General features: G+C 64.7%; 51 protein-coding genes, 1 tRNA gene and 1 pseudogene (1 of these 53 running past the window's edge). 28 read left to right on the top strand and 25 right to left on the bottom strand.

Annotated elements, in window-relative coordinates:
- On the top strand, positions 1 to 140 hold the 3' end of the coding sequence (locus HK353_RS12600) for a S8 family peptidase (RefSeq protein ID WP_342589916.1). It extends 1105 nt beyond the left edge of the window; 140 of the gene's 1245 nt are visible here — the last part of the coding sequence; its start codon lies off the left edge, out of view; the stop codon is at positions 138 to 140.
- Between the two features lie 91 nt (positions 141 to 231).
- Positions 232 to 1605: an NAD(P)/FAD-dependent oxidoreductase gene (locus HK353_RS12595; protein ID WP_173156599.1), complete on the top strand. Its 1374-nt coding sequence runs from the start codon at positions 232 to 234 to the stop codon at positions 1603 to 1605.
- A gap of 160 nt (positions 1606 to 1765) precedes the next feature.
- Here HK353_RS12595 and HK353_RS12590 read toward each other — a convergent pair whose 3' ends face one another.
- On the bottom strand, positions 1766 to 2371 hold the full coding sequence (locus tag HK353_RS12590) for an NAD(P)-dependent oxidoreductase (protein WP_173156597.1): 606 nt from the start codon (positions 2369 to 2371) through the stop codon (positions 1766 to 1768).
- Between the two features lie 114 nt (positions 2372 to 2485).
- Between HK353_RS12590 and HK353_RS12585 the strand changes: the two genes are divergently transcribed.
- Entirely contained in the window at positions 2486 to 2875 is a 390-nt protein-coding gene (locus tag HK353_RS12585; protein ID WP_167194847.1) for a winged helix-turn-helix transcriptional regulator, read from the top strand.
- Here HK353_RS12585 and HK353_RS12580 read toward each other — a convergent pair.
- Positions 2863 to 3342: a hypothetical protein gene (locus HK353_RS12580; protein WP_173156595.1), complete on the bottom strand. Its 480-nt coding sequence runs from the start codon at positions 3340 to 3342 to the stop codon at positions 2863 to 2865. The two genes, HK353_RS12585 and HK353_RS12580, sit on opposite strands and share 13 nt — an antisense overlap.
- A gap of 71 nt (positions 3343 to 3413) precedes the next feature.
- Here HK353_RS12580 and bioB point away from each other — a divergent pair, with 71 nt between their 5' ends.
- The 4 genes from bioB to bioD are packed head-to-tail and all read left to right on the top strand — an operon-like array spanning position 3414 to position 7909.
- Positions 3414 to 4634, top strand: a complete 1221-nt coding sequence (gene bioB / locus HK353_RS12575) for a biotin synthase BioB (protein ID WP_173156593.1) — start codon at positions 3414 to 3416, stop codon at positions 4632 to 4634.
- Positions 4635 to 4647: 13 nt separating this feature from the next.
- Positions 4648 to 5973 carry an adenosylmethionine--8-amino-7-oxononanoate transaminase gene (locus tag HK353_RS12570; protein WP_173156591.1) on the top strand — a complete coding sequence of 442 codons (1326 nt, stop codon included), beginning with the start codon at positions 4648 to 4650 and terminating at the stop codon, positions 5971 to 5973.
- Positions 5970 to 7103 (top strand): aminotransferase class I/II-fold pyridoxal phosphate-dependent enzyme, encoded by a 1134-nt coding sequence (locus HK353_RS12565; RefSeq protein WP_173156589.1) that lies wholly within the window; start codon positions 5970 to 5972, stop codon positions 7101 to 7103. Before HK353_RS12570 ends, HK353_RS12565 begins: the two co-directional genes overlap by 4 nt.
- Positions 7100 to 7909: an ATP-dependent dethiobiotin synthetase BioD gene (gene bioD / locus HK353_RS12560; protein WP_173156587.1), complete on the top strand. Its 810-nt coding sequence runs from the start codon at positions 7100 to 7102 to the stop codon at positions 7907 to 7909. Before HK353_RS12565 ends, bioD begins: the two co-directional genes overlap by 4 nt.
- A gap of 68 nt (positions 7910 to 7977) precedes the next feature.
- Here bioD and HK353_RS12555 read toward each other — a convergent pair.
- A tRNA-Leu gene (locus HK353_RS12555) sits at positions 7978 to 8054 on the bottom strand.
- Positions 8055 to 8144: 90 nt separating this feature from the next.
- On the opposite strand from HK353_RS12555, the gene HK353_RS12550 reads away from it, so the two are divergent.
- Entirely contained in the window at positions 8145 to 9431 is a 1287-nt protein-coding gene (locus tag HK353_RS12550) for an MFS transporter (protein WP_173156585.1), read from the top strand.
- A gap of 67 nt (positions 9432 to 9498) precedes the next feature.
- Positions 9499 to 10401 (top strand): polyphosphate kinase 2, encoded by a 903-nt coding sequence (gene ppk2, locus HK353_RS12545; protein ID WP_173156583.1) that lies wholly within the window; start codon positions 9499 to 9501, stop codon positions 10399 to 10401.
- A gap of 317 nt (positions 10402 to 10718) precedes the next feature.
- Here the strand turns inward: ppk2 and HK353_RS12540 are convergent, their stop codons facing one another.
- The 5 genes from HK353_RS12540 to HK353_RS12520 all read right to left on the bottom strand — a co-directional run bounded on the left by HK353_RS12540 (position 10719) and on the right by HK353_RS12520 (position 14254).
- Positions 10719 to 11897 (bottom strand): TIGR01906 family membrane protein, encoded by a 1179-nt coding sequence (locus tag HK353_RS12540; protein WP_342589915.1) that lies wholly within the window; start codon positions 11895 to 11897, stop codon positions 10719 to 10721.
- 71 nt (positions 11898 to 11968) lie between these two features.
- Entirely contained in the window at positions 11969 to 12895 is a 927-nt protein-coding gene (locus HK353_RS12535) for an AEC family transporter (protein WP_173156581.1), read from the bottom strand.
- A 161-nt stretch (positions 12896 to 13056) separates the two neighbouring features.
- A complete protein-coding gene (locus HK353_RS12530) occupies positions 13057 to 13374 on the bottom strand; it encodes a hypothetical protein (RefSeq protein WP_245395986.1) in 318 nt (105 codons plus the stop codon).
- Positions 13375 to 13514: 140 nt separating this feature from the next.
- Positions 13515 to 13862: a DUF202 domain-containing protein gene (locus HK353_RS12525; RefSeq protein WP_173156577.1), complete on the bottom strand. Its 348-nt coding sequence runs from the start codon at positions 13860 to 13862 to the stop codon at positions 13515 to 13517.
- The gene (locus tag HK353_RS12520) at positions 13862 to 14254 is read right to left on the bottom strand and encodes a DUF202 domain-containing protein (protein WP_173156575.1); all 393 of its coding nucleotides are present in this window, start codon (positions 14252 to 14254) and stop codon (positions 13862 to 13864) included. Before HK353_RS12520 ends, HK353_RS12525 begins: the two co-directional genes overlap by 1 nt.
- 155 nt (positions 14255 to 14409) lie before the next feature.
- Here HK353_RS12520 and HK353_RS12515 point away from each other — a divergent pair, with 155 nt between their 5' ends.
- The 3 genes from HK353_RS12515 to hrpA all read left to right on the top strand — a co-directional run bounded on the left by HK353_RS12515 (position 14410) and on the right by hrpA (position 20440).
- Positions 14410 to 14574, top strand: a complete 165-nt coding sequence (locus HK353_RS12515) for a hypothetical protein (protein WP_173156573.1) — start codon at positions 14410 to 14412, stop codon at positions 14572 to 14574.
- A gap of 184 nt (positions 14575 to 14758) precedes the next feature.
- Entirely contained in the window at positions 14759 to 16081 is a 1323-nt protein-coding gene (locus HK353_RS12510; RefSeq protein WP_245395985.1) for an Nramp family divalent metal transporter, read from the top strand.
- Positions 16082 to 16132: 51 nt separating this feature from the next.
- On the top strand, positions 16133 to 20440 hold the full coding sequence (hrpA, locus tag HK353_RS12505) for an ATP-dependent RNA helicase HrpA (protein ID WP_173156571.1): 4308 nt from the start codon (positions 16133 to 16135) through the stop codon (positions 20438 to 20440).
- 162 nt (positions 20441 to 20602) lie between these two features.
- On the opposite strand, the gene HK353_RS12500 is transcribed toward hrpA, so the two are convergent.
- Entirely contained in the window at positions 20603 to 20980 is a 378-nt protein-coding gene (locus HK353_RS12500) for a hypothetical protein (protein WP_173156569.1), read from the bottom strand.
- Between the two features lie 161 nt (positions 20981 to 21141).
- Between HK353_RS12500 and HK353_RS12495 the strand changes: the two genes are divergently transcribed.
- From HK353_RS12495 to HK353_RS12445, 10 genes and pseudogenes are all read left to right on the top strand, one after another.
- Positions 21142 to 22734, top strand: coding sequence for a peptide chain release factor 3 (locus HK353_RS12495; RefSeq protein ID WP_173156567.1), 1593 nt, complete (start codon positions 21142 to 21144; stop codon positions 22732 to 22734).
- Positions 22735 to 22886: 152 nt separating this feature from the next.
- Complete coding sequence (locus HK353_RS12490) at positions 22887 to 23972, top strand: inositol-3-phosphate synthase (protein WP_173156565.1); 1086 nt, start codon at positions 22887 to 22889, stop codon at positions 23970 to 23972.
- Between the two features lie 299 nt (positions 23973 to 24271).
- Complete coding sequence (locus HK353_RS12485; RefSeq protein WP_173156563.1) at positions 24272 to 25855, top strand: AbgT family transporter; 1584 nt, start codon at positions 24272 to 24274, stop codon at positions 25853 to 25855.
- Positions 25856 to 26072: 217 nt separating this feature from the next.
- The gene (locus HK353_RS12480; RefSeq protein WP_173156689.1) at positions 26073 to 26855 is read left to right on the top strand and encodes a Bax inhibitor-1/YccA family protein; all 783 of its coding nucleotides are present in this window, start codon (positions 26073 to 26075) and stop codon (positions 26853 to 26855) included.
- 297 nt (positions 26856 to 27152) lie between these two features.
- Positions 27153 to 27500: pseudogene (locus HK353_RS12470) on the top strand (aldehyde dehydrogenase family protein); the annotation flags it as partial.
- Positions 27501 to 27553: 53 nt separating this feature from the next.
- Positions 27554 to 27880 (top strand): hypothetical protein, encoded by a 327-nt coding sequence (locus HK353_RS12465; protein ID WP_173156557.1) that lies wholly within the window; start codon positions 27554 to 27556, stop codon positions 27878 to 27880.
- A 23-nt stretch (positions 27881 to 27903) separates the two neighbouring features.
- Positions 27904 to 29499, top strand: a complete 1596-nt coding sequence (locus HK353_RS12460) for a molybdopterin-dependent oxidoreductase (protein ID WP_342589914.1) — start codon at positions 27904 to 27906, stop codon at positions 29497 to 29499.
- Between the two features lie 166 nt (positions 29500 to 29665).
- Positions 29666 to 29872: a hypothetical protein gene (locus tag HK353_RS12455; protein WP_173156553.1), complete on the top strand. Its 207-nt coding sequence runs from the start codon at positions 29666 to 29668 to the stop codon at positions 29870 to 29872.
- Positions 29869 to 31407, top strand: coding sequence for a sodium/proline symporter (locus HK353_RS12450; RefSeq protein WP_173156551.1), 1539 nt, complete (start codon positions 29869 to 29871; stop codon positions 31405 to 31407). Before HK353_RS12455 ends, HK353_RS12450 begins: the two co-directional genes overlap by 4 nt.
- A 1-nt stretch (position 31408) precedes the next feature.
- Entirely contained in the window at positions 31409 to 31993 is a 585-nt protein-coding gene (locus HK353_RS12445) for a hypothetical protein (RefSeq protein WP_173156549.1), read from the top strand.
- Positions 31994 to 32022: 29 nt separating this feature from the next.
- Here the strand turns inward: HK353_RS12445 and HK353_RS12440 are convergent, their stop codons facing one another.
- Positions 32023 to 32445 (bottom strand): VOC family protein, encoded by a 423-nt coding sequence (locus HK353_RS12440; protein ID WP_173156547.1) that lies wholly within the window; start codon positions 32443 to 32445, stop codon positions 32023 to 32025.
- Between the two features lie 18 nt (positions 32446 to 32463).
- Here HK353_RS12440 and HK353_RS12435 point away from each other — a divergent pair, with 18 nt between their 5' ends.
- Complete coding sequence (locus tag HK353_RS12435; protein WP_173156545.1) at positions 32464 to 33357, top strand: helix-turn-helix domain-containing protein; 894 nt, start codon at positions 32464 to 32466, stop codon at positions 33355 to 33357.
- A gap of 50 nt (positions 33358 to 33407) precedes the next feature.
- Here HK353_RS12435 and nhaC read toward each other — a convergent pair whose 3' ends face one another.
- The 8 genes from nhaC to HK353_RS12395 form a co-directional block, all read right to left on the bottom strand.
- A complete protein-coding gene (gene nhaC / locus HK353_RS12430) occupies positions 33408 to 34853 on the bottom strand; it encodes a Na+/H+ antiporter NhaC (protein WP_173156543.1) in 1446 nt (481 codons plus the stop codon).
- The gene (gene iadA, locus HK353_RS12425) at positions 34850 to 35992 is read right to left on the bottom strand and encodes a beta-aspartyl-peptidase (RefSeq protein ID WP_039207196.1); all 1143 of its coding nucleotides are present in this window, start codon (positions 35990 to 35992) and stop codon (positions 34850 to 34852) included. The genes nhaC and iadA overlap by 4 nt, the downstream gene beginning before the upstream one ends.
- A gap of 23 nt (positions 35993 to 36015) precedes the next feature.
- Positions 36016 to 36846, bottom strand: coding sequence for an ABC transporter ATP-binding protein (locus HK353_RS12420; RefSeq protein ID WP_173156541.1), 831 nt, complete (start codon positions 36844 to 36846; stop codon positions 36016 to 36018).
- Positions 36843 to 37634 (bottom strand): ABC transporter ATP-binding protein, encoded by a 792-nt coding sequence (locus tag HK353_RS12415; RefSeq protein ID WP_173156539.1) that lies wholly within the window; start codon positions 37632 to 37634, stop codon positions 36843 to 36845. Before HK353_RS12415 ends, HK353_RS12420 begins: the two co-directional genes overlap by 4 nt.
- Positions 37631 to 38563, bottom strand: a complete 933-nt coding sequence (locus HK353_RS12410; protein ID WP_173156537.1) for an ABC transporter permease — start codon at positions 38561 to 38563, stop codon at positions 37631 to 37633. The genes HK353_RS12415 and HK353_RS12410 overlap by 4 nt, the downstream gene beginning before the upstream one ends.
- Positions 38560 to 39672, bottom strand: a complete 1113-nt coding sequence (locus HK353_RS12405; RefSeq protein ID WP_245395984.1) for an ABC transporter permease — start codon at positions 39670 to 39672, stop codon at positions 38560 to 38562. Before HK353_RS12405 ends, HK353_RS12410 begins: the two co-directional genes overlap by 4 nt.
- A 2-nt stretch (positions 39673 to 39674) precedes the next feature.
- Complete coding sequence (locus HK353_RS12400; RefSeq protein WP_173156535.1) at positions 39675 to 41237, bottom strand: ABC transporter substrate-binding protein; 1563 nt, start codon at positions 41235 to 41237, stop codon at positions 39675 to 39677.
- A 211-nt stretch (positions 41238 to 41448) separates the two neighbouring features.
- On the bottom strand, positions 41449 to 42930 hold the full coding sequence (locus tag HK353_RS12395; protein ID WP_173156533.1) for a malate:quinone oxidoreductase: 1482 nt from the start codon (positions 42928 to 42930) through the stop codon (positions 41449 to 41451).
- A 64-nt stretch (positions 42931 to 42994) separates the two neighbouring features.
- Here HK353_RS12395 and HK353_RS12390 point away from each other — a divergent pair, with 64 nt between their 5' ends.
- Positions 42995 to 43906 carry a LysR family transcriptional regulator gene (locus HK353_RS12390; RefSeq protein ID WP_173156532.1) on the top strand — a complete coding sequence of 304 codons (912 nt, stop codon included), beginning with the start codon at positions 42995 to 42997 and terminating at the stop codon, positions 43904 to 43906.
- A gap of 3 nt (positions 43907 to 43909) precedes the next feature.
- Here the strand turns inward: HK353_RS12390 and HK353_RS12385 are convergent, their stop codons facing one another.
- Positions 43910 to 44446 (bottom strand): FecCD family ABC transporter permease, encoded by a 537-nt coding sequence (locus HK353_RS12385; protein WP_342589921.1) that lies wholly within the window; start codon positions 44444 to 44446, stop codon positions 43910 to 43912.
- Positions 44447 to 44561: 115 nt separating this feature from the next.
- Here HK353_RS12385 and HK353_RS12380 point away from each other — a divergent pair, with 115 nt between their 5' ends.
- Both HK353_RS12380 and HK353_RS12375 read left to right on the top strand, forming a co-directional pair.
- A complete protein-coding gene (locus tag HK353_RS12380) occupies positions 44562 to 45695 on the top strand; it encodes a metallophosphoesterase family protein (RefSeq protein ID WP_173156530.1) in 1134 nt (377 codons plus the stop codon).
- On the top strand, positions 45692 to 48295 hold the full coding sequence (locus HK353_RS12375) for an AAA family ATPase (protein ID WP_173156528.1): 2604 nt from the start codon (positions 45692 to 45694) through the stop codon (positions 48293 to 48295). The genes HK353_RS12380 and HK353_RS12375 overlap by 4 nt, the downstream gene beginning before the upstream one ends.
- Before the next feature lie 229 nt (positions 48296 to 48524).
- On the opposite strand, the gene HK353_RS12370 is transcribed toward HK353_RS12375, so the two are convergent.
- From HK353_RS12370 to HK353_RS12355, 4 genes are all read right to left on the bottom strand, one after another.
- On the bottom strand, positions 48525 to 50243 hold the full coding sequence (locus HK353_RS12370) for a class I adenylate-forming enzyme family protein (protein ID WP_173156526.1): 1719 nt from the start codon (positions 50241 to 50243) through the stop codon (positions 48525 to 48527).
- An 85-nt stretch (positions 50244 to 50328) separates the two neighbouring features.
- Positions 50329 to 51534: an acyl-CoA dehydrogenase family protein gene (locus HK353_RS12365; RefSeq protein WP_173156524.1), complete on the bottom strand. Its 1206-nt coding sequence runs from the start codon at positions 51532 to 51534 to the stop codon at positions 50329 to 50331.
- A 75-nt stretch (positions 51535 to 51609) separates the two neighbouring features.
- The gene (locus HK353_RS12360; protein WP_173156522.1) at positions 51610 to 52404 is read right to left on the bottom strand and encodes an SDR family oxidoreductase; all 795 of its coding nucleotides are present in this window, start codon (positions 52402 to 52404) and stop codon (positions 51610 to 51612) included.
- Positions 52401 to 53423, bottom strand: coding sequence for a phosphotransferase family protein (locus tag HK353_RS12355; protein ID WP_173156520.1), 1023 nt, complete (start codon positions 53421 to 53423; stop codon positions 52401 to 52403). Before HK353_RS12355 ends, HK353_RS12360 begins: the two co-directional genes overlap by 4 nt.
- A 176-nt stretch (positions 53424 to 53599) precedes the next feature.
- Between HK353_RS12355 and HK353_RS12350 the strand changes: the two genes are divergently transcribed.
- Together HK353_RS12350 and HK353_RS12345 are read left to right on the top strand one after the other, a co-directional pair.
- The gene (locus HK353_RS12350; RefSeq protein WP_173156518.1) at positions 53600 to 54571 is read left to right on the top strand and encodes an NADPH:quinone oxidoreductase family protein; all 972 of its coding nucleotides are present in this window, start codon (positions 53600 to 53602) and stop codon (positions 54569 to 54571) included.
- Between the two features lie 227 nt (positions 54572 to 54798).
- Positions 54799 to 56376: a BCCT family transporter gene (locus HK353_RS12345; protein WP_173156516.1), complete on the top strand. Its 1578-nt coding sequence runs from the start codon at positions 54799 to 54801 to the stop codon at positions 56374 to 56376.
- Between the two features lie 28 nt (positions 56377 to 56404).
- Here the strand turns inward: HK353_RS12345 and HK353_RS12340 are convergent, their stop codons facing one another.
- Together HK353_RS12340 and HK353_RS12335 are read right to left on the bottom strand one after the other, a co-directional pair.
- The gene (locus HK353_RS12340; RefSeq protein ID WP_173156514.1) at positions 56405 to 57130 is read right to left on the bottom strand and encodes a DeoR/GlpR family DNA-binding transcription regulator; all 726 of its coding nucleotides are present in this window, start codon (positions 57128 to 57130) and stop codon (positions 56405 to 56407) included.
- A gap of 68 nt (positions 57131 to 57198) precedes the next feature.
- Positions 57199 to 57671: 4-hydroxythreonine-4-phosphate dehydrogenase PdxA (locus HK353_RS12335; protein WP_173156512.1), on the bottom strand; the 473-nt coding region annotated here is incomplete at its 5' end.

The raw sequence follows: 57671 nt of genomic DNA, 5'->3' as shown, positions 1-57671 counted from the left end.
CGAAGGCTCTCGCGCCGACCGACATCGTCGCCACGCAGTCGACGCCGAGATTCGGCTTCGCCGTCCTCGGTGCCGGAGCCCTGATCGCCGTGGTCCTCATGATCATCTCGATCGTCTCCTTCGCCCGCCGTCGCCACTGAGGCCAGGTGCAGAAACTGCTCTGAACTGGGGCGTTCGAGTCCGTGGGACAAACAATTAGTGAAAGTTTTCACAAGGGTCTAGCATAGGATTATGGCACTCATCAGAAACTCAAAACTGCGTCCACGAATCCTCGTCGTCGGTGGCGGCTCGGTCGGCCTGCTCGCCGCTCAGAATCTGTTGAAGAACCTCGGTCGGGGCGAAGCCACCGTCACCGTGGTCGATCCCAACCCGTACATGACCTACCTGCCGTTCCTCCCCGAGGTGGCAGCCGGGTCGATCGAGCCTCGTCACGCTGTGGTGCCGCTGCGCCGCAACCTGCCGGGTGCCGAGGTCATCACCGCGAAGGTCACCTCGATCAACCACGCCGAGAAGTTCGCCACCATCGAACCCGAGAACGATGAAGCGTTCGAACTCGACTACGACCACATCATCCTCGCCTCCGGTTCGGTCGCCCGTGCACTGCCGATCCCGGGCCTGAAGGAGAACGCGATCGCGCTCAAGCGCATCGAAGAAGCTGTCGCCCTGCGCGACCACCTCCTCTCCCGCCTGGCCGACGCCGCTCTGATGGAAGACGACGAAGAGCGTCGCAAGGCCCTGACCTTCGTCTTCGTCGGCGGCGGATTCGCCGGCATCGAGCTGCTGACCGAACTCGAGGACATGGTCCGTTCGGCCATCGCCCAGTACGAGACGCTGACCGAAGCCGATGTCCGCTTCGTCCTCGTCGAGGCCCTCGGCCGCGTCATGCCCGAGGTCGGCGAAGCTCAGGCCCGTTGGGTCGTCGAGCACATGCGCGAACGCGGAATCGACGTCTACCTCGAGACCTTCCTCCAGGACTGCACCGACAAGCACATCAAGCTCTCGAACGGTGAAGAGTTCGACGCCGACACGATCGTGTGGTCCGCCGGTGTCAAGGCCAACCCGGTGCTCATCGACTCCGACCTGCCGATCAACGAACGCGGCAATGTCACCGTACGCGCCGACCTGCGGGTCGAGGGCGATGACGGTGTCGTCGAGGGTGCTTGGGCGGCAGGCGACAACGCCGCGGTTCCCGACCTGTCCGGCGGCGGAGTGGCAGGCTTCTGCGTGCCCAACGCTCAGCACGCCGTGCGACAGGCCCCCGTGCTGGCTGCCAACGTGCTCGCCGCACTGCGGGGAGAGACCGAGTTCAAGCAGTACTTCCACAAGACCATCGGTACGGTCGCCGGTCTGGGCGTGTACAAGGGCGTCTCACAGATGGGCGATTTCGAAGCCCGCGGAATCCTCGCCTGGCTCATGCACCGCGCCTACCACGGCTACGCCATCCCGACCATGGACCGCAAGGTTCGGGTCTTCGGCAACTGGTTCGTCAGCGCCGTCCTCGGCCGCGACGTTACGCCGCTGGCAGACCTCGATGTTCCGCGCAAGAACTTCGTCGAGGCCGCCAACTCGAAGCCGGCTCCGAAGAAGGAACCTGCCAAGGCCTGATTCGAGGCGGCCGGTGCCATCTGGTCACCTGCCCTGATGAGACGACAGCGCCGGGGATGCATCTGCATCCCCGGCGCTGTCATGTTCGCATGACCGCGAGCGACTGGCTCTCCTCTGGGCGTCGGGAGCCGCCGCGCATGGTCATCGACCGTCAGTTCGGTCAGTTCGCGACGGTGAACCGGACGTCGATGTGCTTGGGTTCAACGATCTCGTCGACCATGGCGACCGCGAAGTCCTCGGCCGAGATTGCGTCACCGGCCGGGACCTCCAGCTCGGTCTTGTACGAACCCGTGCGCTCCCCGGGGGCGATCTCCGGTGCGGGGGACATGAGCGTCCAGGGCGACCAGTTGCCTGTCCGCAGCAGCTCGAGCGCTCGGGTGCCGGTCTCCGATTCGGCCTTGTAGATCGCGGGGAAGCCCTCGGTGTCCTTGAGCATGGTGTCGCCGACCCACAGGGAACCGGCGCCCCCGACGACGAAGATGCGGGTGTTGCCACTGTTCTCGGCCAAGGTCTTCAGAGCGTCGAGCCACTCCTGGTGGTCCCCGCCGGTGCGGCTGGGACCGGTGGTGGAGACGATGATGTCGTGTTCGGCGGCGATGCGGGCGTCGAACTCGGCATCGGCCATATCGCCCTTGATGCTGCGGGCGGCACCGGGCACGTCGCTGCCCGAGCGGGTGATGCCGGTGATGTCGAGGCCGCGGCCGGCTGCCTCGGCGGTGACGCGGGAGCCGATCGTTCCGGATGCTCCGAAGAGTGCGATCTTCATGGTGTGTCCCTTTCTGCTGCGGCGTCGGGTTCGCGGCGCCGAGGTGGTTTCTTCTGTGATGACATCATGACACTATCGTTTGGAAAGGGAGTACCTCAAAGATACTATTGGGATATGAGAATCAGAGAATCTTGGGAAGGCGATGCCTTCGATCCGGAGTGCCCCACCCGAGTCATCCTCGATCGGGTCGGCGACAAGTGGACGGTGCTCATCATCGAGATCCTCGATGACAGCCCGAAGCGCTTCGGCGAGATCCGACAGGCGATCGGGGGCATCACCCCGAAGGTGCTCACCTCGACGCTGCGATCACTCGTCGCCGACGGCTTGGTGACCAGGCAGTCGTTTGGGGAGGTGCCCCCGCGGGTGGAGTATTCGCTCACCGATCTCGGTCGCTCGCTGCAGGCTCCCGTGACCGCGCTGCGGAGGTGGGCCGAGCGCAATGTCGCCGAGTTGATCGACAATCGTGATCGCCAGGCCGAGATCGATGATGCTCAGGCGCGCTGATCGGCCTTGCGGGTGAGTTCGCCGAGGACGGTGATGAGCTCTCTCAGGCGGCCCGCGGCGCGGTAGGTGCGCGGTGAGCCCGAGTAGACCCAGTTGTTCGTGATGATCGAGGCGCTGCCGTTGTTCGTCGCCACCTTGAACTCTCCGACGGTGAGCGTCGCGAGGTGATCCTCGACGAGGCGGCGCCGCAGCTCCGGTCCCATCTGCACCCAATGATCGGCGGCCTCGAAATCAATGTCCGACCAGTCGGCTCCCGACTCACGGTAGGCGAGAGGACGGTAGGGGGCGTCGATGCCTGCGTTCAGCGACGGCACCTCGGTGCCGATGTCAGGGCCGGAATCGGAGTCGTCGGCAGCGCTGTCGACGGCGATGAGCACGGCGGGCCCGGCCGCCTCGGCGAGGTTCGGATCATCGGTGCCGTCGACGAACCGGGGATGACCGCCGGCGGTGAGAAGGACGAAGGTCATAACACCATTCTGCCTGTTCGGGCGGAGAGTGTGATTTGGCACTCTATTGAACAGTGTTCAATAATGACAACATGGATAGCTATCAAACACTCGCCGAGCGCGTGCTCGCCGGCGATCCGGCCACCGCCTCCGATGCCCGCACGATCCTCTCGTCGTCCGACGAGGACCTCCTCGACCTTGTCGCCGCTGCCTCCCGGCTGCGCCGCGAACATTTCGGCAATCGCGTCAAGGTCAACTACCTCGTCAACCTCAAATCGGGACTCTGCCCGGAGGACTGCGGATACTGCTCCCAGCGATTGGGCTCAGAAGCCGACATTCTCAAGTACTCATGGCTGCCGAAGGATGAGGCGAAGCGGCAGGCGGAATTCGGTCTGGCAGGGGGAGCCTCGCGGGTCTGCCTCGTCGCGTCCGGACGCGGTCCTTCGAACCGGGACGTCGAGCGCGTCTCGGGGATGGTCGAGGAGATCAAGACATCCAGTCCCGACGTCGAGGTCTGCGCCTGCCTCGGGTTCCTCAAGGACGGTCAGGCACAGCGACTCAAGGACGCCGGTGTCGACGCGTACAACCACAACCTCAACACTGCCGAATCTCTCTACCCCGATATCTGCACGACTCATACGTTCGCCGACCGTGTCGACACCGTGGACAAGACGCGTGGTGCAGGGCTCTCCCCGTGCTCGGGGCTGATCGTCGGAATGGGGGAGACGGACGAGCAGATCATCGAGGCGATCGAATCGCTCAAGGCCGTTGACTCCGATTCGATCCCGGTCAACTTCCTCATTCCCTTCGACGGCACACCGCTCGAAGGAACGTGGACTCTGACCCCGCAGCATTGCCTGCGGATTCTCTGCGCCGTGCGATTCCTGTGCCCGGACCGCGAGCTGCGCATCGCCGGAGGTCGGGAGATGCACCTGCGTACGCTGCAGCCGCTGTCGCTGCATGTGGCCAATTCGCTCTTTCTCGGCGACTATCTGACCTCGGAGGGGCAGGCCGCCGAGGAAGACCTCGACATGATCGTCGACGGAGGCTTCGAGATCGTCGGAGCAGAGAGTGCCGAACGACTGCGTGATGAGCTCAAGGCTCACCGGGCAGCCCATCAGGCCGCCTTCGCCGAGGTGGCGCCCGGTGACATGAAGAGCGACGGAACGTCCGCTGAGGCAGCAAAGACCGCGAGCACCCTGCCGTGCGGCAAACCTCTGCCTACGGCTGGTCAAGAGGCCGACGACTCCGGAGTGATGATTCCGACGATCCGGCGCCGCGGCGCGGGCACAGAGCTCACACCCAATGTCTGAGGCGGGACTACGGATGCCGACGAGCACGCTCGAGCGCGATTCCGGCCTGCTGTGGCACCCCTACGGTCCGCTCGACGCCGGCGCGCACTTCTCGGTCACCGGCGCAGATGGGCCCTATGTGGAGTTGCGCGATGCTTCGGGATCGACGCATCGACTGCTCGACGGGATGAGCTCGTGGTGGTCGGTCGTCCACGGATACCAGCATCCGGTCATGGACGCGGCACTGACCACCCAGATCGGATCGTTCTCGCACGTCATGTTCGGCGGTCTCACCCATGAACCGGCCGTCGAACTAGCCGAGCGGCTCGTCGCAGTCACACCGGACGGACTCGACCATGTCTTCCTCGCAGACTCGGGTTCGGTCTCGGTCGAAGTCGCGCTCAAGCTCGCCATCCAATACCAGCTGGCCCGCGGCCGCGACCGCAGGCGCTTCCTTGCCCTCGAAGGTGCCTACCACGGTGACACCACCGGGGCGATGAGCGTGTGCGACCCAGTTGGGGGAATGCACAACGATTTCGCCGGGCTGCTCGCGACCCAGCTGTTCCTGCCTCGTCCGCCGTTGCCGGAGGCATCTGCTGCCGAGGTGCACGAATGGTTGGTCAAGGCTGAAAACCTCGTCGATGCGCACGGGGCAGAGATCGCCGGCATCATCGTCGAACCCCTCTTCCAAGGCGCCGGAGGTATGCGTCCGTATCACCCCGCCGCCCTGCAGTCACTGCGGCGGTTGGCCACCGAGATCGATGCCGTACTCATCGCCGACGAGATCGCCACCGGCTTCGGACGCACGGGCTCTGACTTCGCCTGTCGGGCCGCGGGGATCACCCCGGACCTCATGTGCCTGGGCAAGGCTCTGACCGGCGGCTATCTCACATTGGCGGCGCTGCTGTGCAGTGGAACGGTTGCCGACGTCATCACCACTTCGTCCCACCGGGCGCTCATGCACGGGCCCACGTTCATGGCGAATCCCCTGGCGTGTGCTGCGGCAAATGCGTCGGTCGGCCTCCTCATCGATGACGAGACGAGCGGCTGGGAGCCGGCCATTGGACGGATCTCTCAGGCCCTCGAAACGGGCCTCGCTCCTGCCAGGCGACTGGATCACGTCATCGAGGCGCGGGTGACCGGTGGCATCGGCGTCGTCGAACTCGACCGCCCGGTCGACGTGGCGCTGACCACGCGCATAGCCTCCGAACACGGGGTGTGGCTGCGGCCGTTTCGGCAGCACATCTATACGATGCCGCCCTATATCTCGACTCCGGCGGTGGTGGACACCATCACGAAGGCGATTGTCGCGGCAGCCGCGGCACACGGGGATGGGTGCGAGTTCGAGGTTGCATCGTGAACGCCCTCTTCTCCCGCCTTTCCGCCGCCGCCGAGCGCCGAAGTACTGCCGGTCTTTATCGCAGTGACCTCGTGCTCGACGGACTCGACCTCGCCTCGAACGACTACCTCGGGCTCTCGGCGCATCCGCTGGTGCGTGCCGCAGCGATCGAGGAGATCGAACGCAGCAGCACCTCGGCCAGCGCATCGCGACTCGTCACCGGGACCACACACGTCCACCACCGATTGGAAGCTGCGCTGGCCGAACGGCTGCGGCACCCTGCGTGTGTGACCTTCTCCAGCGGTTATCTGGCTAACATCGCCGCCGTCACTGCTCTGGCCGGTCCTGATACTCTCATCATCTCTGACGCCCACAACCATGCGTCACTCATCGATGCCTGCCGTCTGGCAAAAGCTCCGACGAGCATCGTCGCCCACAACGACCTGGACGCCGTTGAAGCCGCTTTGGCTGGTCGTCAGCAGTCAGAGGCGCTTGTCGTCGTCGAATCGGTGTACTCCGTATTCGGTGACACCGCGGACCTGCCTTGTCTTCTTGACCTCTGCGTTCGTTACGACGCTCTGCTGCTCGTCGACGAAGCGCACGGGATCGGTGTGACCGGCGCCGAGACAGCCGTCGGAATGGGGGCGGCCGCCGCGGTGAGCGAATTCCGCGACCGCCTCGTGGTCACTGCCACGCTGTCGAAAGCGCTCGCCTCCCAGGGAGGTGCTGTGCTGGGAGCCGGTCTCGTCCGAGATGCTGTGGTCAACACGGCTCGTACCTTCATCTTCGACACCGGTCTTTCCCCTGCCATGGCGGCCGCAGCGCGTGCGGCTCTCGACCTCGTTACCGCTGAGCGGGTGGCGTCGATGAAGGCGGCCCGCGCACAACTGGCAGCCGTACTTGATGTGCCGCTCCCGGCCGGTGCCGTGCTGTCCGTTCCCATGCCGAGTCCGGAATCAGGCGTCCGGGCGCGCGAACTGCTGTGCGAGGAGGGCATCCTCGTCGGCTGTTTCCGCCCACCTTCGGTGCCCGACGGCATCACGCGTCTGCGGCTGACAGCTCGTGCCGGACTCAGCCCTGGGGAGCTGGCCTATACCTGTGAGCGCATTCGGGCGATCACCGAAATCTGCGCTGCGGAGTCGGCGGCATGATCCCGCGCTTTCTGCTCGTCACGGGAACGGACACCGGCGTCGGCAAGACCATCGCCACCGCGGCGTTGGCAGCGGCACTGAATGCGGCTGGACGTCGAGTGATCATGTGCAAGCCGATCCAGACGGGGCATATCAGGGCCGACGATCCCGAACGTGAGCAGCTCGAGTCAGATTACAGCGACGTCGTCACAGAATCCGACGCGGAGGCAGTGGCTCGGCTGACCGGCATCCATGCGTTCACGAACACCACCTTCCGCCTGCCGATGGCTCCGGTTCCCGCAGCCAAAGCAGAATGGGACGGGTTCAAGTCGGTCGATGATGAGTCAGTTGGCGCCGTACCATCCGGTCCGGACTCCTCAGGGGCCGACAGAGTCTCGAATCTGCCGAGCGCAGCCGAGCACGTGGACTTCATACGGAGGGCACTCGCACGAACCGATGCAGACCACGTCCTCATCGAAGGGTCCGGGGGAGTCCTCGTCGATTTCGGAGAGCATACCGTCGCAGACATCGCAGCCGGACTGTCGGAAGGAGAGAACTCGGTCGGTGCCGCTATCGTCGTCCGCTCCCGCCTAGGGACCCTCAACCACACTGCTCTCACCGCGGAAGCCCTTGAGAGACGGCGGGTTTCGACCACCGGCATCATCATCGGTTCGTGGCCCGGAAAGGCGTCTCCGGTTGACCGTGACAATTGGGCTGCACTGTCGGCGATGGCACCTGTCCTCGGAGCGATTCCCGCCGGAGTCGATGACAGGCTCGATCGGAACGAGTTCACTGCCCGGGCACCTGGGTGGCTGCGCCTGTCCTGATCGCAGAGGCGGTGAAGGAATCAGCCTGATCCTCGCTGCGAAACGTCGCAGGTCAGCTCAAATATCTATGGTCCCCCCAGTGGGACTCGAACCCACACTGAATCGATTTTAAGTCGACTGCCTCTGCCGATTGGGCTATAGGGGGAATGCTCAGAACACACTTTATCGGCAAAGCCCGGCCACCGCGATCTGAGACATCCCGCGGACGATCCGGGCACACGGCTAACCTGGAACGATGACGACGAACGGACCCACCAGGCAGGCCTGGGTGATCCTCGTCGTCGGTGTCCTCACGCAGATGGCGGCGACCATTGCGATCGCCGGACCCGCCTTCCTCATCCCATACATGCACTCTGACCTCGGGTTCACACTCACCCAGGCCGGCACTGTCGCAGCCGCTCCGAGCTTCGGACTCATCCTCACCCTCATCGCCTGGGGCGCATTCGCCGACCGGTTCGGCGAACGTCTGGCGATGACTTTGGGGATCGGGCTGACCGCTGCGTTCTCGGCCGCCGCGGTGCTCGTCGTCGACTCGCCGATCTGGATGGTCATCGTCATCGCAGCCTCCGGTGCCGCGGCCGCCTCGGTGAACTCTGCATCCGGTCGCGTCGTCATGGGGTGGTTCCCCCGCCACCGCCGAGGACTGGCCATGGGCATCCGCCAGATGTCCCAGCCCCTGGGCACAGGCGTGGCCGCCGTGACCATCCCGGGGATCGCCGCGGCCGGCGGATTCCCCGCCTACCTCTGGTTCGTCGCCGCCGTGACCGGCCTCCTCGCCCTCGTCTGCTTCGCCCTCATCCGCAACCCACCGGACCCGATCCCCGCCCGCGCCGAGGTGGCCGACCCCGACCGCGACACCGAACCGGAGACAGAACGCCACAGACAGGACGAACCGGGCGCCACCTCGGCGGGGGAGGGGAAGCCCAGCGCCGCCTCGGCGATCAATCCGTACCGCAGCGATTCCTTCCTGTGGCGCATCCACGCGGTCTCTGCGCTCCTCGTCGTCCCGCAGTTCGCGTTCTCCACCTACGGACTCGTCTGGCTCATCGTCGTCCAGGGGATCGGCGCGGGCGCCGCCGGAGCGATCGTTGCGATCGCGCAGATCGTCGGAGCAGTCGGTCGCATGGTCGTCGGCGCGCTTTCCGATCGCACGGGATCCCGCGTCGGCCTCATGCGCATCGTCGCCGTCGCCGCCGTGATCGTCGTGGTAGCCATCGCCATCCTGTCGCTGACGGAGCTGCCCGCCGTCGCCGCCGTCGTCTTCATCCTCGCCTCGGCCGTATCCGTGGCCGACAACGGACTGGCCTTCGCCTCGGTGGCCGAAGCCGCCGGACCACGCTGGTCGGGCAAGGCGCTGGGAGCTCAGAACACGGGACAGTTCGTCATGTCGGCCCTGCTAGGCCCCGGATTCGGTGCCCTGGTGACGGCATTCGGCTATCCGCTGTCCTTCGGACTCATCGCCCTCGCCCCACTGTTGAGCGTCGGAATCATCCCGCGACGCGACGTCGATCGCATAACCTGATATTCATCTCGGCACATTATCGTGCTCGAGACACACCCCGGTGTCGACAGCGAAAGGGAAGGATCTCGTGAACAATCTGTTCCAAGAGAATCTGCGGGAGTACATCGACAAACTCCGCCTCGAAGGGTACACCGTCGAGGACAGTCAGACCACGGATCCGCACCTCATCGACCCCATGGGCCGGGCCGTCGAAACCTGGCGGGAAGGGTACCCGTACGACGAACAGATGGACCGCGAAGAGTACGAACTCGAGAAGTACAGACTGCAGGTCGAACTGCTGAAATTCCAGTACTGGGGTCAGGACACGGGCGCCAAACACGTCATCGTCTTCGAAGGTCGAGACGCCGCCGGCAAGGGCGGAACGATCAAACGCTTCACCGAACACCTCAACCCGCGTGCCGCCCGCGTCGTCGCACTCAACAAACCCTCCGACCGCGAAGCCGGGCAGTGGTACTTCCAGCGCTACATCTCCCACCTGCCCACGAGCGGGGAGATCGTCATGTTCGACCGCTCCTGGTACAACAGGGGCAACGTCGAGAGAGTCATGGGATTCTGCACCGACGACGAATACGAGACCTTCATGGAACAGGCTCCCGTGTTCGAGAAGATGCTCATCGACTCCGGAGTCCACGTCACGAAGTTCTGGTTCTCCGTGACCCAGAGAGAGCAGCGGACCCGGTTTGCGATCCGTCAGATTGACCCGGTGCGGCGGTGGAAGCTCTCACCGATGGACCTCGAGTCCCTCGATCGCTGGGACGACTACACGGAAGCGAAGGAAGAGACGTTCCGCCGCACGGACACCGATCACGCTCCGTGGATCACGATCAAGAGCAATGACAAGAAACGCGCCCGCATCAATGCGATGCGCTACTTCCTCAACCAGTTCGACTATGCGGACAAAGACCCCTCGGTCGTCTACGAAGCCGACCCGCTTCTGGTCCGCCGCGGCCGCGACGCCGTCGACGACTAGCCCGCAGTCGTCCACCGTCACCGAGGCGGGGGATCGGTGGTCCGGGCAGCGTGCCTGTCTCATGTGGGTGGATCCACCGCGAAATCCGCTCCGTGATCGAGGTGGATCCACCCACAGGAGACACCCCAGTCGAGACACGGTGATCGGGGGATCGGGGATTGTGGGTATGGTCCGCGGATGATTTCGGACAGAAATTCGGCCGGGTGGAAGGGGAAAGACCACCCGGCCGGAACCGTGGAGCGGGACTCGAACCCGCTGTGCAGGGACGCGCCGCTGTGCCGCCGGAGGCCGATGCTCCGGACCGCGGCGAAACCGAATCAGATCTCTGCTTCGGCGTCCTTCCGTGCCTTGCGCAGCGCCCGGCGTTTTTTGTGACCGGTGAAGCTGAGCAGGAAGAGGATGATCGCCAGGAGCACGAACAGCCCGCCGCCGGCGATGCCCGCATCGACCCAGAACTGAGGCGGGAAGAGGCGGATGAGCGAATCGTCGGCATAGAACTCCCAGGTCCCATCGGCGAAGAACACCTTGTGGAACCCGCGGAAGAAGCTGTCCCAGCCGAGGACGGCGACGACGGCGACAGCGGCCATGAAGACGATGCTGAAGATCGACCCCAGACGCACGCCTGCATGGATGCCCGATCCGTTCTTGCGGCACATGTAGATGCCGAACAGCACGGATCCGATGATGCCGACGAGGGCCACGAGGTAGAGCAGCGAGATCAGACCCTTGACGTCAGCCATATGGCTGAGCTCGTCGGAGATGAAGATCGGCTCACCGTTGGGCATGACGATATCGGCGAGGTAGCGCCGGGAATCGAAGTTGTGCAGGTAGTCGATGACGTAAGTGCCGTAGTGCTCACGGTCGGCGGCACTGAAGCCGAACTGATCGGCCGGGAAGCCGGGCCGGAAGTACTCGAATTTGAGGAAGATCCCCGAGGCGACGAAGCGCACCGCCAGAGCCAACAGGACGAAGGGGGTGGCGAGCATGATCCAGATCGTGCCGATGACATCGAGCACCGACCGACGTCGTTCGGGCACCTCGGGATCACGGGCATCGGTCGACGTCGCCGCCTTCGACACCGCGGCCCAATCGGCTTCGCTCATCACTGCGGTGCGCGCATTCTGCGGCACCTCGCGTGTGGCCCCGGTATCGGTCGAGGATGATGCCCCGGCTGTCGATGCAACGGCGGCCGAATCCGTGCCGGCGGACTTCTGCGCGGCGGTGTGTGTGCTCGCGGTCGCGGGCTGAGAGGCCGGATTCGTCGAGTGGGCGGGAGTCACCCTCACCGGGCCCGTCGAGGGCTTCGCGTCCGCAGAATGCTTTGGGGCATCCTCGGCGATGGGATCCGTGATCGGATCGAACGCCTCGGTGTCGGTCGAGGGATCATTGGCCGCCTCCAGAGGGGCCTGCGACTGCTTATCGGCAGCACTGGCAGACCCTGAACTCATCCGCCTGCTCAGGAGGTCTTCGGTCTCGTTCTTCTCGTCTCTGGACACATCCCCATTGTCAGTGACCACGGGGTCCAAGCCCGGGAGGACACGCCACGGCGGCCGATTTCGGCGGGTCGCTAGCCGAGGAGGGCGGCGACGATGACGAGAGCGGGAACGGACAGAACCGTGGTGATGAAGACGGCATCGCGCATGAGCGCCTCGGATTGTCGGTACTGCATCGAGTAGATGTAGACGTTCTGCGCGGTCGGCAGGGCGGAGGTGACGACGATCGCGAAGAGGTCGACCCCGTCGTAGCCGAGCAGGGGACCGCCGATGGCCCAGGCGATGACCGGCTGAGCGATGAGTTTGGCGCCGGTGATGTAGCTCAGCTGTGCGCGGCTGCCCTTGACGGGGATTCCCCACCCGTCCTTGAGTGAGATGCCGAACGCCAACAGGGCACCCGGGACCGCGGTCGCGCCGATCATGTCGATGGGTTCGAAGACGAATCGCGGCAGCTCGAAGCCCGTCGCCGAGGCGGCCACACCGGCTGCGGCTCCGACGACGATGGGGTTCTTGAGCACTTGGAGGATTGCGGAGTACCAGTGCGAATCATGCTGCTTCTTGCCCGCTCCGTCGAGCACGGCCATGCCGATGGGAGCGAGCACGAGCAGCTGGAAGAGCAGAACCGGGGCGACATAGCCGATGTCGCGGAGGACATAGGCGGCGATCGGGATGCCGAGGTTGCCGATGTTGACGTAGCTGGTCGCCCACGCGGAGAACATCGCCTCACCCGTACTGCGTTTTCTGATCCACTTGGTGAGGACGAACAGGGCGGCACCGACGATGAGTGCGGAGCCGCCGGTGGCGAAGAGGGCGGTGTTGAAGATCAGCCCGAGGTCAGTCTCGGAGACAGTGACATAGAGCAGCGTCGGGGTGCCGGCGTAGAAGACGAGCTTCGCGATGACCTGCTGACCGTGCGGACCGAGAACGCCGGAGCGGCCGAGGACGAACCCGACCAGAATGACTCCGGCGATGACGGCGAATCCTTCGAATACGGCCAGCATGGGCTGTTCGGGTCCTCGCTTCCTGCATTTGGGAGTGCTGCGGTCAGTCTGGTGCGGCTGGTGTCAGTCCCGTAGTGCGGGTGTCAGTTCGGGACGGTCGGGGTCGTCGCCGGGCGGTATGCGCGGCGGCGTGCGGAGGTCGGGCCTCCTCGGCGGTGGGGTCAGTCCGCCTCGGCGATATCGGAGACGACATAGGAGGCTGCGGCGCTGACCGCGCTGACGGCGAACACGGCCGGCCATGCGCCGATCTTCTTCGCCAGGGGATGGGAAGCGCCGAACCCGCCGAGGTAGGCCAAGGTCAGTCCGGTGGCGGCTGGCCAGCCCTTCTTCACATACCAGGAGCGGGCGGCGTAGGCGCCCGCTGCGGCGAGGACGACTCCGCCGAGGGGGCGGATCCCGGTCTCGCGGGCGGTGAGGAAACCGCCGATGAGGCCGACGGCGACGAGTGGGGCGGTGGAGACTTCGCGTGCATCCTTCATACGGACAAGTTTAGGCTTGCAGGTCAGCGGACCGGACGGCGGTCTCATAACGCGGCATGTGCGGCGGGTGTGCGCGGTGTCGGGCGGGAGCAGGTGGGATGCCGATCAGGAGGTCTGGGAAGTTGAGCGGGCAGAGAGCCTCAGAGCAGGCTGATCTTGATGACCGAGGCGATGCTCAGCACCGAAATGAGGCACACCGAGGTGGTGAGGAAGATGACCGCCCACGGCGACGGCCGGCCGCGTTCGGCCCGAATCGAGACCGAACCCAGCCGGTAGCGTCTGACCTGCATGGCGATGGCGACGATGGCCATGCCCAAGCACACGACGAAGAGCGTCACCGACCAGCCTTGGAAGACGTTGATGAAGCGCATGAAGATGAGGCTGACGACCGTCATCGTCAGGCTCGTGCGCAGCCAGGATTGGACGGTGCGTTCCGGCTGCAGAGCCGGATCGTCATGCGGCTGCGGTCGCGGTGAGCGGGTCGGCATCACAGCAGGCCGGCGAACACCAGGACGAGGAGACCGGCACCCAGCGCCGAGGCGAGGCTGACGATGGGGATGATGAGCGGCAGCGGCAGTGAGGTCTTGCGGCGCATCGCCGATTCGATGCGATGCCAGCGGACGGCGGCACCGGCGGCGAGGATGAAACCGATGACCATGAGCACGATCGACAGGGTCGCCCGCAGACCGGTGCCGAAGATCTCCGAGGTGAAGGCCTCGACGGCGATTCCGCCGCCGATGAACGCCAGCGCGGTGCGGATCCAGGACAGGAACGTCCGCTCGTTGGCCAGGGTGAAGCGAGGATCGGGGTCGACTCCGTCGGGGAAGACCCGTCGGGCGATGCGACTGCGGGAGTCCGGCGATGACTTGTTCTCACTCACCCTTCGAGGATAACCGTAGACGGCGCAGAGATGGTGTGGAAGCCTGTGCTCATGAGCGACGACGAGACGATGAAGTCCTTCCTGCGGCAGTCCCTGCACCGAGGTCGGAGAAACCTGCGATGGAAGCTGTCCGGACTCGATGAGAGGTCCCTGAGGTGGCCGCGCACCCCGGCCTCACCCGGCATGTGGGCCAAGTCGACATCGTCCGGGAAGGCATCGACGGCGCCGCCGGACTCTCCGAAGCGGCTCCGAACCTGCCGGAGGACTTCGACCAAGACGCGTATCTCGAACGTCTGCGAACCATCGCCGATCGTTTCTGAGGCGCGGCGGGCCGGGGGCGGCCGTCGCGAAGGGTGGTGACCGATGACAGGACAGCGCAGTTGTCCCCTATCATGACTGTGGACATGCTGAGACCGCTGCGCCGCCGATATGCGGGAGAACCCGATGGAGGATCCCCGACCACGGTGAGTCTGTGCGCGGCCGAAGATGAAAGCGAATAACTCCATGAGTGAGCAGTCGAACGGTTCCGGCCCCGGCGATGCGGGCGACGCAGAGACCGTTTCCGGAATCGAAGAGGCCTCCGGCCCGGCCAAATGGAAGGTCATCGGTCCCGGCCTCGTCGTCGCGGCCACCGGCGTCGGTGCCGCGGATATGGTGGCGACCCTGGTGGCCGGCAGCCAGTTCGGCTACGGACTGCTGTGGGCAGTGATCGTCGGCGTCATCCTCAAGATCGTCCTCGTCGAAGGAGCCGGCAGGTTCAGCCTCGCGACCGGAAAGACGATCTTCGAGGGGTGGCGATCGCTCGGTCGCTGGACCACGTGGTACTTCGGTCCGTACATCATCATCTGGGGCTTCGTCTACGGAGCCACGGCGATGAGCTCGGCGGCGCTACCGCTGGCCGCGCTCTTCCCCGGACTCAACCTCACAGTGTGGTCGGTGCTCATGGGCCTGGCCGGCTTCACCATGGTGTGGTTCGGCCGCTACGGCGTGTTCGAGAAGATCACCGCCGTCCTCGTCGGGATCATGTTCATCACCGTCGTGGGACTGGCGATCATTGCCGCGCCGAATATCCCCGACATGCTCACCGGACTGATCCCCATCATCCCCGAGGACGGAGTGATCTACACGCTCGCGCTCGCCGGAGGCGTCGGCGGCACCATCACCCTGGCCGCCTACGGCTACTGGCTGCGCGAGAAGGGCTGGCACACCCCGAAGTGGATGCGGGTGATGCGCATCGACAACTCGATGGCGTACGTGATGACCGGCATCTTCGTCATCGCCATGCTCATCGTCGGTGCCGAAGTCGTCCGTGCCGCGGGAGTCTCGATCTCCGCCGAGGACAAGGGACTGCTCGACCTCGCCGACGTCCTCAAAGCCCGCTACGGCGAGGTCGTGGGCATCGGCTTCCTCGTCGGATTCTGGGCCGCTTCCTTCTCCTCGATCATCGGAGTGTGGAACGGAGTGTCCCTGATGTTCGCCGACTTCTGGGGCCATATGCGCAAGAAGCCGGGCGGACACCCCGACACACTGACGGGCGGCAAGTACTTCAAGTTCTATGTGCTGTGGCTGACGTTCCCGCCGATGCTCCTCTTCATCCTCGGCAAACCGATCGGTCTCATCCTCGCCTACGGCGTCCTCGGCTCGCTGTTCATGCCGTTCCTCGCCGTCACCCTCCTCGGTCTCCTCAACGGCAAGAAGATCCCGAAGGAATGGGCGAACAAGCTGCACACGAACATCGCTCTGGCGATCACAGCACTGCTGTTCATCATCCTCGGCATCCAGCAGCTCTACTCGGCGCTCGCACCACTCTGGGGCGGCGGGGAGTAACCCGCCTGGGCGGGGCCGAGCCTGGGCAGTGGCGCTAAGCTGGGAGACGCAATGGCAGAAGAGAACCCGACCCCATCGACCACTCCAGCGAACACGAATCCAGGACGGCCGCCTCGGCGCGGGAATAACGGACGTGGGCGTTCGCAGCAGAGACGCAGAACCACGGCAGCGCACCATCAGCAGCGCCGAGCCCGGCTCAAGGACGCCCGCGCTGCCCATCCGGTCACCGTCACCTACCCCGCGGATCTGCCGGTCACCGCGGCGAAGGACGAGATCGCCGAGGCGATCCGGGACAATCAGGTCGTCATCATCGCCGGTGAGACGGGATCGGGAAAGACCACCCAGCTGCCGAAGATCTGCCTCGACCTCGGCCTCGGGGTCGACGGACTCATCGGCCACACCCAGCCGCGGCGCATCGCCGCCCGGACCGTGGCCGAGCGCATCGCCGACGAACTCGACGAAGAACTCGGCAACACCATCGGCTACCAGGTGCGGTTCACCGCGCAGGTCGCCGATTCCACCCGGGTGAAGGTGATGACCGACGGCATTCTGCTGTCCGAACTCTCACGCGACAAACTGCTGCGCGACTATGAAGTCATCATCATCGACGAGGCGCACGAACGCAGCCTCAACATCGACTTCCTCCTCGGCTACCTCAAGGAGGTGCTCGACCGACGTCCCGACCTCAAGGTCATCATCACCTCTGCGACGATCGACCCCGAATCGTTCTCCGCTCACTTTGATGACGCTCCGATCATCTCCGTCGAGGGCCGCACCTTCCCCGTCGAGGTCCGGTACCGGCCTCTCGGGGACGATCCTGCCGATGACGATGTCGACGGGCCCGGCGAATCGGGGAACTACGAGACCGGAGTCGAGGATCAGACTGACGGAATCATCGCCGCCGTCGACGAACTCGCGGCCGAGGCACCCGGTGACATCCTCGTCTTCCTCTCCGGCGAACGGGAGATCCGCGACACGGCCGATGCACTGACCGACCACCTGCGCAGACGTCCGCGGATGAGCAGCTGGGAGGTCGTGCCGCTGTTCGCCCGACTCTCGGCGGGGGAGCAGCAGAAGGTCTTCCAACCCCATTCACGACCTCGCATCGTCCTGGCCACGAACGTCGCCGAGACCTCGCTGACGGTGCCCGGAATCAAATACGTCATCGACGTCGGCACCGCCCGCATCTCGCGCTACTCCAACCGCACACGGGTGCAGCGACTGCCGATCGAGCGGATCTCCCAAGCCAGCGCGAACCAGCGCAAGGGCCGCTCCGGGCGCACCAGTGACGGCATCTGCATCCGCCTGTACTCGGAAGACGACTTCGACTCGCGTCCCGAGTTCACCGATCCGGAGATCCTGCGCACGAACCTCGCCAGCGTCATCCTGCAGATGGCCTCACTGGGATTCGCCGCAAGCGATCAGGAGATCCTCGACTTCCCGTTCCTCACCCCGCCAGAGGCCAGAGCCGTCCGTGACGGACGGACGATGCTCACCGAACTCGGGGCGCTGACCAGCGACTCGGCAGGGAAGATCCACGTCACCGAGATCGGTCGGAAACTCACCGTGCTGCCGATCGACCCCCGGCTGGCTCGGATGGTCATCGCCGGGGCGGAGGCCGGCTGCGGGGGAGAGGTCACCGTCATCGTCGCCGCGCTGTCCATCCAAGACCCCCGGGAACGTCCGGCCGAGGTCCGAGCCGCCGCCGATGAGAAGCACGCCCGATTCACCCACCGAGGCAGTGACTTCCTGTCCTACCTCAACCTCTGGAACTACCTGCAGAGTCTGCAGGCGGACATGGGATCCTCGAAGTTCCGTCGCCGCTGCAAGGAGGAATTCCTCAACTTCGTGCGCATCCGCGAATGGCAGGACCTCGTCGGTCAGCTGCGCTCTCTGCTCGGCTCGGCCGGCATTCGCGTCGAGAAGTCCGTCTGGCAGCCGGGCGACGAAGCCGACACGGCCGGATCCGCGCTCGATAGCGAGGGCGGCAAGACGAATGCAGCTGGATCCGGTGACGGTTCCGACCGTGGTCAAAGCGGTCGCAGCGGTGGTGGTCGTGAGGGCCAGAATGCTCCTGGCGGTCAGGGCGCCAGTGGCGGTCGGGGCGAAGGAAGCGCTCAGGGCGGACGAGGTGCGAACGGCAAGATCGGATTCGCCGAACTCAGCGCTGCCAAACGCAGCGCGAAGAAGCAGGGCGCGACCGGTCCGGCAGGGGACACCGGGAAGCAGGTGGCCGCGGTCAAGCTCGATCCGCACGCCGCCGCTATCCATCGGTCCCTTCTCACCGGTCTGCTGACGATGATCGGCTCACGGTCGGAGCGGCACAAGGACTATCAGGGAGCACGCGGCACACGCTTTGCGATCTTCCCCGGTTCGGGACTCTTCAAAGTCAACCCGGACTTCGTCATGGCCGCCGAACTCGTCGAGACCTCCCGCCTGTGGGCCCGCACCGTGGCCGCGATCGACCCGGATTGGGTCGTCGAAGCCGCCGGTGATCTGGTCACCCGCCAGCATTCGGATCCGCACTGGTCGACGAAGGCCGGCGCGTCGATGGTCTACGAGAAGATCTCCCTCTACGGGGTCACACTTGTCAGCGACCGCCGCGTCGGCTACGGCACCATCGACGCCGAGGCCGCCCGGGACGCGTTCATCCGCAAGGGTCTCATCGAGGGCGACTGGCACGAACGCTTCGGCTTCCTCGAACACAACGCGGCCGTCATCGACGAGGCCGAGGAGCTGGCTTCGCGGACACGGAACCGTCGCGTGCTCGACCAAGACGATGCCCTCTACGAATTCTTCGACGAACGGATTCCGGAGGGGATCACCTCGGCGGCGGATTTCCGGGGCTGGTGGAAGAAGCAGAAACGGCGGGACGCGCACCTGCTCGACCTCACCACCTCGGTGCTGCTCAGCGACGACAGTGAGGAGCTGACCGCCTCGGTGGCCTCGGATTTCCCGATGGAATGGGAACTGGCCGATGGCACGCGGGCGAAGCTGCGCTACTCGTTCGACCCCGGCAGCACCGAGGACGGGGTGACCGTTGAGATCCCCGCCGAGGCGGTGCCCGCGGTCGACGCGGACGAATTCAGCTGGCAGGTGCCCGGGCTGCGCGAAGAACTCGTCGCCGCCTATATCCGGTCATTGCCGAAGAGCAAGCGCCGCTACTTCGTTCCCGCTCCCGACGTCGCCCGCGAGATTCTGCCCGCGCTCACCCCGTACCAGGGAAGCCTGCCGGACGTGCTCGCAGCGTACTTGAGCGAACGCGCCGGCGGGGGAGGGCTGAACGATCTCGTGCCGATCACGGTCACCGCCGACGATTTCGACCGATCGCGGATTCCCGCCCATCTGCGGCTGACCTTCCGGGTCGTCGATGGGAAGAAGACCGTCGGCCTCGGCGAGGACCTGGCTGCTCTGAGGACCAAGGCCACACCGCAGGTGCGCAAGGCCCGCCAGAAGCAGAGCGCGTTCACCCCGAAGACCGGCCTGACGGACTGGCCGTTCGGTGAGTTGGCCGATCCCGATCAGGCTGCGGCCGGAGTCGTCCCCGGGTTGGCAGACCGAGGGACCTCGGTCGACCTCGTCGCCTTCGACACCGCAGCGCAAGCGCGCCTGGCCACGCGAGAAGCGATCATCACCCTGCTGGGCCAGCACACGTCTGATGCGCTGAAGTACCTGCAGGACGGGCTGACCACTCAGGAGAAGCTCACCCTCGCCGGTCATCAGAAGACCGCTGACGAGCTGCTGGGCGGGCTGATTCGTGTCGGGATCCGCGGTCTCGTCGTCGACCGGTTGGGGCCGGCCGAAACGTCATGGGTGGCCACCGCCGAAGAGTTCGCGCGGCTGCGCAAGGACGTCGACGCCGAGCTGCCGCTGACCTGTTCATCGCTGCTGCCGCACCTGATGAAGGCGCTGAAGGCGACGACCGAGCTCGACAAACTCGTGTCGAAGGCCTCCTCGTTGGCGATCCTGTCGAACCTCGCCGATGTGCAGGCGTGGCGAGCCTCCCGGACGAGCGCAGCCGCCATTGCAGCGTTGACTCCGCAGACGCTGCGAGAGCTTCCCCGCTGGGTGCAGGCCGAAGTGGTGCGCATCGGCGGAATGCAGGACTCGCCGATCCGTGACAAGCAGCTCATGGATCGAGTCACCGGCTGCAGCAGCGATGTGGTCAAGAAGATCGGCAATCGATTCCCGGCACTGGCGAAGGCCGAGTGGTCGCAGCTGATCGTGTCGCTGCCTGCAGAGTGGGTTGAGGTCGTAGTGATGCTCGAAGAGCTGCGGGTGTCTCTGTTCGCGAACTCGTTGGGCACGGCACATCCGGTGTCGGAGAAGCGCATCGCGAAGGCCCTCGCCCAGCTCTGACCCGAGTACCCCTCACCGGCAGCGGTACAACGCCTCATTGCAGAGGGGCGTTGTGTCACGAAGAGTGACCGACGCGCGAGCACCTGTAGGAAGCGCCACCAGCGAGGTGGTTTGGCGTCGAAGCGCGGGGACAGCGCGGCCGGCCGCGCGAGGGCTAGAGGTCTAGATGGGCTGGGCTCCGCTGAGGAGCCAGTCGACGATCACCCACAACGGCAGTGCCGCTGCAGCGAGGAACGCCGCCACTGCCCACCAGATACGCCATTTCCACGTGCGTCGCCGAGAACCGATGAAGAGGAACGCGATGAAGAAGATGACGCAGAAGCCGCCCGAGAGGCTGGCCAGGACATACCCGGTGGCCTCCCACCCGGAGGTGCCGAGGTCGAAGAGATATTTGGTGATCTGAGCGATCTGCAGAGACAGCCAGATGTCGGCGGCGAGCAGCGGGATACCCAGGACTCCCGCGACGATGAGCGGTAAGGCTTTGAGCCAGCGTTCCTTCGGCTCCGAACGGCCGGCGTATTCGACGAATTCCTCAGACATCGTCCCCCAGCATATGGGCCGATTCCGACAGGACGCTGGATGCGACGCCCACCGGCCACCCCGCACATACGGTTCCGGCCGCCGGACCCCCGGCACAAGCTGGCCCACACTGTGACTGAACGGACACGCCGGATGGGCGCGAAGAACGATAGGATACTGCGGTGACTTCTGGCCAGTATTCCGTCAAGGACATCCGACACGAGGCGTCCCGCCGCCGCACGTTCGCTGTCATCTCCCACCCCGACGCGGGCAAATCGACGACCACCGAGGCGCTCGCCCTCCACGCCCGCGCCATCGGCCAGGCCGGAGCCACCCACGGCAAGGCCGGTCGCCGCGCCACCGTCTCCGACTGGATGCAGATGGAGCAGGATCGCGGAATCTCGATCTCCTCGGCCGCCCTGCAGTTCGAGTACCGCGACGCCGTCTTCAACCTCGTCGACACCCCTGGTCACGCCGACTTCTCCGAGGACACCTACCGTGTGCTCTCCGCCGTCGACTGCGCCGTCATGCTCATCGACGCCGCCAAAGGCCTCGAGGCACAGACGATGAAGCTCTTCGAAGTCTGTGCCCACCGCAATATCCCGATCATCACGGTCGTCAACAAGTGGGACCGTCCCGGCCTCGACGCGCTCGAACTCATGGACGAGGTTCAGCAGCGCACCGGCCTCCTGCCCACCCCGATCACCTGGCCGGTCGGGCAGTCCGGAGACTTCCGCGGAGTCCTCGACCGCATCAGCGGCGAGTACACGAAATACACCCGCACCGACGGAGGCGCCACGATCGCCGGTGAAGACACCTACACGTCCGAGGCGGCCGCCGACCTCGAAGGCGATGCGTGGACGACCGCTGTCGATGAGTCCGATCTGCTGGAGATGGAAGACCAGAACCACGACCAGGAGACCTTCCTCGCCGGCAAGTCGACCCCGGTGATGTTCGCCTCGGCCGTGCTCAACTTCGGCATCCACAAACTCCTCGACCTCCTCGTCGACCTCGCCCCACCCGCCGAGGCCCGCCTGGACAAGGACGACCAGCCCCGCCCCGTCGACGATCCCTTTTCCGGATTCGTCTTCAAGGTGCAGGCCGGAATGGACTCCCACCATCGCGACCGACTCGCCTACATCCGTGTCTGCTCAGGAGTCTTCGAACGCGGAACCGTGCTCACCCATGCCAGCACCGGCAAACCCTTCGCCACGAAATACGCTCAGCAGGTCTTCGGCCGCGACCGCGATGTCGTCGACGAAGCGTTCCCGGGAGATGTCGTCGGATTGGTCAACGCCTCTGCCCTGCGCGTCGGTGACTCCCTCTACCTTGACAAGAAGGTCGAGTTCCCCGGCATCCCGACGTTCTCACCCGAACACTTCATGGTCATCCGCGCCAAGGACTCCTCGAAGTACAAACAGTTCCGACGCGGCATCGAACAGCTCGACCACGAAGGTGTCATCCAGGTGCTGCGCTCGGACCTGCGCGGTGATCAGGCACCCGTGCTCGGCGCCGTCGGACCCATGCAGTTCGAAGTGGCCGAAGACCGGATGACCAACGAATTCAACGCTCCCTGCTCCCTGGAGCGTCTCAACTTCTCCCTCGCCCGACGCACCACTCCCGAATGCGTGCCGACCCTGGCACGGGAACGCTCGGTCGAGGTCCTCCACCGCTCCGACGGAGAGCTGCTGGCGCTGTTCTCCGACCGGTGGCGGCTGCAGGGCGTGCAGAAGAACCACCCCGACCTGGTCCTCGAACCTCTGGTCGTCAGCTGAGACGAGCACTGCCGCGTTCGAAGGCCGGTGTCCGGCATTTTGACGCGGAGATTATTATAGATAGTTGGGGCCGAAGCGAAGCCCTACAGGGCCAACCGCCCGCGTGGGACACTCCCGCCGCTCGGTGAAACCCAAACAGACAAAGGAGAATTGTGGGAACGAAATCGATTCGAGTCGCGATTGCCGGATTGGGCAACTGCGCCTCGTCCCTGATCCAGGGCGTGGAGTACTACCGGAACGCGTCGCCCGGGACGAAGGTTCCCGGCCTCATGCACGTGGAATTCGGGGACTATCACGTCGGTGACATCGATTTCGTTGCCGCCTTCGACGTCGACGGCAAGAAGGTCGGCGTCGACATCGCCGAGGCGATCACCGCCAGCGAGAACAACACCATCAAGCTCGCCGATGTGGAGCCGACCGGCATCGAGGTCCTGCGCGGACCCACCCTCGACGGACTCGGCGAGTACTACCGCGACACGATCGTCGAATCCGACCGCGAGGCCGTCGACGTGGTGAAGGCGCTCAAGGACGCCGAGGCGGATGTCCTCGTGTGCTACCTGCCCGTCGGTTCGCAGAAGGCCGTCGAGTTCTATGCTCAGGCCGCGATCGACGCGAAGGTCGCCTTCGTCAATGCCCTGCCCGTGTTCATCGCCGGCACCAAGGAATGGGACGAGAAGTTCCGTGCCGCAGGTGTCCCGATCGTCGGCGACGACATCAAGTCCCAGATCGGTGCGACCATCACCCACCGGGTGATGGCGAAGCTGTTCGAAGATCGCGGCGTCGTCCTCGACCGGACCTACCAGCTCAACGTCGGCGGCAACATGGACTTCAAGAACATGCTCGAGCGGCAGCGCCTCGAATCGAAGAAGATCTCGAAGACTCAGGCCGTCACCTCGAACACCTCCGCCCAGCTGTCCGACCGCGACGTCCACATCGGACCCAGCGACTACGTCGAATGGCTCGACGACCGCAAGTGGGCCTTCGTTCGACTCGAAGGCCGCAACTTCGGCGACGCCCCCGTGTCGCTGGAATACAAGCTCGAGGTGTGGGACTCGCCGAACTCCGCCGGCGTCATCATCGACGCCGTACGTGCAGCGAAGATCGGCCTCGACCGTGGAATCGGCGGAGCCCTCATCTCCGCCTCCTCGTACTTCATGAAATCGCCACCGGAGCAGCAGGACGACGACGCCGCCCACGAGGCCGTCGAAGCGTTCATCCGCGGCAACCTCGAGCGCTGATATCGCCGAGGCGGCCCACCCTTATCTGAGGTGCTGAGTCGCCTGCCGGCTGAGAGGGCGCCGATCGCATTTACCTGCGGTCGGCGCCCTCGCACATTCACCGACGTCTGTGTGCACGGAACCGCACGACCGCCTCGGCGGGGACAGGTGAGTCTGGCAACCTCCGAATATCCGGAATATGAGATTCGCGCGACACAACGCCGATTGTCCATGAGACTTGCACCTTGAGGTGATCGCTTTCACATGAGCGATATCCGGCTCAACATATTCGCCAGTGCCACCCCGACCGAGGAGAACCGATGTCGAGCACAACGCCTGCAACCGCAGATAAGAGGAAAGACAGTTCCGAGCTGAGCTGGCTGATGCGCGTCCTCGTCATCATCGAGAAGGCCGGCAACAAACTGCCGCACCCGTTCTGGCTGTTTCTCTCGCTGGCAGTCATCGTCATGATCCTCTCGGCGATCTTCGCGTCCACCGGGCTCAACGCCGTCAATCCGGCCACGGACGAGAAGGTGACGGTGACGAACCTCTTCTCCACCGAGTCGCTGCGTGAGATCGTTGCGGGAGCGACGAACAACTTCGTCACCTTCCCACCGCTTGGACTCGTCCTCATCGTGCTCATCGGCGTGGCCGTGGCCGAGCAGTCCGGACTCATCCCGGCGATGCTGCGCGGAACCATCGCCGGGGCCTCGCCGAAGTGGATCACATTCATCGTCGCCCTGGCCGGAACCGCCTCGTCGATCGCCTCCGATGCGTCCTACATGATCATGATTCCCCTCGGCGGACTCGCGTTCAAAGCCGTCGGCCGCAATCCGCTGCTCGGCTGCCTCGTCGCCTATGCCGCGACCTCGGGAGGCTATTCGGCGGCTCCGATGGTCAACTCGCTCGACACGATCCTCGGCGGCCTGTCCACCTCGGCCGCACAGATCATCGACGCCGACTACTCCGTCAGCCCGGTCGCGAACTTCTACTTCAACTTCATCTCCATGTTCGTCGTCGCCGCCGCGGTGACCCTGGTGACCGAGCTGGTCCTGTCCAAGCGAGCAGACCAGATCGAACTCGACGAGGAGACCGACGACGATCCGGACAACTTCGACGTCAAGATGGCCCTCGACGCCAACGAGAAGCGCGGGATCATCATCGCCGTCGTCACCATCGTCATCTGCGCGGCGGTGCTGTTCGCCCTCGCCTGGCCTGCCGGATCGTTCCTCCGCGATGAAGCCGGAGGCTTCGGTCCTGAATCGGGTCTGATGGCCGGAATCGCTGCGATCATCGGCTTCGGCTTCTTCATCGTCGGCATCGTCTACGGCTACGCCACCGGATCGATCAAGCACACCGCCGATATCCCGGAGATGATGGGCAAGGGGCTGCTGCCGTTCGTTCCGGTGATCGTCCTGTTCTTCGCTGCCAGCCAGTTCCTTGCGCTGTTCAAGATGTCCAACCTCGGCGAGATCTTGGCGATCAAGGGTGCCGAGGTCTTCGGGGCGCTGAACACCGGACCGTTCGTCATCCTCCTCGGCGGGTGGCTGCTCGTGGCGCTGGGCGCACTGTTCCTCACCTCAGGTTCGGGGCTGTGGACGCTCATGGCACCGGTGCTCGTCCCGATGTTCATGCTGCTGTCGATCTCCCCGGAGACCACCCAGGCCCTCTACCGCATCGGTGACTCGACGACGAACATCATCTCCCCGATGAGCCCGTACTTCGTCGTCGTCCTCGGCTTCATCCAGCGATACAAGAAGGACGCCGGCATCGGCACGGTGCTCTCATTCACGATCCCGCTGTCCTTCGCCATGTTCATCCTCTGGGGACTGCTGTTCTTCATCTGGTGGGCCACAGGGATTCCGTGGGGACCGGGGGCGGCCACTCACTATCAGATGGGCTGAGCCGGTCACCCGATGGGCCGATCCGGGAATTCTCGCGCTTGATCGGGTGTTGTCCACCACAGCATTACGATCGTGCAACGTCGGAGCCGGTTGGCCGGGATCCTCAGTTCCCGTCCAGACCGTCCAGTTAGACTGTGATCGTGAAAGACCACATGTGCAGCTTCGCGGCTGTGCACATTCTGCTCAGATCGAAAGGATCTCGACCGTGAGTAACCCCATGATGAACCGGGCGATCAACCAAGGCGCCCAGGCCGGACGCAACCAGCCGGTCATGTCCGATCAGGAGCTCAACAACCTGTTCAACCAGCCTGCCGCGGAGCACCGCAACGCAGGCCCCCAGGTCGCCGACCGTGCGATGACCTATGACGATGTGATGATGAAGACCGGTGTGCTCTTCGCCATCCTCCTCGCCGGTGCCGTCGTCGGCTGGCTCGTGCCGATGTTGGCTCTGCCTGCTGCGCTCATCGCGCTCGTCCTCGGCCTCGTCAACGCCTTCAAGAAGGAACCGAGCAAGGCTCTCATCATCGGCTACGCCGCGTTCGAGGGTGTCTTCCTCGGCGGCATCTCCGGGATCTTCGAGTCCATGTACCCGGGCATCGTCGTTCAGGCCGTGCTCGCCACCTTGAGCGTCTTCGGCGTCATGCTCGCCCTGTTCAAGTTCAAGGGTGTGCGCTACGGCTCCAAGATGATGAAGTTCATGATGATCGCCGTCGGCGGCTACGCGGTCTTCTCGATCATCAATTTCTTCTTCGCCATGTTCACCGGCTCCGGCGGCGCCCGCAGCATCGAGATCTTCGGAATGCCGCTCGGAATCGTCATCGGCATAGTCGCCACCGTGCTCGCCGCGATGACCCTGATCATGGACTTCCAGATGATCGAAGAAGGTGTGAAGCACAAGATCCCGGAGAAGTACTCCTGGATGTGCGCCTTCTCGCTCATGGTCACCCTCGTGTGGCTCTACATCGAAATCCTGCGCCTCATCTCCTACTTCAGAGACTGAGAGACGTGCTCGCCCCACGCAAGTGGGCTGCGGCCGAGCGCTGAACGAAGGGCGGATCCCCGAGATGGGGGTCCGCCCTTCGTCGTCTCCGCTGTGTCGGGGTGGGCAGGACCTCGCCCAGTTGGGCAGGACCCCTCGCCGAGGCGGCCGTTCCCGAGGCCGATGTCTGTCGTTCAAGGCGGAGCGCAGTTGTCGGCCTGTACACAGTGCGAAATTCGCGCGCGGCCTTGAACGGCGGTCCTCAACACCCGTGCCGACGTCCCCGACACCGGCACCTGGTACCCGACCTGGTACCCGCCGACCGTCATCGAAGGCGTGCCCGATGACAGCGAACTCGGCCGCGGCGAGATCTTCGGCCCCGTCACGCAGCTGCTGCGACGCACCAGCCGCGACGACGCTGTGGACCTCATCGACGGCGAACCCTATGGGCTGGCATCGAGCGTGTAGTGCGAGGACATCGCCCAAGTGCGGTGGTGGGCGAGCCGGATCCGCGTGGTCACCCTCGCGGTGAACGGCTACAGCGAAGGCACCGAAGCCACCCCGTTCGGCGGTCTGCGACAGTCCGGATTCTGGGGCCGCGACAACGGCCCGGAGGCCCTGGACACCGATCAGGAGACCGTGACCGTCTGGGTGGCCGACACCTGATCATCGTCTGCGGTTCCGCCGCTGCTCCCATCGACGAGGACTATCATGTGTCCATGACCACGGCAGCGGCGGAACTCGAGACCGAGGTGCGCCGACTGCGCATCCGGATCATCGCCCTGACCACTGCCCAACTCGACGAGGCGGCCCCACCGGCACCGAGCAGACGTGCAGCCATCCGTGAGGCCCTGGCCGAATTCTCGTCGATCGGCTCCGATGCCCGACCGGTTCCGGAACTCGGCGATCAGAACCTCGCCGATCAGGTCGTCGTGCTCCTCGAACACGGACTGCGTTCTGCTCAGGCACTGCCCGAACCCGATCGCGAGAACCGCATCAACACCCTCACCGAGGCGGCCGTGCGTCTGCGTCACAACCTGGCCTGAACATGGGGGAGAGGGAGGGCAGGGTGAAGAGCACTCAGCGCACGTGGCCGTCCGTGCTCGCAGGTGTCGTCGCGACCCTCATCTATTCCGGCACGGCCGAACTCATCGCCCGCAGCCTGGACGTGGCGTCGGCTCCTGCTCTGCTCATCGGCCAGGCGCTCATCCCGCTGATGCCGACCGTGCTGATCAAGTCCGCGATCGCGGTCTTCGGCACTCACGACAAACTCGCCCTCGTCGTCACCATCGTGGCAGGAGGGGCTGGGTGCGGTGCGATCATCGGGTGGATCGGCGCTCGCCGTCGCGGATTGGCGCTCGTCCTGCTCATCGGTTTCGGGCTGTTGCCTGCCGTCGTCGGCTTCAGCTCCGGCGTCGGGCTTGCGGCCACTCTGCCGAGTCTCGGCGGAGCCGCCGCCGGGACCGCAGTCTTCCTCGTCCTCCTTCACCTCGCGACAGTTCCGGCTCGCACCGGTGGAAGCCCTGAAGCTCGCGCCGATACCGAGGATGCAGGAGCCGACACGCAGCATCGAATTGCGGCCAGGCCGGGTCGACGGGCCTTCTTCGGGCTGGCCGCGGGACTGAGCGCGGTGGGCATCGCCGCCGTCGCGGCCGGGCAGTCCGCGGCCACACTGGCCCGCAGTGCGGCAGGTACGGTGACGAAGCTCGTCCTCCCACGTCCGGCCGCCTCGGCGCCGGAGATTCCCACCGGAGCGGAACTCGACGTCGATGGACTCACCCCATTGGTGACGGACACAGCTGATTTCTACCGCATCGACACAGCGCTCTTCCCGCCGTCGATCGACGCAGGAACGTGGATGCTGCGCGTCCACGGCATGGTCGAGCACGAGTTCACGATCACGATGGCCGAACTCCTCGACCTCCCGCTCCAGGAGCACTATGTGACCCTGGCGTGCGTCTCGAACGAGGTCGGCGGCGACCTGGTGGGCAATGCGAAATGGCTGGGCTATCCGATCCGGGACCTGCTGGCACGGGCGAAACCGCACTCCGGTGCGGACATGGTGCTCTCGGGTTCCGATGACGGATTCACCGCCTCCACTCCGCTCGAAGTGCTCACCGACGATCGGGCGGCCCTGCTGGCCGTGGCCATGAACGGACACGCCCTGCCACGCGACCACGGATACCCGGCACGCCTGGTTGTCCCCGGGCTCTACGGGTACGTCTCGGCCACGAAATGGGTGACCGATCTCGAAGTCACCCGGTTCGCGGACAAAGAGGCGTATTGGACGACGCGCGGCTGGGCCACGCACGGACCCGTGCTGGTGGCCTCGCGCATCGACGTGCCCCGCCCTGGGGCCACTGTCACGCCCAAGAGCGGCGGCCGGGTCGTCACCGCGGGCATGGCGTGGGCACAGCACACAGGCGTCGAGAAGGTGCAGGTTCGCATCGACAACGGCGACTGGGCGGAAGCGGAACTCAGCGAGGAACTCACCGCTGACACCTGGCGCCAGTGGCGGTGCGAGCACACGGGACTGAGCACCGGCACGCACACGGTCAGCGTGCGCGCGGTCGATCAGGACGGAAACCTGCAGTCCTCGGAGCGGCGGACCGCCATTCCGGGTGCCGCGACGGGACTCCACGAGCGCCAGTTCACCGTCGAGTGAGGACGCGCTGCGGAACGGACATGCAAGCCGGACCGACAACTCGGTCATGCAGTCGTGCCCCGCGTTCCCACTATGCGAACTCGGCGCGGCAGTCGCAGGCTTCTCGCGATAACTTGTAATCTCACTCACATCATCTGCATTCCTGCATCACAACGAGGTGGTCAACGTGTTCGGTCTTCCGACAGCGACGGTCGTCATCATCGTCGGCATCCCCGCGATCTGGGTGATCTACACCCTCGTCTTCGTCTTCCTCTCCCGCGGTTGGAAGGCCGAGGACGTCGCCGAGGATGAGGCCCTGGCGAGAACCGCGAACGGAGCGGACGGACGAGACGGCGGGGCCGCCTCGGCGAATGGAAACGGGGGAGCGGCATGAACATCGAAACCTGGTTCCTCGTCATCTACTTCATCGCCATGGCCGGAATCGGCGTGTGGACGCTGAAGATCGGGTCGAAGGGCAGTGAGGGCTACCTGCTCGGCGGTCGCAGCCTGGGCGCTGCGGTCACTGCTCTGCGCCTGCAGTCGTCGTCGATGTCGGGGTACATGTTCCTCGGTGCGGGATCGCTGGCGTATACGAAGGGCTACTTCTCCCTGTGGTACGCGATGGGCGACATCGGCGGCGGTGTCCTCAATCTCTCGATCCTGGGCCGGCGGATGCGCAAGCTCTCCCAGATCCTCGGATCGCTCACCTCGATCGAATACCTCGAACATCGGTATCCTTCGAAGTGGATCCGCGCGATCGCCGCACCGGTCGCTCTGTTCTGCATCTTCTTCTACGTGATGAGTCAGTTCATCGCCGGCGGGCGCGGACTCGAGATGGTCACCGGCATCCCGTATGCCTGGGCGCTGCTCATCGCCGTCGGCGTCATCGTCTTCTACACCTTCCTCGGTGGCTACCTTGCCGTGGCCTACACCGACTTCGTGCAGGCGATCATCATGCTCATCGGCATGCTGTGGATCCTCATCGGATGTCTGCAGGCCGTGGGCGGGTGGACTGCCGGCAACGAGGCGGTCGGACAGATCAACCCGAATCTGCTGACAATGTGGGGCCCGGACGGGATCGAATCCGTCCAATGGGGAGTCATCGTCGGCGCCGTCCTCGTCTTCTCCATCGGCTATATGGGCTGGCCGCATGTCAACGTCAGCCATATGGCGATGAAGCGGCCCTCGGTGGCCAGGCGCGCCAGTCTCTACGCCACCGGCTTCAACCTGCTGTTCATCCCTGCTCCCTACATCGTCGGCATCATGGCGCTCATCCTGCTGCCGACTCTGGACAATCCGGAGCTGGCGGTCTTCGAGGTCGCTGACGCTGTGCTGCCCAACTTCGCCGTGGGCATCGTCATGGCCGGGATCATGGCCGCGATCATGTCCACGGCAGACGCTCTGCTGCTGCAGTCGGGTACGATCGCCAGCCAGGATCTGTTCCAACGCTTCTTCAAGAAAAATATGTCCGACCAGCAGTCCGTCTGGGTCTCCCGGTTCACCATCCTCGTGTTGGCGATGATCGGCTACTTCGTCGCCGTGAACGATCCGCCGGCCGTCGCCGAGGTGGTCATCTTCTCGACAACGGTGCTCGGCGCCGCATTCGTCCCCGTCTACATCGCCGCCGCGTGGTGGAAGAAGGCGAACGTGCCCGGTGCGATCACCTCGATGATCGCCGGCACCGTGTCCTCCGTCGTCTGGCAGCTCACCGGACTCGTCGACGTCACCGGAATCGACCCCATGGGAATCGGCATCGTGTGCTCGACGCTGGCTCTCATCCTCGTCTCCCTGGCCACCCAGCGTTCGCATCCGGTGCCTGCCCACGTGCTTGAGGCCATGAAGGAGACCGACAAGATCGGCGCGATCCCAGCACACATGCTCACCGGTCAGAACGATTCCCTGGCCGGTCAGGTTCCGAAGGACATCTGAGATGAGCGCCGAGATCGGAACCGGTCGCCCGGTCGGCCCGGATCTGCGGGCTGAGGATCCGGTGCGGATGGACCCGCACGTCACCGCCGCCGAGGCGCTCGCCGTCTTCCGGCGCAAACTCCCTGACGCGCTCGCCGAGGTCCAAGCGGTGCATCATCCGTTCTGGTGGGCCGCCCTCGATGTGCGCACCCGCGGACTCTTCCGTCGGAGCGCATCCGGGCCGGGGCAGCGGATGGATGTGCTCGTCAACGCAGTGTCGGGAAGGGGCATGATCGCCGACTTCACCCCTCGCGGCGCCACCGCGGGATCATCGGAGTGGCCCCGTCTGATCGGCGGGCGGTCGGGACCGCTGCCGACTCGGGTCGAGGCGGAGCGGACCGCGCGATCATTGGCACGTGCGAAGGCCGTCAAGACGGTGAAGCTCGGAATGGGCATCGAGATCACTCCTGCCACCAGTCTGCGCGGAGTGCTCAAGCCCAACTGGATCGTCTCCGGAGGGAATGCGAGGCATGAGGCGACGATCCTCGTCGATGGTCTCGATGGGTCTCACTACATCGTGCGGGTGGACAAGGTCGGGCGGAGCTGAGAGCTCGGCTGTCAGGTCTGCGGGGATGCTCAGCCCCAGTTCTTCGCGTCCGAGATGCAGAACGGGTGACAGGCGGGATCGAGGAGCACGACCCAGGTCTCACCGGGCTGTGGTTCGGCCCGGGTGGCTCCGAGTTCGACGCAGCGATCGGCTGCCACACGGATGTCGTCGGCGGCGAGGTCGAGGTGGAACTGCTTGTGTCCGTCGTCGGGCCAGCTCGGTCGCTGGTAGTCCGGGGTCGTGCCGATGCCCAGTGCATGGCTGGGACCGGTGAGCATGGCATAGTTCTCGTCCGAATAGGCGATGGGCCAGCCGAGGACGGAAGAGTAGAACTCTCCGAGAACGGCAGCGTTCGGGGCGTCAAGGGTGACCATCGCCAGTGTGGCGACGGGTGCTGTGGTGGAGTCGTCGGCGGCTGTCGCGGCGGTGTCGGTCTTCTGTGTTTCAGTCATGTCTGACATTCTTGTGCCATGGACGACGACGTCACTAGGAAAAATGCGTCACTGCCGCAGCACTTCTTCGGACGTGTGCTCAAGCCGGGGGAGACGCTCGAGCATGCGCGTTATTCGTCCGTTCGTGTCGTCGCAGAGCGCCTGCGCCCCTTCGTCAAACGCTATTGGGCCGTCGAGTGGGATCTGCCGGAGGGCGAGAGCTATCAGACGGGGACCTTGTCCGAACCGACCATCCATCTGACCTTCGAGTTCGGCGACAGTCGGCGGGCGCACGTGGACGGGCCTGGGGCATGGGTGACCGGTCCGGTCACCAAACGTCGCTTCGATGTGGGAATCTTCGGACGCGGCGGAGTCTTCGGCGTGAACTTTCAGCCGGGTGCGACACTGGCGTTCTCCGAGGAGAAGCCGGCGAGCATCCGTGATTCGACCGTCCCTGCCGAACTGTGGTTTCCGAGGTTGGATGACGACCTAGGACTCTCTGAGATGTTTGCGCAGTCGCAGAAAGCCGGGACGCCCGACTTCAGCGAATTGGCCGCTTCGGTGGAAAGCTGGCTGCTGTCCTGGCGGCCGCAGATGACCCCGTCGTTCGAACGGCTGAAACGGGTGCTCGACATCCTGTCCGACCCCGAAGTCGTGAGCCTGAAAGTCCTCTCGGAGAGAGCTGATATCGGTGAGCGTACGCTGCAGCGGATATTCAGCAGCTGCTGCGGAGTCGGGGTGAAGAAGATCTTGGCCAGGGCACGGATCATCGACGCGATCGCAGCGATCGACCGCGGGCGGGACGGAACTCTGGCCGACCTCGGCGCACACTTCGGCTGGTTCGATCAATCGCACTTCAGTACGGATTTCGTTCGCGTCACCGGTTTCAGCCCTGCCGAGTACGCGCAGCGGAAGTCCGTGCGGGTCAGCTGAAATTGGAAGTGGCCCGGAAACGTCGAGAAAAGATCATCCGATCAGGCGTCTCAGCGACGTTTGGCGATGCCGAACTCGGTGTAGCCGAGGATGATGGCGAACGCGAAGCCGACATAGCAGAACACCGCCCACGGTGCGTAGTCGAGTACGGAGACCCCAAGGACTCCTGCCATGTAGACGCCCGCTGAGGACCACGGAATCAGTGGAACGATGACGGTGCCGGAGTCCTCGAGGGTGCGCGAGAGGTTCTTGGCATCCAGGCCGCGGTCGGCGTAGGCCCTCTTGAACAGTTCGCCCGGCACGATGATCGAGAGGTAGGAGTTGCCGGTCACGACGGCCATCGTGATGCATGACAGGACAGTTGAGAGAACGAGGTCTCCCGTGCGCTTCACGAACTTCAACAGCGAGCGGATGATGGTTTCGAGGGCACCGGACCGCGACATTATTCCGGCGAACGCGAAGGCGCTGAACGCGATGAGGATGACACCGGTCATCGACGCCATCCCGCCCTGCGACACCAACTCGACGACATCGGGGTCCAGGCTCTCGAGCGTTGAGGGCCCGACTTCGAGCATGTTCGGGGTGAATCCGTCGACCGTCGAGGCGAAGATCGATTCGACGCTGACCTTCTGGAAGATCGCCGCAAGGATCCCCGCTACAAGTGACGATCCGATGATCGTCGGCAGCGTCGGCAGTTTGAGCACGGCTCCGGCGAGGACGATGACCATCGGCAGAAGCAGGAGAACGTTGAAGGAGAACAGGCCGTCCAAGGTACCTGTGACGGCGCTGATCTGGTCCGAATCGGTGCTTCCCGAGTGCTGATTGATGCCGACGAACAGGTAGAGCGCCAGCGCCACGAGTGTGGCTGGAATCGTGGTGTAGAGCATGTGGCGAATGTGCTCCCAGAGGGTGGTTCCCGCAGCTATCGGTGCCAAATTCGTCGTATCCGACAGTGGAGACAGCTTGTCGCCGAAGTACGCGCCCGCGACAATCGCTCCTGCTGTCGCTGCCAGCGGGGCGTCGAGGCCCGTGGCGATGCCCATGAGAGCCACGCCCACTGTTCCGGCCGAACCCCAGGACGTCCCCGTGATGACCGAGACGATCGCCGAGATGACGAAGGCGATGAGGACGATGAACTTCGCGCTGATGAGGCCGAGACCGTAGTAGATCATCATCGGAATGGTCCCGGCGATCATCCATGTGCCGATGAGGATGCCGATGGAGATGAGCACAAGCAGAGCCGGCATCGCCGTATCGAGCTTCTCTCTGATCCCCAGCAGCATATCCTCCCAGGACAGCCCCATGCGCAGAGCCACCAAGCCGGCGATGATCGCAGACAGGATCAACAGCGGCTCCGGGGCGAGGCCGAGGACGCCGTAGCCCACAGCCAGCAGTACGAGCATCGCGCCCAGGGGAACCAGAGACCATCCCAGCGGCGGGAGCTTCTCCTCGACGTCGGCCGTGTGGGTCGTCGTGGTGCCGGGTTCGCGGCTCATTCGAAAGTTCCTCGGATCTGGGGTTCGCCGTCGCGGACGATCTCGCGTCCCCGGGAAAAGGCGAGTCGGATGGTGTGTTGGTCATCGGTGAGGAGGACGTCGGCGTCGCACCCGCTTCGGAGACGGCCCTTGTGCCCGAGCACGAGAGCATCAGCCGTATTGGAGGTGACGAGGGCGAGGGCCTGAGACAGGTCCATACCGGGCAATTCGGCACACTCCCACACCTGTTCGAAGAGGGTGGTCTGCTTGGCCACTTCCAAGCCGATCAGCCGCCCGTGCGCGTCGAATTCGGGCAGACTGCCGTTGGCGTCCGACGACAGAGTGAGTCGGGTGAGGTCGCCGCCGAGTTCGATGTAGTCTCTGACCGACTCTGCGGTCGTCGAGCCCGCGGTCATGTCAACGGTGGCGCCCTTGGCTGCGAGGCTCACCGCATCGGCCAGAAGCTCGGTGCTCCTGGTGATGTGAGTGGCATAGACGGCCTGCGGGGCGATCGGGTACTCGTCGAGCAGCCGGTGCAGAGGGGCCAGACGCGACCAGTACGGTCCGACATGGAAGTGGGTGACGCCCGCTTTGCCGCTGAGCAGACCACCGACATGGCTGTGGCTGACGAGCTCGGCCAATGCTTCTACCGTCGGTTGGAAGGAACGCCGATCCGAGATCGCAACCTCGCCGACGCCGATGACCTTGTCGATGAGGACGACATCGTCGACGACGGTGCCGGTCAGCGTTCGTGCCGGGACCTGGTAACTGCCTGTGTAGATATATGTGGAGATGCCGTCGGCCTCGAGCGCGCGGGCCTTGGCAAGGAGATCCGCGTGGCTGCGAGTCACACCGTCGGTGCCCAAGCAGCCGACGACTGTGGTTACCCCGGCGCTGACGATGTCGCTGACGAGGATCTCCGGGGTGCGATTGGCGTATCCGCCCTCACCACCGCCACCAGCGATGTGGACGTGCGGGTCGATGAACCCCGGCACGGCGGTCAGACCGCGGGCATCGATGACAGAGGCATGCGGCAGGTCGGTCACCGCTTCGACGGGGACCTCCCCGATGTAGGTGATCTGCTGCCCCTCGATGAGAATGTCCTGCTGACCGAGTCGTTCCGGGGCGAAGACTTCGGCCCCTTGCAGCAATATCACCATGTCATGTCCTCTCCTTGTCGTGGCTAACCAGGTATGAACCCCTTGCCGTCCACCTTCGGGATGGCAGCGAGGAGTTTCTGTGTATAGGGGTGGTTCGGATCGTTCCAGATCTGTTCCGTCGAACCGACCTCGACGATCCTACCCGCTTCCATCACTGCGACCCTGTCTGCAATATCGCGAACGACCGAGAGATCGTGGCTGATGAAGATCATCGAGGCACCGGAGTCGATGGCGAGGTCGCGCATCATGCGAGCGATCCGTGCTTGGAGGAACGCATCGAGTGAGGCGATGGGCTCATCACCGACGAGCACTTTCGGGCCTGCAGCCAGGGCCCGAGCGATGGCGATACGTTGTCTCTGTCCGCCGGAGAACGAATGCGAATAGCGCTGGGCGGAGTCGGCCGGCAGGTCGACGGCTTCCAACAGCGATTCGACGGTCCACGTGCCGTCAGGGTTGAGCGCCAGCGCATCGTCGAGCTGGTCGCGGATCCGCCTGCGCGGATTGAGCGACGCGTAGGGGTTCTGGAAGACCATCTGGATGCCGAGCAGTTCCTTCGCTCTCTTCTTCAGCCCGAGCGCTCTGACCGGATGACCGTCGAAGGTGATGGAGCCGTCTGCCGGCTTCTCCAACCCGCAGATGAGTTTGGCCAGCGTCGATTTGCCGCAGCCGGATTCGCCGACGAGCCCGAGCACCTCCGAGCGACCCAGTTGCAGAGACACTCCGTTGACGGCGCGGAAGCGGCCGCCGCCGTCGAGTTTGTATTCGCATGCCACGGAATCTAGTTCCAGGAGCGGAGCACCTGATGCGGGGGAGTGAGCGGTGGCGGCGGCCGGGGCCTGGTCGATCGACGTCATGGGGAGACCTCCGCTCCTGGCAGCGATTCGATGAGCGAACGCGTGTATTCGTGTTGAGGAGCGGTGATGACCGCCTCCCGTTCACCGGTTTCGACGACGACTCCGTTCTTCATGACCACGATGGTGTCCGCGACCGAGGAGAGCACTCCGAAGTCGTGGGTGACCAGCAGCACGGCGAGGTCGAGATCGTCGCAGAGTTCACGCAGCAACCGAAGGATGCCTGCCTGCACGGTGACATCGAGTGCTGTGGTCGGTTCGTCGGCGATGAGCACCTTCGGATCGCAGATGATCGCCGAGGCGAAAGCGATTCGCTGCAGCTGTCCGCCGGAGAACTGGTGCGGGTACTTCTTCACCGCCTCCTCCGGGTGCGGCACCCTGGTTCGGCCGAGGATCTCGACGGCTTTGGCCAAGGCCACTTTCTTCGACACTTTCTGGTGGTGTCGAAGGTGGTCAGTGATCTGGTCGCCGACTGTGAGCATGGGATGGAACGCCGAGGCCGGATCCTGAAAGACCATCGACAGCTGCACTCCGCGCAGGCGGTTGTGCTGCTTGGCAGGCATCCCCACCAGTTCGACTCCGTCGAAATCGATGCTTCCGCTCAGCTCCGCGCCCGTGGGCGAGAGTCCCATGACGGCCAGACCGGTCTGGGTCTTGCCGGACCCAGACGCACCTGCCACACCGGTGATGCGACCTGCTTCGAGGTCGAACGAGACGTCTTTGAGGATGTGGGTGGTCTTCTTGCCTGCAGTGACCGACAGATTGAGGTCTCTGATGCTGATCATGCTCATGAGGTCGTCTCACCGACTTCCTGGGCGGTATGGGGATCGAGGGTGTCGCGCAGACTGTCGCCGATGAAGTTGAACGCCATGACGATGGTGAGGATGCAGAGGCCGGGGAAGAAGGCGATCCACCAGGCAGCGAACTGGGAGACGCCTTCGCTGATCATTGCGCCCCAATCGGGGGTCGGCGGAACGGCACCGAGAGACAGGAACGACAGTCCTGCCATGGTGAGGATCGCCGAACCGACATCGAGGGTGGCGAGCACGACGACGGGAGAGATGACGTTCGGTGCGATTTCGCGGGCCAGTGATCTGCCCGCGCTGAATCCGAGCAGGCGTCCGGCGATGACGTACTCGCTGCCCCGCGCGGTCATCACCAGCGATCTGGTGACACGCGCGTAGGACGGCCAGGAGACGAGCAGGATCGCGATGATCGCGTTCTTCAAGCCCGGGCCGAGGGCGGCTGCGATGACCATGGCGAGGATGATCGTGGGGAAGGCGAACACCAGATCGGCGATGCGCATGATGATCTCGTCGACGGCTCGACCGAAGTATCCGGCAATGGCACCGAGCACCGAGCCGAGCAGCGCCGAGCAGATGACGACGAACACCGCGGCGGGCAAGGTGGTGCGGGCGGCAACGAGGATGCGGGAGAGTACGTCTCGGCCCAGTGTGTCGGTACCGAGCAGATTCTCCCCGTTGGGAGCCGAGAGCCTCGGAAAGTTCTGCGCCAGAGCATCGAACGGGGCCAGCAGCGGTGCGAAGATCGCTGCGATCAGCCAGAGCGCGAGTATTCCTGCGCCCACGAACCCCAGGGGAGTGCGCAGGGCTTTCGGGAAGCGGATCTGCCACCTTTTGAGTCCGGGGTCGACGGGATCGCGGCGGACCGCCTCGGTGGTGGGGGTATTGGTGGGTTGCTTCGGGGTGCCGATGCTCATCTCACCCTCACTCTCGGATCCACGAAGCCGTAGATCAGGTCGACGATGAAGTTCACGAGGATATAGACGATGCCGATGACGAGGCCGACGCCCATGATGACAGGCAGGTCGAGCGTCGTCGCTCCTCGATAGGCATATTGGCCGAGTCCGTTCCAGGCGAAGACGGTCTCAGTCAGCACGGCACCGGAGAGCAGGGAACCGAAGGCCAGACCGACGACGGTGATGATCGGAACCAGCGCGCCGCGGAAGATGTATTTGAAGACCACTGTCCGTGCCGGCAGCCCTTTTGCCTTGGCCGCGGTGACGTAGTCGAGCCTGATGATGTCGAGGACGCTCGAGCGGCTGAACCGTGTGAGCAGGCCGATGGTGAAGAGGGCGAGCACGCACGACGGCAGAATGAGGTGGCCCAGCGCATTGGCGAAGGTCGCCATCTGTCCCGCCAATAGGGAGTCGACAGTGTAGAGGCCGGTCACTTTCGGCGGCGGGGTGATCCAGGGGTCGAGTCGTCCGGCGCCGGGAACGACTCGAAGTCTGAAGAAGAAGACGAAGTAGGCGACGGTGGCGATCCAGAATGTCGGTGCCGAGATGCCGATGAGGCTGAGGGTGCGGATGGCGTGGTCGACGAGACTGTTCTGTTTGAGAGCGCTGAGCAGACCGAGCAGGAGTCCGAGGATCACCGAGATGAGAATCGCTCCGATGCCGAGCTCGATCGATGCGGGGAAGACCTGTCCGATCGAGGCGAGCACGGGTGTGCGGGTCTGATTGGAGACTCCCAGATCTCCCTGCAGCAGGTTGCCCAGGTACGTGAAGTACTGGACGAGGAGCGGTTGGTCGAGTCCGAGCTTCTCCCGTGTCTGGGCGACGATCTCGGGATCTGCCGCAGCCCGGTCGCCGAGGATGGCGGCGACCGGGTCGGTGGGCACGAGGTTGGTGAGCAGGAACGTCACCACGGTCACGCCCCAGATCAGGATGAGCGAGATCCCGATCCGAATGAGGATGAACCGGAGCAGCGGGTGGAGCTTCGGCGGTTTGACTCGCTGCGCCGCGTCCGCCTCACCAGAAGCGGACGCGACATCGGTACCCAGCGGCGCTGTGGTGGCTTCCGCCATCCTCACTCTGCCTTTGCGAAGTCGAACGAGATGTCGGCGTTCGAGACGAACTTCTTAATGCTCGAACCGACGGCGACGGTGCTGACCGGCTGGACGAGCGGGATCCACACCGCGGTGTCGGTGGTCGCCTTGAACAGCTTCGCGTAGGCGGCATCGCGCGCATCACCCTTCGCCTTGGCAGCTTCGTCCGCAAGCTTCTTCAGCTTCGGGTCGTCGCTCCAGTTCACGCGATCGGCAACGTCGCCGCCGGGAATGAAGACGTTGTAGTTCGTCGGATCGGGGAAGTCTGCGCCCCAGGTTCCGATGCCCATCGGCTGTTTGGCCGAGCGGAAGCCGTCGAGCTGAGTCGAGCTCGGGGCAGGTTTGAGGTCGAGGTTGATGCCGGCTTCCTTCAGCTGCGCCTGCAGGGTTTCGGCGAGCTGTGCGAGGTCGACTCCGTTGACGGCCTGATCACTCGAGTAGTGGAAGGGGACCTTCTCTCCGTCGTAGCCGGCCTCCTTCAGCAGCTTCTTCGCCTTCTCGAGGTCGCGTTCAGGAGCCTCGTCCTTCGGGACGGCGCCGACGAACTCGTTCGGCACGAGACTGGCCATGCGCTGGGATCCCTTCCCGGCGAGGTCGATGAGTTTGTCGTAGTCGATCGCCGCCATGACGGCCTTGCGGAAGTTCGGGTCCGCTGCGGGGCCGCCGATCTTCTCATCGGCATTGTTGAAGATGTAGAGGCTGCGAGTCGAGGGTAGGCTGGAGATCTTGCCCATCGACTCGTCGATCTGCTTCGCCTGATCGGAGTTGAGGTCGTAGGCGACCTGCGCCTGACCCGACTGGATGTCGGTCAGCTGGGTCTCTGCGGAGACATTGCGCAGGACCACTCGTTTGTACTTCGGTTCCGGACCGTTGTAGTGCTCGTTCGCGGTCAGCACGACCTGGCTGTCGGCGTCGTACTTCTCCACCTTGTACGGTCCCGAGCCCTGTGAGTTCTCATTGAGGAACTGCTCGGCTCCGTCCTTCTCATCTGTGGTGCCCTCGTTCTCCTTGACCACCTTCGAATTGACGATGCCGATCGAGGAGTTGGGGAGGATGTAGGGCAGTGCGGGGTTGGGTTCTTCGCTGGTGAGCGTGACCGTCTTGTCATCGACCTTCTTCACCTTGACCCCGTCGAGGAAGAACGAGGGGTTGCCCTTGATGCCCTGAAGGCGTTCGAAGGAGAAGGCGATGTCGTCGGCGGTGACGGGATCGCCGTTGGAGAATTTCGCATCCTCGTCTTTGAGGGTCAGCGTCATCTCCTTGCTGTCCTCGGACATTTCGAATGAGCAGAGGCCATCGGTCGGTTTGGTGAGGTCACCGTCCTCGAATTCGAGCGCCGTCTGGTAGATGGCGCTGTCGATCGTCGATCCGGTGAACTCGAATTGTCGATGCGGGTCGATCGTCTTGAGGTTGAAGGCGGTCTCGGCCACGATCGTGTCGCCGGCGCCGCCGGCTTCGTCGGAGCCGCTGCCGCAGGCGGCGAGTCCGGCGGTCAGTGCGAGGGTGGAGCAGATTGCGACGAAGTTGCGGGTCAGACGCCTCATGTGTGATCTCCCTAACGGTAAGTGTTGTGAGTCACATTAGAGTCAAAATGCCGCCCATGCAATTCAACCTGCCACAAAGCTGAAGGATTTCCACTGTGCACTTCCGCCAACGTCTTGGAGCGCGAAATGGGGTCTCTGATCTGCGGCTTCCCGGGGTGGCTGAGTTCCTCTTCCGATGCGGGGCATGCCCGCTACCGGAACACCGCGCGGGTCACGCGAGGCTGACCGGGGACAGGCCGAGCGCCTCATCAGTCGTGGCGTGGGAACGAGCGACCGCCTCGGCGGTCCAGTCGGTGCGATCGAGGTCGGGGACCGCCTCGGCGATTTGGGATTTCCAGGTGCCGTGCCACTGGGCGGGGAAGGCCTGCTTGAGCAGATCGACCATGATCGGCACCGCCGTCGATGCTCCGGGGGAGGCCCCGAGCAGACCCGCGATCGAGCCGTCGGCGGAGACGACGAGTTCGGTGCCCTGCTGCAGGACTCCGATCTTCTGCCGATCCGGTTTGACCAGCTGGGCCCTCTGCCCGGCCGGCAGCAGGGTCCACTCATTGCGTCGGGCCAGGGGCAGATAGCGTCGCAGCTGCGCGAATTTCCGGGACGGGCTGGCGGCGAGCTCCTTGACGAGGAATGACACGAGGCTGAGGTTCTGCAGACCGGCGGCCGCGATGACATGCAGGTTGTCGGGCCGCACCGTCGTGAAGAAGTCGGAGAGGCGGCCGTGCTTGAGCAGCTTCGTGCTGAAGGTCGCATACGGACCGAACAGCAGATGCTCCTTGCCATCGACAACTCTGCGGTCCAGATGCGGCACCGACATCGGCGGGGCGCCCACATTGGCCTGACCGTAGACCTTCGCATCATGGCGGGAGACGACCGCCGGAGTCGAGCACCGGTAGAAAGCGGCCCCGACCGGCAGGACGGCGTAGCCGCGGACTTCGGGGATCCTGGCTTTCTGCAGGAGTCGCAGCGCGAAGCCGCCGGCCCCGACGAACACAGTCTTCGCGTGCACTGCGAACGGTCCCGTCGCGGTCGAACCGCTGATCGTCCAGCCCGACGCACGTGACTCGAGTCCGGTCACTGTGTGCACCGTGCGCACCTCGGTGGCACCGATGCTCAGCAGTGCCGAAGTCAGGGCGCCGAAGTCGACGTCGGTGCCGCGCGGGTGACGGGCCGCCGCCATGGGCTCTTCGCTGTCGGCTCGTCCCTCCATTGTCAGGGGAGCCCACCGGGCGATGGTGTCCGGATCCTCTGTGTACTCCATTTCGGAGAACAGCGGGTCGGCTTTCAGGGTGTCGACGCGTCGACGCAGGTAGGTGACGTCCGTGTCCCCGAAGACGAGGTTCATGTGTGGGGCCGAGTGGATGAAGTCCGCCGGGTCGAGGAGCCCGAGGCGGACGAGATGGGCCCACCATTGGCGGGTGAGGTGGAACTGTCCGGCGATCTCTGCCGGTTTCGCGCCATCGTCGGGATCAGGCATGTAGTTGAGCTCGCAGTACCCCGAATGCCCGGTGCCGGCATTGTTCCACGGGTCGCTGCTCTCCCCGGCGATGTCCTCGGCCTGCTCCAGAACGAGGATCCGCAGATCGGGATCGAGCAGAGTCAGCATCGAACTGAGAGTCGAGGACATGATGCCCGCGCCGATGAGGACGACATCGGCGTCCGGCAGTTGGTCGGTGTGCTTGGGGTTCACAGTCATATCCTCACCATGCGCCCCCGTGAATCATCCGTCCAATGAGTGATCGGAACTGTATGATCCGAATATGGAACGATCATCCGATTCCCGCACGGCGCCGCCGACGGCGCTGCGAGAACTCGTCGAACTGGCGGATCAGGACGGGCACCTGACCGAGGCCGCGGCCGCGCTCGGAATACCCCAATCCACGATGAGCCGACGTATCCGCGCCCTCGAAGGCCACCTCGGGGTGCCGTTGACCGTTCCGCGCGGGCGGGCCATCGGTCTGACGCCGGCGGCACGGGACCTCGTGGCCGCGGTGCGTGCCCCGCTGACGGAGATCGATGCAGTGCTGGTCGATCTCGCCGAGGCGGCCGATCCCGAGCACGGCACGATCCGGTTCGGATTTCCGCTGACGATGGGAGCCGGCGAGGTGCCCGACCTGCTCGCGGCTTTCAATAGGGCTCATCCCGGCATCCGCCTCGATCTCAAACAGGCCCACGGTGCCGAGCTCGTCGCTGATCTGCAGCGTGGCACTCTCGATCTGGCGATCATCATTCCGCCGCCGCCCGAGGTCAGCCACGAGGTGCTCGCACGGCAGACGATCATCGCGGCTCTGCCCGATGTGCACCCGCTGGCAGGTGTCCGCAGCATCACCCTGGATCGGTTGGCGTACGAGGAATTCATCGCCACCCCTGCGAGTTACAACCTCCGGGCGCTGACCGACCGCTGGTGTCAGGCCAGCGGATTCGATCCGGAGGTGAAGATCGAGGTGACAGAGTTTTCGACGATCCGCGAATTCGTCGGTCGTGGAATGGGCGTGGCACTGATCCCGCCCGCGGTGCGTCCGGTCGACGGAATCACCGAGGTGGCTCTGGACGGGGCCGAATACGTGCGTGAGATCGCGCTGTGTTCGGCAGTGCGCCGGCCCGGCCGCGTCGTCGAGCGCCTGCGCGACTTCATCCGCGAGCACGCGGCCGCGTGGGCAATTGAGGGCTGAAGCTCAGGCGCGGGTGCGCGCCAGCAGGTAGATGAAGTACGGGGCGCCGATGAGGGCGACGATGAGACCGGCCGGTATCTGCGCCGGAGCGATGACCGTGCGCCCCACGGCGTCGGCGACGACGAGGCCCACGGCTCCGAGCAGCATCGCCGTGGGCACGACCCGGATATGACGGGCGCCGACCAGAGCGCGCGCAGCGTGCGGGGCGACGAGGCCGATGAATCCGACGACACCGACGGCCGACTCGCTCGCCGCCGCGAGCACCGCAGCGGTGATGAGCACCGCCAGGCGCACCGGTTCACGCGGAACCCCGACCAGCCGTGGGGTGTCATCATCGAGGGCGAGCAGGTCGAGCTCGCGCGTCCACACGAACGCCAGCGGTACGGCGACGAGCAGGGTGAGGGCGACCGGTGCGATATCCGCCCACGCCCTTCCGTACGTCGATCCGGACAGCCAGGTGAAGAGAGCAGGTGTGTCCCAGGGGTTCGCGCGGACGAGGAACAGTGTGGTCAGCGCGGTGAACCCGAACGACAGGCCGATGCCGATAACCTAAGTCGGTGATTGAGGGTATGTGTATGGTGCAGATCACTTACGTCAGTGCCTGCCGATAGTGTGGGCCTGCGACCGTAGGATGGGACCGATTGAGGAGGAGCAGATGAGATTCATCGCCACGGGGGACTGGCAGCTCGGCATGACCGCGCACTACCTCAGCGACGAGGCACGGCCCAGGTTCCACCGCGCCCGCCTCGACGCCGTTGCCCGCATCGGAGCGCTCGCCGTCGAGGAAGGTGCGGAGTTCGTCCTCGTCTGCGGGGACGTGTTCGAAACCAACCAGCTCGACCGAGCGATCATCGCCCGGACTTTCGAAGTCCTCAACGCTTTCACTGTGCCGGTCGTGCTGCTTCCCGGCAACCATGACCCGTTGGACGCCGCATCGATCTATGACTCTCCCGCCTTCTCCTCACGGGTGCCCTCGCATGTGCATGTCTTGCGCGGCAGCGACCCGTTCACCGTCGTTCCCGGGGTCGAGATCATCGGCGCCCCCTGGTCCTCCAAACATCCCCAAGGGGATCTCGTCGCCGCAGCGACGAAAGACCTCGCCGAGGTGGCTGCCGGTGATATCCGGATCATCGCTGGCCACGGAGCCGTGAGCGTCCTCGACCCCGATCGGGAATCGCTGGCCACCATCGACACCGACCATCTGCGGGCACTGCTGCGCGACGACCGTGCCCAGTTCGTCGCACTCGGCGACCGACACGCGACCTTCGAAGTCGCCGACCGCATCTGGTACCCCGGAGCACCGGAAGTGACCTCACGGCGGGAGACCGATCCGGGCAACGTGCTCCTCGTCGACATCGATGCCGACACCCACCGTGCCGAGGTCGAGAAGGTCCACGTCGGCACATGGGCATTCACCGTCATCGAAGCCGACCTCAACTCCGCCGGGGATGTCACCGAATTCGAAGAGCGGATGAATGCCGTTCCCGACAAGGACCGCACGGCGGTGTGGCTGATCCTGCGCGGCACTCTGCCGACGGCGGCGAAGGCCCGACTCGACGAACAGCTCGACCACTTCTCCGACCTGTTCGCGCTCGTCTCACTCTGGGAGCGGCACATGGATCTGGCCGTCGTCGCCGCCGACGACGACTTCGCCGATCTCGGACTGAGCGGATACCTGCAGGAGACTCTTGACGAACTCTCCGCACGTGCCACAGCAGACGACGACTCGGCAGTCACGGCCCAAGACGCACTCGGTCTGCTCTATCGATTCGCCAGGAGCGGCTCATGAGACTCCATTCCATCCGCCTCATCGACTACCGCGCCATCAGTGACGCCACCGTCGACTTCAGCTCCGGGGTGACGATCGTCGAAGGCCCGAACGAGGTCGGGAAGTCCTCGATCCATCAGGCCATCACGCAGCTGCGCGAGGACAAGGACAGCTCCCGCAAGGCCAGCGTCAAAGACACCCAACCGGTCGGTTCCGACGTCGGTCCGCAGGTCGAACTGCACCTGAGCACCGGGGACTACGAACTCCGATACAGCAAACGTTGGATCAAACAGCCCTTCACCGAGCTGAGCATTCTCAAGCCCGTCCCCGAACAGCTCAGCGGCAGCGAAGCACATGAGCGGTTCTTGGCGATCCTCGACGAAACCGTCGACGTCGACCTGCTCGACGCTCTCGATGTCGCCCAGGGGCGGAGCCTCGACCAGGCGTCCCTGGCCGAGATCAAGGCACTGCACGGTGCTCTGGGCGAGGCCGGGGATGAGCTGGCTGATCACGATGTCTTCCTCGACAGAGTCGAAACCGAATACCTGAGGTTCTTCACGGCAAAGGGCAAGGCGACGGGTGAACTGCGCAGACTCACCGAAGAACTCCCCGGTGCCGAAGAGCAGCATCGTGAACTGAAGGCTCGCAGCGCCGATATGGACGGGCTCGTCGACCGGCATGCTCGAGCGACCGAGCGGCTGACGAATGGGCGCACTCAGCTGGAATCGGCCGTGACCGAACGCGAAGAGGCCGAACAGGCTGTGCAGTCCGTGTCCGGGCTCAAAGCCGAACTCGATCGAGCTCTCGAACGCGCGGGCGTCGCACAGAGAGAACGACAGCGTGCCGAGGAGGCGCGAGACCGACGTCAGGCACTCATCACCGAGGTCACCACGGCCGAAGAGTCAGTGAAGACTGCCGACGATGCACTCGAGAAGGTCACGACCGCACAGCAGGAAGAGGACTCGTCACTTGCCGAGGCGCAGAAGGGCCTCGAAGCCAAACAGACCGCACTCCTCACCGCTCAGGATGAAGCGAAGACCGCAGCCGCCGATCTGGCTCGGGCCCGCGCACGCAGAGAGGTCGACACTCTGCGGAAGAGACTGACCGATATCCGTCAGCAGGAACAGCGTGTCGCGGAAGCGAAAGCGACGATCGGGTCGATCGCCGTGACCGCGAAAGACGTCGAGAAACTCGGCGGACTGTTCACCGAGCTGCGCATTGCGCAGAACGCGAAGACCGCGGCCGCGGCACAGATCGTCGCCCGCCGCCTCGGTGACACCGCAGTGAGCATCGACGGAACCGATGTGCCGAAGGATTCTGCCGAGGAATTCGCCGTCACCGCGGAGCTGCAGATTTTCGTCGACTCCGTCGTCGACATCACCGTGCGTCCGGGACAGTCACCGGCCGAACTCGACCGGGCCCTCGACTCCGCGCAGACCCTTCTCGACGCGGAACTCGACCGGCTCGGCGTGGCCACACTTGAACAGGCACGCGAACGCAGCGAGGTGCGCACCGATGCCGAAGCCGTGCTGGCCGAAGCCTCATCGACTCTGCGGGTGCTCATCGGCGACGACGACCGTGACGGACTCGATGCCGCACTCACTCGAGCCGAGCACCTGGCGGGGGACCCTGCTGATACCAGCGGAACCGCCGCATCAATCGACGACCTCGAAGTACTGGTCGAATCGACGTCAGCAGGCGTCGACGACGCGACTGCACAGGTCGAAACGGCCAGGACCGCGCTCGAACGCATTCGCACCGACCGGGATGAGGCACGTGTGGCAGCCGTTCGTGCACAGTCGACGCGCGAACAGGCGGCGACGACGCTGCAGAACCTCAGCACCCGCCTGAGCGCGGACAGGGAAGCGAACTCCGATGAGTCCCTCGACGAAGCACTGACCACTGCCACGGCGACACTGACACAGTTGGAGGCCCAGGCCGCTGCCGCACGCTCCGCTTACGAGGCCGCCGATCCGGAGACTCTCGAGATGCGACTGCAGAACGCTCTCCAGCTCGTCGACAGCAAGCAGAAGCAGCAGGAGAAGGACCGGCAGGAGGTCGATCAGCTCTCGGCTCTCATCGATGATCGTGCGGCCGAAGGCATCTACGACAAGCTCAAAGCCGCAGAGCAGAACGTGGAGTCCATTCGGTCAAAGCTGGCTCGCATGCAGCGGCAGGCGAATGCGATCCGACTGCTGCGCGACACCGTTCTCGCACACAAGGAAGAGGCTCAGCGGAGGTACGTCGCCCCGTTCAAGGAGGCGATCGAGAAGCTGGGTCGGGTGATCTTCGGCCAGGGGCTGTCGGTGGAGATCTCCGAGAACCTCGAAATCGTCTCCCGCACGCTCGACGGACGCACCGTGGCTTTCGACGCGCTCTCGGGTGGGACGAAGGAACAGCTGGCGCTCATCGGCCGACTCGCCGTCGCCACCCTCGTCGATGCGGAAGCCGGGGCCCCGGTCATCCTCGACGATGCCTTCGGCTTCTCCGATGAGCAGCGTCTGGCCGCCCTCAACGTCATCCTCGGCAATGTCGGTCGCACGGCTCAGGTCATTCTGCTCACCTGTCAGCCCGACCGCTTCGCCTCCATCGGCGGCGCTGAAACCGTCAGCCTGGGCTGAACCTCGGTGTCCAGTCTCGGCAAACTGCAGGTGATCCGGGCGCGCAAACCACAATTCGTCCCCTGCATCTGTTTCGATCCGGATGCAGGGGACGCGATGTGAACGGGCAGTGCACCTGATGTGGGAGCACCTGTGCCGAACGTGATGCGATGAGCAGGCCAGGCTCCATTGCGGAGGCGCCGCCGGGAGAATTCCTCGGCGAGAGGCCGAAGGAGCATGGATGCTGCCTTCAGTCGGCGGGAGCGGCCGCCCGCTTCGCCGCTTGGGCGGCTTCGACGGCATCGGCGCGGATGGTCCGTCGTAGGATCTTGCCCGAACTCGTCTTCGGCAGCTGATCGATGAACGTCACCTGGTGCGGAGCCTTATAGGAAGCGAGCTTCTGCCGGCAGAATGACATGATCTCCTCAGCGGTCGCCTCGGCGCCGGGCTGCAGGGTGACGAAAGCCGACACATCCTCGCCGCGGTAGTCATCGGGGATGCCCACGACAGCTGCCTCCTGGATGGCCGGGTGCATGTAGAGCACATCCTCGACTTCCCGCGGCCAGACCTTGAAGCCGGAGGCATTGATCATGTCCTTCTTCCGGTCGACGATGAACAGCCACCCGTCTTCATTCATGAACCCGACATCGCCGGTGTGCAGCTCGCCGTTGGGGATCTGCTCGGCGGTGGCCTGCAGGTTGTTGAGGTAGCTGGAGACCACCTGCGGTCCGGAGATCGCAACCTCTCCGACCTCCCCGGGGTCCACGGGCTGACCGTCGTCATCGAGGATGCGGATCATCACATCCGGCTGCGGCAGACCGCAGGCGAGGTTCCCGCTGTCTGGGTCGACCGGAGCTTGGAATCCATGCGGCACGGTGGCGACCTGGGCGCAGGTCTCCGACAGGCCGTAGCCCTGACCGACATAGATCTCGGCACGCTCTTCGAACTTGTTGACCAGTCCTTCGGGCAGCGGTGCACCGCCGGACATGAGGGACTTGAAGGATGCGAACTTCTCGGCGCTGAAATCAGGGTGGGCCATCATCGCTGTGTAGATCGTGGCCGGGCCGGCCATGTATGCAGGCTTCTCCCGTTCGCACAGAGCGATGAGCGAACCGGGCTCGAAACGGTAGTTGAGGATGAGACGGGCGCCGCCGGCGACAGCAGCAAGGAATTGGCAGATGAATCCGGTGATGTGGAACAGCGGCGCCAGTGAGACGTAGCCGTCACCGGGGCCCAGTATCGGGTTGCGCAGGCAGTAGCGCGAATTGCTCGAGATATTCGCATGTGTGGCTGCCGCTCCCTTCGACCGCCCCGAGGTGCCGGACGTGTAGGCGATGAGCCCGAGGTCCGAAGGGGCGGGGGAGTGCGGGGTGAAGTCGGTATCGAGATTGCTCTGCACCGCGTCTGCGAATGCAAAGCGTCCCTCGGCCGGCGGCAGCTCGTCGAACCGCGGAAGCGAGTCGAACATGGCGTAGATCGCTTCGGGGCCGTCCGTCTGGAAGCTTCGGTCGTCGCTGAGCACGACGAGTGGCACGTCTGCCGTATAGTCCTTGACCCGATCGAGGTAGGCGGCCTGTGAGACGATGAGTCCCTTGACTTCGGAGTCGGAGAAGATGTGCTCGAGCTCGCCGCGGTACATGGGGTTGAGAGGGACGACGGTGCCTCCGGCCTTCCAGATCCCGTAGGTGGAGATCACGAACGCGGGGGTGTTCTGGTCATAGATGCCGACTCTGTCGCCGGGCGTGATTCCGTGAGCCGAGAGGAAGGCAGCGAAAGCCGTCGACCAGCGGTCGAACTCCGCCCAGGTCAGGGTGAATCCGTAGTAGTTGATGCCTTCCTCGTCGCCACGGGCGTCGACTGTGGCGGCCAGGTCGGCCAAGGGCGTGGAATCCGGCAGCACATAGGGCTCCTGAGCGAGATCACCCAAGGTGGTGATCCATGGGCGATCCTCAAACCAATTGTTCGTCATTGAACATCCTTTCGCAGGCGGTACCGGGCCCGCGCACACTGGTCCGGGCCCGGTGGGTTGTCACTGTATCGCGGAAGAGCCGACCTCAGCCGCGGTATTTCCTGATCTCATTGCGGGCGATGGAGCGTTTGTGCACTTCGTCCGGTCCATCTGCCAGACGCAGGGTGCGCATATGCGCCCACATCCGGGCCAGGGGGAAGTCCTCGGTGACTCCGCCGCCGCCGTGGACCTGAACGGCCCTGTCGATGACCTTCAGTGCCATCGTCGGTGCGACGACCTTGATCTCCGCGATCTCGTTCTTCGCCACTTTGTTGCCATACTTGTCCATCTTGTCCGCGGCGTGCAGGGTCAGCAGCCGAGCCTGATCGATCTCGATCCGGGACTCGGCGATCCAGTCTTGGATGTTCGCCCGATTCGACAGCTTCTCACCGAAAGTCACGCGAGATTCTGCGCGCTTGACCATGAGTTCGAGCGCCCGCTCGGCGGCTCCGATGGCACGCATGCAGTGGTGGATCCGGCCCGGGCCCAGGCGTGCCTGACTGATGGCGAAGCCTTCGCCTTCACCCTTGAGAATGTCCTTGAACGGCACGAGAACGTTCTCGAAGATGATCTCGGCATGGCCTTCCCGGTCGGCGTAGCCGTACACGGGCAGGTTGCGCACAACTGTGACTCCGGCGGCATCGATCGGCACGACGAGCATCGACTGCTGACGGTGCACCTCGGCGGTGGGATCGGTCTTGCCCATGACGATGAGCACTCGGCAGTTCGGATGCATCGCGTTCGACGCAAACCACTTGCGGCCGTTGAGCACGAATCCGTCGTCGGTGCGTTCCATGCTCATCTCGACGTTCGTCGCGTCGGAGCTGGCCACAGCCGGCTCTGTCATCGCAAACGCCGAGGCGATCTCACCCTCGAGCAGGGGCCCCAGGTACTTCTCCTTGTGCTCATCGGTGCCGAAGACCGTGAAGACCTCCATGTTTCCGGTATCCGGTGCATTGCAGTTGATCGCTTCGGGGGCGATCTCCAGGCTGCGTCCGGTGATCTCGGCCAATGGAGCGTATTCGAGGTTCGTCAGGCCGGGTCCCCATTCCGGGTGCGGGTGGAAGAGGTTCCACAGGCCCTGCCTCTTCGCTTCGGCCTTGAGGTCTTCGAGGATCTGCGGTTGTGTGTGAGGGCTGGCCGCCGCGGCCATCTGCTCGGCATAGACCGGCTCGGCCGGGTAGACGAATTCGTCCATGAACGCGTTCAGGCGCTGCTGATACTCACGTCCGCGTTCGCTGATTTCCAACACGGGGGCTCCTTGCTTCTCGATGGTTGCTGTGAGGTCTGGTCTCAGGCGAGTCTCACCCGCTGGTGGGGCTCGGTGTCACTGTTCACTGAGTCGTGCTTGGTATCGGGACATTCCGCGCAGCCAGCGGTCGTAGTCGCTGCCTTTCATCCGGTACATCTCGAGCACTTCGGGGTGCGGCAGGATGAGGAACTGCTCGTTCTCAACGGCGTCGAGAACGATGGCGGCCACCTCGGCGGGTTCCAGGACGGTCCCGGCTGAGGTCACGGCCTTCTGGGCGGCGCCGCCGGCGGGTCCGGCGTCGTCGAGCAGATTCGTGTTCACTCCCATCGGGCAGACCACTGAGGCGCGGATTCCGTCGTCGCGATAGGTCATGGCCAGCCATTCCGCGAATGCGACCGACGCATGCTTCGTCACCGAATACGCGGCCGAGCCGATCTGCGTGAGCAGTCCTGCCGCCGAAGCGGTGGCGACGAAATACCCGGAACCGGCCTCCTGCCAACGGGGGACGAGTGCCTGCGCGGCGCGGATATGGGCGCGCATGTTGACGTCGATGATCGTGTCCCAGTCGGCGTCGGATTCTCCGAGCATCGATGGACCGATGATTCCGGCATTGGCAAAGTACAGGTCGATCCCGCCGAAGCGGTCGTCGGCAGAATCGATGAGCGCACCGATTCCTTCGACCGATGACACGTCCCCTGTCCAAGCGAAGGCCGAGGTGCCGAGTAAGGCGCCGGTGTCGCCGACAGTGGGGGAGAGGTCTGCGAGAACGACTGACGCACCGCGTTCGATGAGCTCGGCGGCCAAAGCTGCGCCGATTCCACCGGCGGCCCCGGTGACCACCGCACGCATGCCGACCAGGGGCGAGGTCATGATCTCTCCAACAGGTCGAGGGCTTGGCGAGCGAGGTCTTCGACCCCGGCTCCGGCCTCGTCCGGGTCGAGATCGAGGTCGCCCATCTTGCCTGTCGCCAGTCGTGTGTAAACGCCTTCACGGATGCAGGCCAGTTTCCACATCGCGAACGCCGAGTAGTAGCTGACATCGTGGACTTCGTGCCCGCTGACTTCCTGATAGCGGTCGATGAGTTCGTCTGTGGTGGGGAAACCGTCGTCGGCGCGGGGCACCCAGATGCTGGTGTACTTTTCGGGCACCGTGAGCATGGCGACGAAATAGCCGAGGTCGGTGAGCACCTCGCCGATGGCTGTCAGCTCCCAGTCGACGACGGCGTTGATCGACCCCGACGGCGCGAAGATCATATTGTTCGGTTTGAAGTCCCCGTGTGCGATTCCCACCGGCGAGCCCGCAGGGTCGGGCATGGCCTCGCGGAGGACGTCGTGGACCTCATGGATGATCGGGGTCTCGCGCATCGCGATCTTCTCGACCTGCCCGATCCAGCGACGCAGCTGTCGGTCGATGAGTCCGCCCGGCCGGCGCAGGTCGGACAAACCGACAGCGTCGACGTCGACGGAATGGATCGCCGCCAGGGCGTCGATCATGCCGAAGGCGCAGTCGCGGCGATTCTCAGCAGGGATGGACTCCCACTCGGAGGGAGTGTTGATCGGGAACCCGGGGCAGTGATCCATGAACACGAAGGGCACGTCCAGAACCTCCGGGTCATCGACGATGTCGAGGACGGTCGGCACCGGAACGCTGCTGTCGTTGAGAGCGGCCATGATCCGGCCTTCGCGGGCGACGTTGTGAGCACTGCCGCCTTCGTGGCCGAGGGGCGGGCGTCGCAGGACCCAGCGCGGGCTGCTGTCGACGAGGATGGTGAACGTGAGATTCGAGCGACCGACCGACATCACTTCGACGTCGAAGTCGCTGATCCCGAATCTCTGCTCGATCCATCTGCCGATGCTGTCCACATCGAACCCTGCCGGTGATTGTGTCATCCTTGACCTTCCCGAGTGAACAATCGTTCAGTAGAGTTCACAGTATTCATCCCGAGCGGGAGAGTCAAGCCGTAAAAGTGATCAAGGTCATAGCCGCTCGGTGTGATAGAGGTGAGAAGACCGCCGCCACCGGAGCTCTAGCGTTCCGCGTGGGCCACAACGTTAGCGAGGAAACTATGAAAGCCATTCGCGTCACTGCTCTGACCGGGCCCGATGATGTGGAGCATCTCGACGTGGAGCGTCCGGTTCCGGGGCCGGCCCAGGTGCTCATCAAGGTCGCATATGCCGGAGTGACGTTCCCCGAGGTGCTGCAGACCCGAGGAATGTACCAGGTCAAGCACGACCTGCCCTTCACTCTGGGTTCCGAAGCGTCTGGAACTGTCGCCGAGGCGGGGCCGGGCTCCCGCTACTCCGTCGGGGACCGCGTTGCTGCGATCACTGGGAAGGGAACCTTCGCGGAATACCTCGTCGCCGGCGACGAGGCCACCGTGGCGGTCCCGGATTCGGTTTCCCTGGCCGATGCCGCAGGCATGCCGATGAACGTGCTCACCGCTGACTTCGCACTGCGAGTGCGCGCGAATGCCCAGCCTGGCCAGAGCCTCCTCGTCCACGGAGCCGCAGGCGGTCTCGGTTCGGCCGCAGTGCAGCTGGGCCTGGCGATGGGCCTCGAGGTCATCGCCGTCGTCTCGACCGAGGCGAAGGCCGACGCGGTTCGTGAGGTCGGCGCGAAGCATGTCGTCTTCGCCGACGGCTTCAAACACGCGACGAAGGAGATCTGTCCGAGCGGCGTCGACTTCGTTTTCGACCCCGTCGGCGGCGACCGATTCACCGATTCGACGCGAGTGCTCGCTCCGTTCGGTCGGCTTCTTGTTCTCGGCTTCACTGCCGGTGAGATCCCCTCGATCAAGGTCAATCGCCTGCTGCTGAAGAACATCTCCATCGACGGTGTCGCGTGGGGCGCGGCGACTGTCGGCCATCCGTCGCTCATCGACGAACAGTGGCAGGCCGTGGCCGAGTATGTGTCCGCCGGGCGTCTCAATCCGCGCATCCATGCGAGTTATCCGCTGGCGCAGGCGGCAGCAGCGATCAAGGAGCTCGAATCACGCTCCGTGATCGGCAAGGTGCTGCTCGAGATCGCCGGGGAGTGAGCCCGCCGACGAACGCACTCAACCGGGTACGGCGCGGAGGTTCCGGGGCAGGCCACCGAGGCGGGTGAGTCGTCGCACATTCGAGCGGAAATCCTTCTGCTGGCGGACCGTTGCGGTGCTCCGCCCCCTAGACTGGACCGTTGCGATTCCAGACGGAACGAGCATCGACACCCAACAGCCCCGCACCCGACGGCAGAGTCAGCGGGGCACGGAAGGCAGCGCCACCCATGAGCAAGACGAGCACCCGTACGGCAACCGCCGATCAGGCGGCTGAGCCGCCTCCTGCGACAGACGACCCCAGCCATATCGGCCCCCGCCGCCTCGACCGGCCCGTGGCCGGGGCGAGCGTGGGGATCCTCGCGAGCTTCGTCGCCCTCGCTCTCATCGTCCCTGATCGGATGTCGGGCTGGGTGGGGGCCGGGTTCGCCGCCTGCGCCGAGATCTTCGGCATGTACTGGCAGATCCTGCTGCTGGCCACATTCCTCATCGCACTCGTCCTCGTCTTCACCCCCTGGGCGAAGGCCAGATTGGGCAATCAGGCACGGCCGGACTTCAACCGCTTCTCCTGGATCGCGATGATCATGATGACCTTGCTCGCGGCAGGGGGAGTGTTCTGGGCGGCCGCCGAACCGATGTACCACTACACCTCGAGGCCGCCGTATTTCTCCGACAGCGGCGGAATCGACGCAGTGGCCGCGGCATTGGCGACAAGCTTCATCGACTGGGGCTTCCTCGCCTGGGCGATTCTCGGCTCGCTGGGTGCCATCGTCATGATGCGCGCTGCCGAAAAGGGCATGCCGCTTCGCCCCCGCAGCCTTCTGTATCCGATCATGGGCAGGCGTGCGGCCACCGGACCGATCGCTGCGATCGTCGACGTCGTGTGCGTGATCTCAGTCGCGGCGGGCACCATCGGCCCGGTCGGCTTCCTCGGCCTCCAGGTCTCCTACGGTCTCAATTCGCTGTTCGGGATCCCCGACATCTATCCCGTCCAGCTCATCGTCATCGCGACGCTCACCGCGGTCGCCGGAGTCAGTGTCTTCTCCGGAGTCAACCGCGGCATCCGATTCCTCAGCTCCGCGAATGTGTGGTTGGCGCTCGGGCTCATGGCCGCGGTGCTCGTGCTCGGATCGGCGTGGTTCGTCGTCAAGAGCTTCTTCGACGGATTCGCCCTCTACGTCACCGACTTCTTCAGCATGACCCTCTACCGCGGGGACACCGAGTGGCTGTCCGGGTGGACTGTCTTCTTCTTCGGCTGGTTCCTCGGCTATGCGCCGCTGATGGCGATCTTCGTCGCCCGGATCTCCAAGGGCCGTACGGTCCGCGATCTGCTCATCAGCACGACGGTGCTGCCTCCCGTGGCCACGACCTTCTGGTTCACAGTGCTCGGCGGCACAGGCATCTTCCTTGAGCAGAAGTCGGACGGGGCGATCTCGGAGCCGCTCATGGAGGGCGGACTGCCCGCAGCTGTCATGGCGATCAGCGGCCACCTGCCGCTGTCGCTGGTCATCAGCCTCGGCTTCCTCGTCCTGACGATGACCTTCGTCGCCACGACCACGGACTCGATGTCGTTTGCGATGTCTCAGTCGTGCATGACCTCCGGGGAACCCTCTCCGAGGCTGCGCGCCACCTGGGCTCTATTCATCGGCATCACAGCGGCCGTGCTCATCAGCCTCGGCGACGGGGGAGTGGAGGCTCTGCAGTCGGCGATCGTCATCACCGCTGTGCCAGTGGGCTTCGTGATGCTGCCGGCGCTGGTCGCCGCTCCTGTCTACGTCCGTCAGATGGCGCGCGAACAGCAGGTGTGAGAACGGTCGGATCGGCGGCTGCGGGCCGTCAGCCCTGCGTGTGCTCACCGCGTTCGTCGATCCACGTCCAGCCGGGCGGCAACGGTGCCCAGGCGGCGACCTCGCGGCCTGCCTTCGAGCTGTCGGCGAGGACGATGACGGCGCCTGCCCGCTCGGCGATGAGCTCCTTCGTCCGGGCTTCGTCGAGGCTCGGTTCGCCGAGCCCCTGAGCGGTGTCGACGGCATCGGCGCCGAGGAACGCGAGGTCGACATGGATGCGGGCCAGTGCATGGTCCGACAGCGCCCCGGTCGTTCCGTGGGACAGGGTCGAAACCTCACCGCCGATCATGATGACAGTGGGTCCGGCAGGATGGGCAAGGGTCAGTGCGATCTCGAGGCCGCGGGTGACCACGGTGAGCTCGCTGCGGTCCCTGATCCTCTCGGCCAGACGCACAGCCGTCGATCCGGCATCGAGGAAGACGGTGCGCACTCGGGCATCGTCGAGGTGTGCAAGGGCGCGGGCGGCGATGGCGTCCTTCGCTTCGGCCTGCTGTTCCATCCGTTCGCCCAGCGGCGGTTCGACGTACCCTGCGGCAGCGGCTCCGCCGATGGTGCGGATGATCTCACCGTCTGCGGCCATATCGCGCAGGTCGCGGCGGATCGTCGATTCCGAGGTCTCGAGGGCCCCGGCCAGGCGGGGGATGCTCCACGATCCGGTCTTGAGCAGGCCGAGAATGGCTTCGCGGCGCCGCTGGGTCCCTGATCGGATCGCCATCTGTCTTCCTCTCCTCGGTCACGGAGCCGATCGCAGCTGAGTCGCCGCGGTCGGTCATATGACTCAGCCTACTTCGGCAGGTACTCCGCGCGGATGCCGTCGACGAACGGCGCGTAGCCGATGGCCGCCCGGTAGGCCGAGCGCATGGTGCCCGCATCGGCGATGCCCTGACCGGCGATGTCGAAGGCAGTGCCGTGATCGACGGAGGTGCGCAGGATGGGCAGGCCCACAGTGACCGAGATCGTCCCATCGAAGTCGAAGGTCTTCGACGCGATGTGTCCCTGGTCGTGGTACTGCGAGAGGATGCCGTCGAAGCGGCCGGTCAGCCCCTGATGGAAGACGGAATCGGCAGGGATCGGTCCGGCGACTTCGAAGGCGCCACTGGCATTGACCTTCTCGACGGCCGGACGGAGGATCTCGATCTCCTCGTCGCCGAAGGCGCCGTTCTCACCACCGTGCGGGTTGAGCGCGGCGACGGCCAGCCTCGGCGAGGAGACGCCGTAGAGCTGCAGGGCACGATGGGCGCGTTCGATCGAGTCGA

Origin of the sequence: Brevibacterium permense (assembly GCF_013280495.1) — a bacterium.
Classification (GTDB): domain Bacteria; phylum Actinomycetota; class Actinomycetes; order Actinomycetales; family Brevibacteriaceae; genus Brevibacterium; species Brevibacterium permense.
This window is presented reverse-complemented; position numbering and strand designations above follow the sequence as displayed.

Bases quoted from the DNA above. Each gene is read 5' to 3' on its own strand.
- HK353_RS12595 (WP_173156599.1), top strand. From the start codon at position 232: ATGGCACTCATCAGAAACTCAAAACTGCGTCCACGAATCCTCGTCGTC.
- HK353_RS12590 (WP_173156597.1), bottom strand. From the start codon at position 2,371: ATGAAGATCGCACTCTTCGGAGCATCCGGAACGATCGGCTCCCGCGTC.
- HK353_RS12585 (WP_167194847.1), top strand. From the start codon at position 2,486: ATGAGAATCAGAGAATCTTGGGAAGGCGATGCCTTCGATCCGGAGTGC.
- HK353_RS12580 (WP_173156595.1), bottom strand. From the start codon at position 3,342: ATGACCTTCGTCCTTCTCACCGCCGGCGGTCATCCCCGGTTCGTCGAC.
- bioB (WP_173156593.1), top strand. From the start codon at position 3,414: ATGGATAGCTATCAAACACTCGCCGAGCGCGTGCTCGCCGGCGATCCG.
- HK353_RS12570 (WP_173156591.1), top strand. From the start codon at position 4,648: ATGCCGACGAGCACGCTCGAGCGCGATTCCGGCCTGCTGTGGCACCCC.
- bioD (WP_173156587.1), top strand. From the start codon at position 7,100: ATGATCCCGCGCTTTCTGCTCGTCACGGGAACGGACACCGGCGTCGGC.
- HK353_RS12550 (WP_173156585.1), top strand. From the start codon at position 8,145: ATGACGACGAACGGACCCACCAGGCAGGCCTGGGTGATCCTCGTCGTC.
- HK353_RS12535 (WP_173156581.1), bottom strand. From the start codon at position 12,895: ATGCTGGCCGTATTCGAAGGATTCGCCGTCATCGCCGGAGTCATTCTG.
- HK353_RS12530 (WP_245395986.1), bottom strand. From the start codon at position 13,374: ATGAAGGATGCACGCGAAGTCTCCACCGCCCCACTCGTCGCCGTCGGC.
- HK353_RS12525 (WP_173156577.1), bottom strand. From the start codon at position 13,862: ATGCCGACCCGCTCACCGCGACCGCAGCCGCATGACGATCCGGCTCTG.
- HK353_RS12510 (WP_245395985.1), top strand. From the start codon at position 14,759: ATGAGTGAGCAGTCGAACGGTTCCGGCCCCGGCGATGCGGGCGACGCA.
- hrpA (WP_173156571.1), top strand. From the start codon at position 16,133: ATGGCAGAAGAGAACCCGACCCCATCGACCACTCCAGCGAACACGAAT.
- HK353_RS12500 (WP_173156569.1), bottom strand. From the start codon at position 20,980: ATGTCTGAGGAATTCGTCGAATACGCCGGCCGTTCGGAGCCGAAGGAA.
- HK353_RS12485 (WP_173156563.1), top strand. From the start codon at position 24,272: ATGTCGAGCACAACGCCTGCAACCGCAGATAAGAGGAAAGACAGTTCC.
- HK353_RS12480 (WP_173156689.1), top strand. From the start codon at position 26,073: ATGATGAACCGGGCGATCAACCAAGGCGCCCAGGCCGGACGCAACCAG.
- HK353_RS12465 (WP_173156557.1), top strand. From the start codon at position 27,554: ATGACCACGGCAGCGGCGGAACTCGAGACCGAGGTGCGCCGACTGCGC.
- HK353_RS12450 (WP_173156551.1), top strand. From the start codon at position 29,869: ATGAACATCGAAACCTGGTTCCTCGTCATCTACTTCATCGCCATGGCC.
- HK353_RS12445 (WP_173156549.1), top strand. From the start codon at position 31,409: ATGAGCGCCGAGATCGGAACCGGTCGCCCGGTCGGCCCGGATCTGCGG.
- HK353_RS12440 (WP_173156547.1), bottom strand. From the start codon at position 32,445: ATGACTGAAACACAGAAGACCGACACCGCCGCGACAGCCGCCGACGAC.
- HK353_RS12435 (WP_173156545.1), top strand. From the start codon at position 32,464: ATGGACGACGACGTCACTAGGAAAAATGCGTCACTGCCGCAGCACTTC.
- nhaC (WP_173156543.1), bottom strand. From the start codon at position 34,853: ATGAGCCGCGAACCCGGCACCACGACGACCCACACGGCCGACGTCGAG.
- iadA (WP_039207196.1), bottom strand. From the start codon at position 35,992: ATGGTGATATTGCTGCAAGGGGCCGAAGTCTTCGCCCCGGAACGACTC.
- HK353_RS12420 (WP_173156541.1), bottom strand. From the start codon at position 36,846: ATGACGTCGATCGACCAGGCCCCGGCCGCCGCCACCGCTCACTCCCCC.
- HK353_RS12415 (WP_173156539.1), bottom strand. From the start codon at position 37,634: ATGAGCATGATCAGCATCAGAGACCTCAATCTGTCGGTCACTGCAGGC.
- HK353_RS12410 (WP_173156537.1), bottom strand. From the start codon at position 38,563: ATGAGCATCGGCACCCCGAAGCAACCCACCAATACCCCCACCACCGAG.
- HK353_RS12405 (WP_245395984.1), bottom strand. From the start codon at position 39,672: ATGGCGGAAGCCACCACAGCGCCGCTGGGTACCGATGTCGCGTCCGCT.
- HK353_RS12400 (WP_173156535.1), bottom strand. From the start codon at position 41,237: ATGAGGCGTCTGACCCGCAACTTCGTCGCAATCTGCTCCACCCTCGCA.
- HK353_RS12395 (WP_173156533.1), bottom strand. From the start codon at position 42,930: ATGACTGTGAACCCCAAGCACACCGACCAACTGCCGGACGCCGATGTC.
- HK353_RS12390 (WP_173156532.1), top strand. From the start codon at position 42,995: ATGGAACGATCATCCGATTCCCGCACGGCGCCGCCGACGGCGCTGCGA.
- HK353_RS12380 (WP_173156530.1), top strand. From the start codon at position 44,562: ATGAGATTCATCGCCACGGGGGACTGGCAGCTCGGCATGACCGCGCAC.
- HK353_RS12375 (WP_173156528.1), top strand. From the start codon at position 45,692: ATGAGACTCCATTCCATCCGCCTCATCGACTACCGCGCCATCAGTGAC.
- HK353_RS12370 (WP_173156526.1), bottom strand. From the start codon at position 50,243: ATGACGAACAATTGGTTTGAGGATCGCCCATGGATCACCACCTTGGGT.
- HK353_RS12360 (WP_173156522.1), bottom strand. From the start codon at position 52,404: ATGACCTCGCCCCTGGTCGGCATGCGTGCGGTGGTCACCGGGGCCGCC.
- HK353_RS12355 (WP_173156520.1), bottom strand. From the start codon at position 53,423: ATGACACAATCACCGGCAGGGTTCGATGTGGACAGCATCGGCAGATGG.
- HK353_RS12350 (WP_173156518.1), top strand. From the start codon at position 53,600: ATGAAAGCCATTCGCGTCACTGCTCTGACCGGGCCCGATGATGTGGAG.
- HK353_RS12345 (WP_173156516.1), top strand. From the start codon at position 54,799: ATGAGCAAGACGAGCACCCGTACGGCAACCGCCGATCAGGCGGCTGAG.
- HK353_RS12340 (WP_173156514.1), bottom strand. From the start codon at position 57,130: ATGGCGATCCGATCAGGGACCCAGCGGCGCCGCGAAGCCATTCTCGGC.